This is a genomic window from Sulfitobacter sp. NFXS29 (genome assembly GCF_040148765.1).
Classification (GTDB): domain Bacteria; phylum Pseudomonadota; class Alphaproteobacteria; order Rhodobacterales; family Rhodobacteraceae; genus Sulfitobacter.
Genome location: NZ_JAGDED010000011.1, coordinates 57,672 through 113,819, shown reverse-complemented (window position 1 = coordinate 113,819; position 56,148 = coordinate 57,672). Strand labels below are relative to the sequence as shown.

The window sequence follows — 56,148 nt, the reverse complement described above, 5'->3', positions numbered from 1 at the left end:
CGTTGGGCATGCTACAATCTCGGTTTTGAGATCAAGATCGTTCGCTACCCGGCGTACTACCTGGAGCTGTTGATAGTCCTTATCCCCAAAGAAGGTATAATCCGCATCGGTTTGCAAAAGCAGTTTTGTTACCACGGTAGCCACGCCATCAAAATGTCCCGGCCGGTCGCCGCCGCATAGCCCATCGCTAACTCCAGACACCGAGACCGTGGTGGAGAACCCCGAAGGATAGATTTCCTCCGGAGCCGGCACGTAAAGCGTGTCAATTTTCAGCGGGGCCAAGGTGCGAGCATCGCTCTCTTCGGTTCTGGGATAATTTTCCAAATCTTCTGGATTGTTAAACTGACGCGGGTTCACAAAAACCGTCACGATCACCCGGTCGGCGCGGGCGAGGGCGGCTCTGACAAGGCTTAAATGGCCGTCATGTAGCGCACCCATCGTGAGCACAACGCCGATCGTCTCGCCGCTACGGCGCCAATCCCGGGTTTGGGCTTGCAACTTAGCCTTTTGACGAATGATCCTCATGGGGATGCTCTCTATTTTGTAAAAATGTGATCGGCGGAAGGAAAGGTGCGAGAGCGCACTTCAGAGGCGTAGGTCTCAATTGCCGCTGAGGCGTCGGCGGCGAGATGAGCGTAACGCTTTACGAACTTCGGCTTAAAGGCGTCAAATAAGCCAAGCATGTCATCTATTACGAGGATCTGGCCGTCACATCCTGCTGAAGCGCCAATACCGATTGTCGGAATTGGGACCTTGGCAGTGATGTCATCGGCTAGGCTGGCAGGCACTTTCTCTAGGACAACCGCAAATGCACCGGCGTCAGCAACTGACTTCGCGTCTTCCAGGACCCGAGTAGCGTCCGTGCCGCGGCCCTGCACCTTATACCCTCCAAAGGAGTTCACCGCCTGTGGCGTGAGTCCGATATGCGCCATTACGGGAATGCCGCGTTCGGCTAAAAACCGGATGGTTTCTGCCATGTGCTGCCCGCCTTCAAGCTTTACGGCGCTGGCGCCAGTATCTGCCATGAGTTGTGCCGCGTTGCGAAATGCTTGAGCCGGACCCTCTTCGTAACTGCCGAATGGCAAATCGATAACCATCATTGCTCGTTCGACCCCGCGAGCCACTGCTCGTCCGTGCAGGGTCATCATCTCCATTGTCACATTAAGAGTTGAGGAGAGGCCGTGCAGCACCATGCCTACACTGTCTCCAATGAGGATGAGGTCGCAATGACCATCAGCCATCTTTGCCACCGGGGTGGTATAAGCGGTTAGGCACACCAAAGGAGTTGTGCCTTTGCGCGCAAGAATGTCGGCGGCAGTTAAGGTCTTTGTGGGTGCAGAAAAGCTCATCTTAGGTACTCAAGTTTACGTTAGGTAAGGTTTCTAGCGAGCTGCATGTTGGCTTGCAAGCGCAGCGCAATTTTATTGCGCTAACAGTTCGAAATATTTTTGAATGTTGAAAGAAAAACGCTGTGCTTACGGCCCCCACGAGACGCCTTATAACCATTGGACGCGCTGGAGTGACAAAGGCATCTTCGCAAAGATCATGTTGGGACTGGCCGCCGGACACAGCGAAAAAATACCGTAATGATTGATGCTACCTACCTGAAGGCTCACCGTACAGCGTCCAGTTTAGGCGTCAAAAAGGGGGGCGCGAACGTCTGTTCGGACGGACCAAAGGCGGCATGAACACCAAACTGCATGCAATCTGCGATAGCCGGGGACACCCACTCAATGCGTTCGTAACGGCAGGAAAGGTGAGCGACTATATAGGTGCGCGGTGGTCATGTCCCAGGGAGAGGTGTAACTTCTGGTAGCGCCTTTGGTGGCGTCCGCGCCCTTCATGAGGCGCCGTAGGACGTCATCAAAGACGCGGTGGTCATCGGTGAATTTTCGGTGAGGTCGGGTTGCGAACATCAACCTGAACCGAAGGAAGACCCCGATGACCAAACCTATGATGGACCTGAAAGAGCTTGTCGATAAGAGCGCGGATGCCGATCTTCATCGAGATATGATCGGTTTTGCCGCCGAAAGGCTGATGGAATTGGAGGTTGGTGCGAAAACCTGTGCCGACTATCATCAGAAGACGCCGGAGCGGAAGGCGCAGAGAAACGGCTTCCGCGAACGCGATTGGCAGACGCGGGCCGGGAACGTGGAACTGCGGATCCCGTAGCTGCGCACCGGCAGCTATTTTCCTTCTTTCCTGGAGCCGCGGCGGGCGACAGAGAAGGCATTGAGCGCGGTTATTCAAGAAGCTTATGTCCATGGCGTCTCAATCCGTTCCATGGACGATCTCGTGCAGGCAATGGGCGGTACCGGCATCTCGAAGAGCCAGGTTAGCCGCCTGTGCGAAGAGATTGATGAGCGGGTTGATGCATTTTTCACCTGTCCGATTGATGGCGAATGGCCCTATCTGTGGATTGATGCGACTTATCTCAAGGTTCGTCAGGGCGGGCGTATCGTCTCCGTTGCCGTCACCATCGCCGTCGGCGTCAATACAGACGGCCGCAGAGAGGTGCTGGGCATGTCCATCGGCCCGTCCGAGGCCGAAACCTTCTGGACGGAATTCCTGCGCGATCTGGTGCGGCGCGGGCTATGTGGTGTGAAGCTGGTCATCAGCGATGCCCATGAGGACATCAAGGCCTCAGTGGCACGCGTGCTGAACACGAGCTGGCAGCGTTGTCGGGTGCATTTCCAGAGGAACGCTCTTGCGCATGCGGGCAAGAGCAACCGACGCGTCGTCTCCGCCTTTATCGCCACCGCCTTCGCACATCCGGACCATGCGGCGACGAAAGCCCAATGGCGCAACGTCGCAGACCAGATGCGGGGCAAGCTGCCCAGGCTCTCTGGGTTGATAGATGATGCCGAGGAGGACGTGCTCGCTTACATGACCTTTCCCTATCAGCATCGGACGAAGTTGCATTCGACGAATCCGATTGAACGTTTGAACGGCGAGATCAAGCGCAGGACAGACATCGTCGGGATCTTTCCAAATGAGGCTGCCATACGTCGGCTCGTCGGCGCCATCCTCATGGAGCAGACCGAGGAGTGGACTGTGCAGCGTGCGCGCTACATGACGCTTCCGTCATGGGGCTTTAGTGGTCAAGCCGGAATCGGCGCAAAAATTCCGCTGCGATCCACCAGTATGGCTGCAGCATATGAGACGCGGGGGCGCGGAGACCGTAAATCTCGGAGCGCAGCCCGCGTCGCACGCCCCGTAAGGTCGTCCATATTGCTCTATACTCCTTCGGCAGCAACGAAGCTTGCAATCTCAGCCCTCACGCCGGTGTCATGCTTCCGTCCGTGGTTGGCATGCAGGGCCACCTACATGATGTCGGTGAGATCGGTTCCTGGATGCCTATCTGGAAAACGCGCTCGAACGGATTGCTCGGCGGCGGCGTCATATCCGGCGTTGCCAGGAACCGCGTCCCGGTGGGGACCTCGTCTTGGCAGGCTGAATCCTGCCAGGAGCTGTTGTACCTCCTCTTTCCGATCGTGTCGCAAGGTCAGGCGGTAGCCGCTGTACCTGGGGCTTCGTTTTGAACACCGCTTCATGCAGAACTCCGTGCCATCCAGCCACATGCGGTGCAGCACAACTCCGATGCGTCCTGCGACCGCCACGGTGGCGCGTTTCTGCCCCCGGCGCTTGGCGACCTGTAATCCCCACGCCTTGAGCCAGCACGGTCTTGCTCGGTGCATCAGTACGGTTGCCGCGTTGAACCACGCAGTTCGCAATGATGCATCACCCGCTTTTGTGATCCGACCAGAAACGTCTCGTTCGCCAGACTGCTCTCTCCGCGGTGTCAGACCGGCCCATGGGCCGATATCGCGCGACGAGTGGAATCGCCTTGGATCATCAATCGCCGACCGAACCGTCAGCGCGACTACGGCGCCGACGCCAGGCATGGTCATCATTAGCCTACAGGCATCGTCATGACGTGCGAGTGCGAGGACCCGACGCTCGAAAGCAGAAAGTTCACTACGCAGTACTGCTCGGGCCCTCAAGATCGCTGCAGATGCAGCCTCCAAAGCAGAGTTTCCTGCTACCAGTTCTCGGATCCGCTCTTCGTAGCGGATTTTGCTGACAGGACCGAGCTTCAGCCCGAAGTTGCGCAACACTCCCCGGAGCGATTGCTCGATATCCAGCAACGCTTTCTGAACCGCCTTGCGAGCACTGAGAAGAGCGCGCATCTCTTGCGCCGAAACCGATTTGCAATGGACCGGCCTGAACCAGCCCATGCGCAGCAGCCGCGCGATACCCTCGGCATCGCGTCGGTCGGTCTTGACGGGCATCGCCTTTAAGACCGCCTTTACCTGGCGCGTTTCCATCAGAATGAGCTCGAAGCCTGCCTCTTGCAAGCCACGATGGAGCCATTGTGACAGTGGTCCGGGCTCGAGGCCGATCGCTTCTATGGGCCATGGCAGATCACTTAAGAACGAGATGTAAGCTTCAGGTTCGCTTACGATCTGCGCTTGCTTCAGGATCTGCCCACGTTCGTCGAGTACGCAGACTGCTGAACTCGCGAGCGAAACGTCGATACCAACGAAAATCTTGTCATCCTCCACTGAGATGTGAAAGCGCCAGAGTATCAGAACCTGGCCGCCCCATGACGACATCTGGAAACCTTGACACCGGTCTGCGATGATCCCATCATCAGCCTGTATGCAACTCAGACGGACTGATCAGCTCGGCCCGTCGAAAGCGCCCGGCTAGCCGCAAGGTACACCACGCTATGGGACATGATCTGCGCGGTAACCGCGTGATTGGACTTGCAGTTACCCATAAGTTTGGTGCGGCGAATTGATTCACCCATCAATCTTGCTCTTGCCCGCGCAGCCCCGATCATGATTCGTCATGTGGCACCGAATGAATGAAGTGCAGATATGGGACAGAATTGGGTGGGGACGGAAACTGCCAGATGTGATCTGGGAGATGTTCGACTGAACGGGCGGCTCGAAGCAATGCTCGCGGCCCTTGGAGATCGTCCGGGAAAATCGCTGGCCACGGCGTTCCGAGACTGGTCGAACACCAAGGCGGCATACCGTTTCTTTTCAAATGAGAATGTCAGCGAAGACAAGTTTCTTGAGGGTCATTTCGCCGCCACTGGCTTGCGCTTCGAGGCCACCAACGGTACCATTCTGATCTTACAGGACACCACGGAATTCACCTTCAAACGGTTCGCTCCGGAGAAGGTCGGGTTCAAGAAGATATCCACTGGACGCAAAATGAAAGAGGGCCGGGGACCGCCGCTCTTAAACGCAAGATCAACCCGACCCGTGTGCCTATTGAAGAGAAAGCATGCGTTGGCTCGACAATTTGCGCCTGTCCACCGAATTAACTGGGGCACCTGAGCGCTGTGTGCATATCGGTGATCGGGAAAGCGACATCTATGAACTCTACTGCCTGGCCGACGAGCTCGGGACGGGGTTCCTCGTGCGTAGCTGCGTCGAGCGTTTGGCGGAGGATGGCGGAACGACCATCGCCAAAGTGATGGCTGAAGTGCAATCCAGTGGCACGCATGAGGTCCGGTTCCGCGACGCGCAGGGCAAGGATCATTGCGCCGTGCTGTCTGTCAAACAAGCGACCATGACTGTTCGGCCCCCGATCGGGAAGCAGAAGAAATACCGGCATCAGAACCTCCAGATAATCCATGCCGAGGAACTCAATCCGCCAGAAGGCAGAGCGCCTGTCTTCTGGAAGCTGATCACGAACCTGCCGGTTACGACCCATGCCGACGCCGTCCACAAGCTCGATTGGTACGCGTTGCACTGGAAGATCGAGACCTTCTTTCGAACCCTGAAGACTGGGTGCCGGATCGAGGAACTTCTTAGCCACAGTTGATCGGCCATGCCTGTGTGGCGCTGACCCCCATTCATACGTTGATCGCGTGCCACGTGCTGAATGCTGGCCGTTTGCATGGTGACGGTACCACAGTGCCGCCACTGGCGCGTGGTGGCGCAAAGACGGCGCGACTGCCCGAGATGCCTGTGTCACGCTTGCCAGAGCTGTTACCCTGGAATTGGAAGGCCGCCATGGGATTGAAGAGGATTGCTGCATGACGCTGGTCGCGCGCATCAAGGTCACATTGTCCGATGTCGAGCCTCAGGTGCTTCGACGCTTTGATGTGCCCCTCAAGATCAAGCTGAACCGCCTGCATGATGTGATCCAGGCTGCCATGGGATGGACCGACAGTCACCTGTATGAGTTCAAGGCCGGCGGCAGCGGCTGGGGCGTACCAGACCCAGATGGTTTTTACGATGGCCCGATGCCCGCCAGCAAAACCAGCCTGCTTGACGTGACCGAAGATGTGGGAACCAAGACCATCCATTACACCTATGACTTTGGCGACAACTGGCACCACGTGATCAAGATCGAGAAAATCGATGGGTCTATGGCGGGTGTCGCAGATCCACGCCTGGTAAGGGCCATCGGAGCTTGCCCTCCGGAGGATGTGGGCGGCTTCTCCGGCTACGCTGACTTTCTTGAAGCCATGGCCGACCCCAAGCACGAAGAACACGATCAGATGCTGGTGTGGTATGGGGGGACAGTTCGACCCGGATGAGACAGAGATCGGTCGCATCCTCGATAACTTCGAGCGCTCGCCAAAAAATGGGCCCCGAAGCCGCGCAAACCAAAAGCCGCACCCAAACGCCTCTGATCAATACGGTGCGCCCACGGCCTTCGCCGAATGCTTACGTTCTGGGAACCCTTGACCATGACCATGTTCCTCGGGCTGGCGATCACGCTGGTCGGGGTGTGGTTTACCTCACGGGGATCGTTCCCAACCGAAGACGCTGCAACCAAGCTGATTTACTTGGCGATCCGAAACTTTGAGAGAGGCGGCCGGAACGTTCGAGAATGGTTTGCGGCTCGCATGCGAAATGCGCAGCTCGCAATCATTTCGCCATAATGTTCGAGGATCGCTTCAATGCGTGACTGTATTTAAAACCCGCATGGGCCAGACCAGATACACAAAGTTCATGACACTCCCGTGCCGATGCCGTCACTTTCTTTGGTGGATAAGCGGGAAACATTTACACAATTAATTACTCTTGTGAACTGAAAGCAGCGCTTCGTGGAACGCCGAGACGACACGTGTCATCTGGGGCGAGCGTCGCCTAGCGCAATAGTATTTCGCTTTATAATTGAACTTTTCTTTTGAAACTCCCTTAAGCTTTTCGGATTGAACTAGGTACGATATTAAGTGACTTGGAAGAAATCCAACGAAACGACCCGAGAGTATCATGACCAACACAGCTTCCTGATCTGACCCACTTGCGCTTCTTATCAGCCCATGGTCGTGCGCAAGCATCATGCTCGGCGAAAGGTAATCCAACGCGGCAAGTTTCTGGTGACGCAAATCATCCCAATCAAGATTGCTGTGGTCCGCTTCGAACCAGGGATGTCTGGTGCCCACACAAAGTATCATCTCTTCGTCAAACAATTCATCGTAAAAGATGCTATCGTGCTGACGATTAGTAGGTAGAACCGCTAGCTGAAATTGACCATTCAATACCCCTTGTTCGAGAGTTGTGATACCAGCTACGTGGAGCCTCAACTCTACATTCGGAGCAACCTCGTGAAACCGAGCCAGAGCCTCTGGTATGCGAGATTCCGGATTGGTAGAGGTGTTCTCGAAAATTCCGACATTCAGTTCTCCCTGCATACTCTGGTGCATGTCGTAGACAGTTCTCCGAAAAGACTCGGTTGCCGCCAACAACTCTATCGTTGCTTGGTATACCTTCGTTCCTTCTACAGTCAGCAGAAAACCGGAGCGACCGCGTCGGCAGAGCTCTAATCCTAATCTCTGCTCCAGGTCGGTCAGATGCCGACTTATCGTTGAAAGTGCCAGGTTGAGCTCTGACTCGGCTGCTGACAACCCTCCACAATCCGCTACTGCTTTGAAAATGTACAGTAACTTTAGATCAACTGAGGAGATCTGCCTAATGTGTGGCTTCGATTTTAGTTGCATGATCTTTAAAGTAACATTTGAAACTTTGTAATTCAACAAAGTAAATTCTTGCGGCAGGCTGCGGACCGACACCGAGCTCAAGTTGGGTCGCGCGGCGGGTCTTAGCGAGAAGCGGGCCAACCTTGCGCTTCGAGGTCTCAACAAACACGGGTAAATGCATCTTTCAGGTGCTTTGGAGGAGATACGATGACTTTAAAAACCACTACAAACACGAGCGCCCATGTTGGTATGTCGCTGTCCCATCGCCGTTATATCGATTTTGGAAAGGCCCATTATGATGGCAATCTGGTCGATGGCGGCTTCCTGCTCGGTCAATACAGCGATATTGCGACGGACTTGAGCATCCAGATGGACGGTCACGAAGGCCTCTTCGCCTCGTATAGCGAGGTGACGTTCCATGCACCGGTCCGCGGCGGCGACGTGCTTGAGGTGAAGGTAGATGTCGAGGCGATTGGCCGCCGCAGTCGATCGCTCTCTTTCAGTACTTGGGTCGTCTCCCGCGCGATCCCTGAAAGAGGAGCGGGCTGCGCCGAAGTGTTAACTGACCCGATCCTTGCCGTGGTGGCAAAAGGAACCGTCGTAGTTCCACTGACCTTTCAAATTAGCGAGTGACTGCCATGACCGGTCAGACCCATTACCCTACGCTTTGGAACCTTCTGGAAAGACAGGCGTCAGATACACCTCGGAAGGATTTTCTCAGGACGCCGGACTGCGCAATTGACTACGGCTCGGCAAGCGCTCTTGTGGATCGATTTGCGGCCGGTCTGCAGGAACGCGGCATTCGCCCTGGTGACCGTGTTGCCCTTGTCATGTCCAACAGTATCGAACAAGTCTTGGTTTGGTTGGCGACGATCCGGGTGGGTGGCATCCACGTTCCTCTGAATGCGGGACTGTCGATGGAGTTACTCGCTCGGTCTTTGCGACAGGTGAAACCGAAGTTTGTGATTACGGACGCGGAGTTTGTCGAACTCACGGAAAACGCGTTGCAGGAAGCAGGTAGTGACCCTATTTCGGTGTTTGTTTATAGCGACGGACCGTACAAGAAACGCAAATCGACACTCGATATTGAACCACTTTCGGCACTCGAAGGTTCCTACGCACCCACACAGTGCGTTGTCGATCAACTTGCAACGGCAACGCTCCTTTTCACGTCGGGCTCGACAGGCGTGCCCAAAGCCTGCGCTCTCTCTCACCGCTATCTTGTGCGAGCCGGGGAGATCCACTGTCGCTATTTGGATTTGGCCAGCACCGACGTCCTCTTCACCCCGTTTCCCCTATTTCACATCGATGCTGCAACGCTCACGGTCGGAGCCGCGCTGGCTATAGGCGGAACAGCGGCACTTAGCTCGCGGTTCTCAGCCTCACGCTTCTGGAGCGAAGTCCGCGCCTGCGAAGCTACGGTATTCAATTTTATGGGGGCAACAGCCAATATTTTATGGAAACAAGCGCCAACCAAAGATGACAAGAATCACAAGGTTCGTTTGGCTTGGGGGGTCCCGATGCCAACATGCGAACCGCGATGGCAAGCGCGTTTTGGATTTCCCCTAATTGAGGTCTACGGAATGACAGACGCCGGTTTACCCGCGTATCAGCCTCTTGACCTTCCGCGCCGTGCAGGTTCTTGCGGTCGTGTGATTCCCGAATATGAAATTTGTATTGCCGACAGCGAGGGACACTCTCTGCCAGCAGGACAAGCAGGGGAAATCCTAATCCGATCGCATGAAGAAGGGCTAATCATGAACGAATATTTCGAAATGCCTGAAGCCACACAGAAGGCTCTCCGGGGTGGCTGGTTCCATACCGGGGACATCGGGCAACTGGATTCCGAAGGTTACCTTTATTTTCATTCTCGCGGATCAGAGGTAATTCGGCGTCGGGGCGAAAACATTGCGGCAACTGACGTTGAAAATGCTCTCAACCAACATCCGCTTGTCCAAGAGACCGCTGCAGTCGGCGTACCAAGCGAACTCTCGGAAGACGACATCAAGGTCTTCATTGCGCTCCAAGAGGGGGCAATTGTCGATCCTGCCGCACTCGTCGAGTACTGTCGTGCGGAACTGCCAAAATACATGATCCCACGCTACGTCGAAATAACAAAAAACCTTCCGAAAACGGCTACGCAAAAAATTGATCGCCGTTCGCTATCTCTTCGGCCCATGACATCCAATACATGGGACGCAGAGATCGACAACTAGTTATGCAAGAGCGTTGTTGCAGAAGTCGACGTCAGGACGTGATCCCGCTTTCGGTAGCTAAGGTCAGGCCAAGCGTTGGATCTCAGCGGTCTGATGATCGGTATCCCTTGGCGCGATCCGGTCGTCGGAGGGCTTCAGGTTTGTCATCCGGGCTTCGATCCTGCTGCGACATGATAGCCGGACCACCGCATCCTGATCGTCCGTCCGAGGTACCGCGTGGCCGACAGGGTGTAGTTCCTGGCGAGCGAAGCCGGGTAGCCTTCCTTACAAAGGCGGCCGTTCTTGCGAATGGGAATGACTCCCGCACCGCCACGCGCCAAGATCGCCTGTTATGGTGACGATTTCCACTTCACTCGGAATCTAGTTCAGGAGTTCGGACAGCACAAGGCTTTAGCACTTTCGGCTAGAGGTGAACTCCACTGCCGGGATGTCTCCAGTTGCGGTATCCATGGCCAGATGGACCTTGCGGTATTGGCGGTGGTGGTGCGTTCCGTGCTTTTTGACCAGCCACTCGCCGTCGTCGAGAAACTTGATGCGGGAGCGGTCCAACAGGAGGTCCAGGGATGCCTGAGGCCGGCGGAACGAGAGACGGACGATGATCGTCTTCTGGCACCGGCTGAGCCTGTAAAAGTCGTGTGCCGGACAGTTCAGCCTTGCTATTTTGAGTATTCTCGAAACCATATCCGTCGTTTGCCGGCGGAACAGGCCGAAGAACACCTTCACCATCAGACAGAACAGGATGGCCGTGTCGGAGAACACTGGCGGTCGCCTCGGCTGGCCGCATTTCGGAGCCAGCCAAGACATGTGCCGGTCCAGCTAGATGAGGAACGCCCCGCGCCACTTCAGCCCGTCGCTATAGAATTTCCAGTTCCTCGTAGGGTAGCGGGCAGGTTCAGGCTACGTCATCGCAGGCTCTTAACACACCGGATTTACGCAGTGGATCCTCACAATCTGTTGATGCCTTCGCCGAACAGGTAAAGACGGCGACGGACGGACCTGGGTCCGGGGCGCAGCTTCAGTGAAAGCACGACCTTTACGCTTGGCGATCAGGGCATCCTAACCCGAACTCACGGCGTCAGTGCGGCCATGGCGGTCTGCTATGACCTGCGCTTCCCCGAGTTGTTCCGCGACTACGCCACGGCCGGGGCCGGGATCCTCTTTTTGCCGGCGGCATTCACCCGAACCACCGGCGATGCAAACTGGCATTGCCTGCTGCGCGCCCGCGCGATCGAGAACGGTGCCTATGTAATTGCGGCCGGCCAATGCGGTTCTGGCCCCAACGGCGCAATGTCCGGCCATTCCTTGATCATCGATCCTTGGGGCTGCGTGTTGGCTGATGCCGATGCCGACGAAGGCTTTTGGCTAGCCGCCGCCGCAGAAAACCCGCACTTCACGCGAGAACGGAACTGTGCCGCTGGCGAAGTGGCCGAGTTTGAGTACGGTTTCCCCATGCGCCTGAGCGGTCATGAGAGCGAGAAGTGCGGTCGCGCCAATCCAATTTTTCATCAGGGTCCCGTTTTTTGATACATGTTTCCAATTAAGAAACGTTGACACTGATTGCGCAGCCGAGGTAAATCACATAAAATTCTGGTTTAGCACAAAAAAACGTCATGAGGTTGGAGGGTCTGCCATAAATATCCGCTCCATCGAGAGCTTTGTGATAACCGCCAAAATGGGCAGTTTTAGAAAGGCAAGCAATATCCTCAACGTTTGTCAGGCCATCGTAGCTGCGCAGGTCGCGAAACTGGAAGCCGATCTTGGCCGTCAGCTGTTTGCCCGGGAGGGATCCCATCTGGTTCTGAACGACGACGGCCAAGCAAGCCAAGAGGCGGCGCGTACTGCGCTTCGTGCTGTAAAGGATTTTGTCGAAGCGACCGGGTCAGGCGTCATGTCCGAGGACAGCATCCGGATCGCTTGGACCGATTACGCGTCCTTCCTGTTCCAACCGCTACTGCTGAAGCATCTGGACAAGCGCTATTCGACGATCGAGTTCGTCACCGGCACAAGCCAGATTGTGCAACGTCACGTGGATGAGGCGACGGTGGATATCTCCATCTCGGTCGGCGAGATGGCGGGGGACCAGATCCAGACACGTCGACTATTCTGCCTGCCGCTGAAGTGGATTGGGGCACCCTCCCTTCTGGCAGGACATGTGAGCGGTCTGTCCGCGCTGAACGACCAGACAATCCTGCAATATCCCCATGCCACTATCCCTGAGAAAGAGGTTATGCAGCAACTAGAGGAGGGACTAATTCGACCGCGCCGGATTGTGCGCTTGGATTCAGCTCATTCCTTCCACCGCGCCGTGCCGGACGGCGAGGGCATCGCATTGCTGTGCCCAGCTGCTTTCCGCGAGGAGCTGTCGGATGGCCGGGTAGCAGTACTTCCAATTCACCCAGCCACCGAGGGGATCACCTTATTTGCTGCCTTTCGCAGCGACATTGGGCGCGCTATGAGCGACGAGGTTCTCCGCCGCATGCGTGGGTTCATCGAGGAAGCCGGACTGACCTGAATCCTGCCTCCGACGCCGACTCCGATCGCTTTAGATGGCCAGCGCGCCAGTTGCGGCAAAATCATCCAGCGCTGAGCCGAGAATTTTGAGCAGCGTTATGATTTCTTCTGCGGAAATGGTCAGGGGTGGCGACAGCAAAATCGCGTTGTTGAGTGGCGGCACGCCCGAGGGATAGATTATTAGCCCCTTGTCGAAGCAGATCTCTCCGAAACGGGCAGCCACGGCTTTTGCCGTTACTGGCGGCTCTCCGGTGTTGGGATCACTGACGAATTCAAATCCCCACAGCAGGCCGCGGCCACGTACATCAGCCATGAAGCTGTGTTTGCGGGCCAATGCCCGCAGGCCGTCCTCGAGTTCCTTGCCGCGGGCCTGAACGTTGTCGAAGACCTTGTTTTGTATCATGTAGTCTTGCACTGCGAGGCAGGCCGCCGCACTGAGTGGGTTGTTCGAGAATGTGTGACCAAAGGGGGCACTGCCGCTATTCTGGCGCATCGATTCAACCAATGGGGCGCGCAACAGCAGGCCCGCCATAGGCGAATAACCTGCGCTCAGTCCTTTCCCGAAGGTCAAGACATCTGGGACAACTTCGGCCCATTCCGCTGCGAACCAACTTCCTGTCCGTCCCATCCCCGTGATCACCTCGTCGAGGATCAACAGGACGTCATTCTCATCACAGATTTCCCTCAGCCTGCGCAAATAGTTCTTGGGTGGCATGATAACGCCCCCTGCCGCGCCCACGATAGGCTCGACGATGATCGCTGCGACATTTTCGGGCCCGGCAGACTGAATGGCTTCCTGCCACGCTTCGGCACAATCCATGCCGCAGCTTTCCGGACGCTTGCCCCATGGGCAACGGTAGCAATAGGACGGGGGGACCGCTGGGAAAGCGTGCAAAAGCGATCCGTAGTCCTTTCGCCGCAGGTCATGGCCAGACATGGAAAGTGCGCCCATCGTCATTCCATGATAACTACGTTCGCGGCCCAGGATCTTTTGCTTGCCCGGCTGGCCGCGTTCTCGCCAGACGTGCAGGACCACGCGGATTGCATGCTCTGATGCTTCCGAGCCGCTGTTGACGAAAAAGGCATAGTCCAGATCGCCGGGAGCTATGGCGGCAAGCCGATCTGCCAGTTCCTCGGCCGGCGCATTGGTAAACTGGGTGCGATAGCTGAACGAAATCTTTTCCATTTGCCGCGCCACGGCCTGTGCAATTTCGGGTACGCCATGGCCGATATTGGCGGTCATCGCCCCCGAGCTGCCGTCCAGATAAGCGCGCCCTTCGGTATCGTATAGCCAAACGCCCTTGGCGTATTCGACCATCGGGTATTTGGCGTTAATTATCTGCTTGAGCAATGCCTTGGACATCAGAAATCCTTGCGAATGAAAACCCGAGACGGGAGCCTCGGGCATATGATTGGGATAAAGGGAGACAGGTTGTATCAGAACCGATCTATTATGGCGGCGCCTACTTCTTGGAAGCTGTCCATTTTTGGCAGCGCTGCGCAGCCTTCCTCCAAAGAAATGCGTCGACCGATAAGCTGGTCGGGGTGCAGACGGCCAGCAGCGATCAGTGACAGCATGTCGGCGTATTTGAACGGTTGCAGACCGTAGCTGCCCAACAGCTGAAGCTCACGCAGCACGACGCGGCCCATCGGGATTCCGGGTAAGGCCTGATCGCCAGCCAGTAAACCGATCTGGACGTGTTTGCCGCGTTTTGCAAGGCATTCGATTGAATTGCGGCAGGTAATTACGCTACCGAGGGCATCCACAGATACATGCGCGCCGCCACCGGTCAGATCCGCAATTGCACCGGGGACATCCTGTACCGACCGGCCATTGATCACGGCCTCGGCCCCCAGTTTGCGGGCAAGCTCAAGAGTGGCGTCCGAGATATCAACGGCAATGACACGGCCGCCCATAGCTGTAGCAATCATAATCGCCGACAAGCCCACGCCGCCACAGCCATGCACAACAACCCATTGGCCGGGCTCGACTGCGGCCTGCACCGAAATCGCCCGGAAAGCGGTCGCAAAGCGGCACCCCAGACCGGCGGCCGTTGCGAAGTCAATGCTTTCTGGCAGCGCGACAAGATTAGCATCCGCGTCGTCGATCGCCAAATATTCCGCGAACGAACCCCAGTGCCGGAAGCCAGGCTGAAACTGGTCGTCACAAAGCTGCTGATTGCCCGAGGCACATTGCGGACAGGTGCCGCAGACACCCATGAAGGGCATGGTCACACGGTCGCCGACTTTCCAGTTCTTGACCGCGCTGCCAAGTGCTGCAACCACACCGGCAAACTCATGACCGGGGATATGGGGAAGATGAATGTCGTTGTCATGGCCATGCCAGCCATGCCAGTCACTGCGGCAAAGGCCGGTGGCCTCGACTTTGATGACAACGCCAAAGGGGGTCGGCGTTGGATCGGGAACAGTGGTGACTTTGATCTGGCCCTTAAAATTTTCGTAGACGGCAGCGCGCATGAAACCTCTCCTGTGTCCTGTCTTGGCAGGTTATGTTGATTGGCCGGCCGTTAGACCGGGCCTGCTCCGTAGTTGGTATAATCCGGGCTGGTCGGGGCTGCTGTAACTCGCGCCCCAATCTGAAGTTCGAGCCAGTTCGATAGCTCGCGGGTGCGTTGGCGGTCATCCAGGAGATCAGCATCCAACGCAAACCGCCAGGCGATGTCGCGCCGCGCTCGATCGTCCTGCAAGACCCTCAGGTCCCTTACATAGGTGTTCAGCTCGTCATGGTCGCTGAACAGTCGTTCAGCGTTGATGACCGTATCGGCGTAGCGCAGCATGACATCGGCAAGGTCGCCGATGGTGAATTCAGGGTGATACTGGACCCCCCAGAAAGTGCCGTTCCCATGGCGGATTTCAGCCCCCTGTACTTCGCTGACGGCATTGGTCGCGGTGACAATCATACCCTCGGCGGGCCGGGTGACGTGCACGCTATGCACGGCTGGTGCGTCGAAGGCGCCGCTTCGACCGCGGTGCATCGGGTGATCTTGCCCGGCCTCAGTCAAGGTGATGCGACGGGCAAAGCCGATCTCGCGACCCCGGTGGTTCAGGGCAGCCTCGCCGCCAGCCGCGACGGTGGCGACTTGCAAACCCCAGCAGGAGCCGAAGAAGGGCATCCCGGCGTCGAAGACATCCCGGGCGAAGACGATCTGACGATGTACCTCCGGCCGATCCTCGTAGATCTGCAGGGCCGAGCCGGTCAGGACCACGCCATCGAAGCCATCCAGAACATGACGGGGTAGGTGGCCCTGTTCTGGCAGGTTGTAGACGTCGACCGTGAGGGTGGGCGCAAGGTCGCGCAGCACCTGGGCGTACCGTTCACCTTGGGTGAACCCGCACAAGGCGCGCGAGCGTTCTCTCGCCTCGGTGATGTTTCCTTCGGCAATCAGGATCTTCTTCATGTGCGCCCCCAAAGCAGGTGGTTGGCCATCAGAGGCGCACCCACGTAGTCTTCAGTTCGCTGTACTCGTTCAAAGCATGCAGAGATTTGTCGCGACCATTGCCCGACTGCTTGTAGCCGCCAAAGGGCGTGGTCATATCGCAGGCGTCATAGCAATTCACATAAACGATCCCCGCGCGCAGTGACTTGGCCACCAGATGCGCCTCGGTCAGGTTGTCCGACCAGACAGAGGCCGCCAGTCCATAGGGGCTGTCATTGGCGACTGCGACGGCCTCTTCGGCATTGTCCACCGCGATCACCGAGAGGACCGGACCAAAGATTTCTTCGCGGGCGATGGTCATTTCGTTGGTGACATCCGCGAAAACGGTCGGTGCCACATAGGCCCCACCGGTTTCCTCGAGGGCACGTTGCCCACCGGTGACTAAGGTTGCCCCTTCGTCCGCGCCACGCTGGACATAGTCCATCACGCGATTGGCGTGCTTCATGTCGACCAAAGCCCCCATCCGGGTTTCCGGATCGAAGGGATCCGAGGGCTGCCAGTCGGCAGCACGGGCCGCAATGACCTCTTTCACTTGGTCCAGTACGGAGCGTTCGACGATCAGCCGCGAGGGCGCAATGCAGACCTCGCCCTGATTGGCAAACATGGTGTTCGCCGCCGTACTGGCCGCCGTCTCAATATCCGAATAGGAAGAAAGAATGATGTTTGGGCTCTTGCCGCCCAGTTCCAGCCCGACTTTCTTGAGGTTTGACTTTGCGGAATATTCCATCAACAAGCGGCCGGTGACGGTCGAGCCCGTGAAGAAGATGCCGTCCACGTCCATGTGACAGGCCAACGCTTTGCCGGCTGTGTGGCCATAGCCGGGAACGACATTTAATACCCCTTCGGGGACCCCGGCCTCAAGCGCCAGTTGGCCCAAGCGGATCGCAGAAAGCGGCGATTGCTCGGCTGGCTTCAGGACTACGGAATTGCCCATCGCCAAGGCCGGACCGCATTTCCAGGCTGCCGTCACGAGGGGGAAGTTCCAGGGGACCACGGCCGCCACCACGCCAAGCGGTTCTCGGGTGATCATGGCCAGGTCGCGCTCGCCGGTCGGGGCGATCTCGTCATAGATCTTGTCGATGGATTCCGCGTACCAACCGAAGCAGCGCGCGGTGCCGTTCACGTCGCCGGCGACCGACACGGAAATGGGCTTGCCCATTTCCAGCGTCACCAGCGTTGCCAGTTCGTCTGAGTGGGCGCGTAGCAGCTCTGCGAAACGCTGCAGGATGGCCTTTCGCTCTGCAGGCGGCTTGGATTTCCAGCGGCCGTCATCGAAGGCGCGTCTTGCGGCGGCAACAGCGGCATCGACATCCGCCTCGTCGCACGAGGCGACGCTTGCAATGAGCCGGCCGTCGACTGGAGAGATGGCGTCGAATTGCTTGCCCGACTTCGCCTCTACCAGCTTGCCGTCGATCAGGGCACGCCCCTCGATGGAAAGGGTCGATACAGTTTTATGCCAGAATGCGGCGGATTTCGGCTGCGATATGGAATCGGTCATTGGACTCTCGCTTGGCAGACAGGGCGACATAGGCCGGCCCTGCAGTTGGTTAGGTTAGGCGTGAGGAACGGCTCAGTATCAGTACTTGAGCATCAGGCCGCCATCGACGATCAGGTCGACACCGGTGACGTAGGCAGCCGCATCGGACAACAGGTAGAGTGCCGCATCGGCCAGATCTTCGGGCTTGCCGACCCTTTTCATCGGGACGTAATCGGCCATGGCCTTTTTGTCTTCGTCGCTCCAACGCTCTTGCATCGGGGTCAGAGTGACGCCGGGATGGATAACATTGGAGCGGATATTCTGATCGGCGAACTGCATGGCGATGGATTTCGACATCGCGATGACGGCCGATTTGCTGGCCACATAAGCATCCTGAGGCTTGGCGTCGCCGCGCAGGCACTGAATTGTGCCGAAATGCACCATTGCGCCTCCACCGGCCTGTTTCATATAGGGCACCGCTGCGCGCGTGGTGTGAACCATAGACTTGAGGTTAATGTCCATCACGCGATCCCAAACGTCCATATCGATGTCCATTAAGGTGACATCTTTTCCGAACATCAGAACGCCAGCAATGTTCGCTAGATAGTCGATCCGGCCAAACTTGACGTGAGCATCTGCAACGGCCTTGGCAACGAACGCCTCGTCGCACAAATCACCCTGCGCGTATGTCAGATTCGCGCCCTCTTCCAGCGAGGTCGGCTTGTCTTTCAGGTCGATGCCCAAAACGGAAGCGCCCGCGGCAAGCAGTTTCTCGGTAAGGGCCAGGCCCATCCCTCCACCAGCACCGGTAACAATGGCCACGCGGCCGAAGAAGTCATATTTGATCATGGTAGCTCCCTGAACACTCTTTTTCATTCGCTGGCGGACCAGCTTTCGCATCACGTGAGAGTGTGTTGCTTATCGACACGTGTTGCCTTATAGGAAACGAAACGACAAAACGCAACACAAATCAGTGGAGTATTCATGGCTAATATCGAAGTTGCATCCCCTATCGACGGCACGAAATTCATTGTGGGCACTACAGCTTCCCCCGAGGAAATTGAGTCGGCCCTGACGAAAGCTGAATCCGCGTATAAGACTTGGCGCCGGTCGTCCAATGAAGACCGCGCAAAGCTAGTTCTGGCGCTGGCCGACGAACTTATCAAACGCAAAGATGACCTGGCCAAAGCATTGACCCGCGGTATCGGGCGTCCCGCATCGCAGGCGGACGAGACCCCCCGTTTTCGTGCCGTCACCCAATCGCAGATCGAGGCACTAGAAGGCATCGGTGACGAGACCTATACCTCGGCGGGTGAAACACGCCGCTTTACTCGTCGTGGCGCGCAGGGCGTCCATCTGTCAATCGGCCCCTGGAACTATCCCGTGGGCATGTTGCCATGGCTGATTGTAACTCCAATTCTAGCCGGTAATACCGTGATCCTCAAACACGCTGCCCAGACCGCCGAAGTGGGCCGAATCGTCCGCGAGGCCTTTGAGGCCATTGAAGGACCGGAAGGTGTCCTTCAGGTTCTGGAGCTCAGCCACGACCAGGTTGACCAGATCATCAAGTCCGAGCGCCTGAAGGGCGTGAACTTCATCGGTTCGGTTTCCGGCGGCCTGGCAATTCACCGCTCAGCTGCCGGCACGCTGACGCATGTTCACCTGGAATTGGGCGGCAAAGACCCGGCCTATGTGCGCGCCGATGCTGATCTGGATACCGCCATTGCCGAAATCGCGGATGGCTGCTTCTCGAATGCCGGTCAATCGTGCTGCTCCGTCGAGCGGATCTATTTGCATGCCGATATCGCTCGCGATTTCATTACCCGCTTCAAGGACGAGATGAAGAAGTACCGGGTCGGAAATCCGAACGAAGAGGGCACGACCGTTGGTCCGGTTGTCAAACGTTCGGCTGCTGACTACATCCGCCTGCAAATTGAAGATGCCGTTGCCAAGGGTGCCAATGCCTATGCCCAGCCAGGGCTGGACCTGTCGTCTGTCAGAGACAAGAGCTGCTATGTCGAGCCGACCCTACTAACCGGTGTCGACAATTCGATGTTGGTCATGAAGGAAGAGACCTTCGGTCCACTGGCCTGTGTGCAGGTTGTGGCCAGCGACGCCGAAGCGATCGAGTTGATGAATGACAACCAGTATGGCCTGACCGCGGGTATCTGGACCCAAGATACCAATGCGGGCTTGGAACTGGTCGATCAGCTGGAAGCTGGCACGGTCTTTATCAACCGCTGCGACCACGCAGACCTCTACCTGCCTTGGGGCGGCCAGAAGATGTCTGGCCTTGGTCGCGGTAACGGCCGAGAAGGTCTGCTGGGCGTGATGGACGTCAAGTCATTCCACATCCGGACGATCGACTAATGGGTCGGATAGAAAACCTGCCCGCAGAAGACCTCGCGCGCTGTGCGCGCGAGGCTGTATCGGTACGGACAGGGCGACGCAATGATGGTATCGTCCTATTGTGCGAACATGGCGGTTTCCGGATTCCAGCGCCATGGGGCACCTTGGGCTTGCCCGAAAGCTTCACCGGGACCCACTATGGTTACGATCTGGGGTCCCGAAATCTGACATTGAAAATCGCGGAAATTCTGGATGCCACCGCGATCGTGTCGAACTATTCGCGGCTATTTCTGGATTATAACCGCAAGAGCCATGATCCAAGTTGCATCCGTCCTGATATGGGCGGGATCCCCGTACCTTATAACGAGCAGATCAGTGAATGCGAACGCGAACTTCGCGAGCGAATCGCGCGACACCCGGTTGAGACAGCCGTTGCAGACTGTCTTGGAGGGAAGGCCCCAGTAGGTAAGGGGATCATATCGATCCACTCCTTCTCGCATGTTTGGGAGACTATGTATCGGGATTGCGAAATCGGTGTGATGTGGAAACATGATACTCGGCTCAAGACACCTTTGATGGCGGCCTTGGCTCAGCAAGATAGCTTCGCTTCGGCAGAAAACGAGCCGTACAGCTTTGCAGAAAGTGATTGGTTTACGTTGGACCGGCATGGGCTGTCGGTAGGTGTCCCGAATGCCTATATCGAAATCCGCAACGACTTGCTGTCCAATGAACAGAGAATCGACAAGATGGCCGAGACTCTGGCGCCGGCGATAGAAGCGGCGTTTCGCGCCCTAGATTGACGGGTTGCGTGATCCGGCCGAGAAGGGCCGGGTCACGCAAACACGTTGATCATCATCAATTCAGCAGGACCGTCTACCGCAACGTAAGCATGGGGTTGTTCTGAATCGAACAGGATGCTGTCGCCTTTGTTGAGTTCGGCCGTTTCGTAAAGCTGAGACAAGAGCTTTAATTTCCCGGACAAAACGTAAAAGAACTCCTGCCCTGGATGCTGATGCCAGCCTCCATTCTCTGCGAAGTTGGTCGCAGTGATGGTAGTGATCCAGTAGAGTATTTCGTGGTCTTTTAGATCGGTACACAGCGGCCGAAATCGCATTCCCGGTGTGGTATGCATGTCCTCATGGGAAGCTCGGGTAATCGTACGTCGTCCGCCTGCCGATGGCGAGCCTTTCGACAGAAAGACCGATGCTGGCACTTCCAAAAGGCCTGCGATCTTTAGTGCAAGTTCAACTGAAAGTTTCGATTTTCCAGTTTCTATTTTAGACAGTTGGGACGCTGAAATACCCAGTTCTGTTGCCATCGAACGCAGACTTATGCCCTTTCGGGTGCGTTGGGTTCGTATTGCATTTTCAAAAGACATCTGTTGCTACGCCCCTTTTCAAGGTCTATTCTAACGGACCTTCGCCCTCTATCCTGCCATAAACAGCCCACTTGATCGTCTGCTCCGAACACTCGGGGTTCGGTTCAGCCAAAGAGACGTCTGTCTACTCAAAAAGGGGGCGCATAAGATTCACGAAGCTCTACTGTACATTTAGTTAAACCGCACATGTCGAAACCTGTTTCACGTACCGATACGTGTTTACACATATGGAAACTTTCCTTCAAGAGCGGAACTGCCTCGCTTTCTTCCCGCCGATAGAGCGGGGCAGATGAGCCGAGAAGTTACTCGAAAGCAGCCTCTGGATATGAAAAATCCGGGCCAGCTGTAGTTGGCAGGCCCGGTTTTCTATCTTGCTCCTAGAGGTAGTTTGGGCCCAACCGTCAGGTGCGGGCACGGTCCTCATATTCACCAACGTAGTCTGTGTCGACGAGGGCATCTTCAAGCTCGTCATCGTGCAACTTGCCGATCATCGCGTAACGCTCGGGGTGACTGCCACGCAGGTACAGAGCGTAGACAAAGCCTACTGCGGCGATGGCGATCACGTAGAAGGGGATCATCTTGACCACAAGCGTTTCGCTGTCCGCGAGAAAGGTGATGTTCTTGAGCAGCAGAAACACAACGACGGATTGAGCTGCGGCACCAAGGGCCGGGGCCAGGAGCGTCTTCCACCATGCCAGCGGCTCATCACGACCGATACGGTTGAAGTAGCCTATCACTGCCAGTGACACGATCAGTTGAACGCCGATCACTGCAAGCGTGCAGAAAATCGGCAGCCAAGTACCCAAGTGCAACAGAGGATCACCGCCACCAAAGGCAAACAGTGCAACAGTGAACAGCGCAATCACAGCCTGCACGCCAGCAGCGATGTGCGGTGCCTTGTGCTCGGCATGCGTACGACCCAGTGCTTTAGGCAGAATTCCATCACGTCCAAGCGAATAGAAGTAGCGGGTCGCATTGTTGTGGAAGGCGAACGAACAAGCAAAGAAGCTTGTTACCACCAGGAAGTCCATGATCACGCGGACGCCATGGAAGGTATAGATATCGGCCAGTTCAAAGAAATACTGGTCGACGAGGGTTTCCGCTTGAGTGGTCGAGTTGCTGCCAAAACCGACAAGACCGGCGTAGGCTGCGAAGGTGTAGAACAGACCTAGAGTAAAAACGGCGATATAGGTCGCGCGCGGCACGGCCTTCTTGGGGTCCATAGTTTCTTCGCCATAGATCGCAGTGGTTTCGAAACCGATCCAAGACCAGAAGGCCAGGAAAAAGCCAACACCGATAGCGGGGGCGGCGTTCCAGCCCGAGGGGTCAAAGACATGAGGCATCTGACCCTCTGCACCGCCGGCAACCGTAGTGGTCAGGCAGAGGGCGGCGATGATCAGAACTTCGACGATCAGCAGGACGCTGAGGATCTTCGCACCATAGGTGATCCGAAAGGTGGAGATGATCCACATCAACACAAGCGACGCGGCACTGCACCAATACCATGCGACTTTGATGCTGAGGTAAGTCTCGAGCAGAAGCGCAGTGTAGAAACCGAAGCCGCCCGCAATCGCTGGAGAAATCATGCTGTATGCAGACATCACGGTCAGCCCGACGGCCAGACCGGTGGGTTTGCCCAGACCCTGCGTTGTGAACGTATAAAATGCCCCGGCGGAGGTGATCCGCTTTGCCATCTGTGCGAAGCCTACGGTGAAGACGAGCAGGATAAGCGTGGTTGCAGCGTAGGTAAGTGCCGTGGACACACCCGCACCCCACGCGATGGAAATCGGGATATAGGCGGAAACGACAACAAGCGGTGCTGCCGCCGCGGTGACCATGAAAACGATATGAAAGAAGGTGATTGAACTCTTTAGTAGCTGTGTTGAAGTATCAGCTGTAGCTGTACTTGGGTTTGACATCTGTTCTCTCCCTGATTGGACGATGTTTCTAGTATTCGACGCCGGTCCGTTGACGTCTCCAAAGCTCCGTCACAGCATCTGCTCCTCCTGTGATCCGAAGAAGCATTCTTCTGACCTTTGCTGTGGGAAGTGATCTCTTACCGGTTGCTCGGCTGAGATTCTTTTTCGTTGGGCCGGAAGCACCATGAGGTCCAGCCAATTCATTAATTCGATGGGCCTGAAGTCAAAGCTCGACAGGTCGAGTGGCCCGAACAGGGCCATATCCGCCTCGGTCGGCGAGCTGTCCGGTGCGAAACGGTCCAGCGCTTCGGCAACGGCTTGAATTGCGTCGAGTGAGGTGTAAACTTCGCCGTCGACCAACTCCAGGATGCTGCCGCGCATGAAGCCTGCTGTATCAGGGCCATCTAGCTCGGGATGGTACTGGACGCCCCAGAAGACGGATTTCGCGCCGGTAATCTCCACGCCCTGAATGAAGTGCCGGTTGCGGGCGGTCACGCGGCTGCCGGGGGCAAGCCGAGTCACTTGGTCGGAATGGAAGCCAAAGGTGTCAAAGATCTCAGGCCGGCCCAAGTGCATTGGGTGCCCGCGCCCCTCTTCAGAAAGGCTTACGCCGAAGGAGAAAGGTGCCTCGCACTTGCAGTCCTCGGCCTGGCTGGGTCCGACCTCGCCGCCGGCGGCGACGGTGGCCAGCTGCAGACCCCAGCAGATCCCGAACATCGGGGTGCCGGACTTAAAGGCGGTACGGGCGAAATCGAGCTGCCGGTGGGTACCTTCTGTCATCTTGTGGATGTTGGAGTTCGAGCCGGTGAACAAAATGCCGTCGTAGTCCGTAAGCGGACGCTGGGGCGTTTGGTCGGCATCTGTGGTCAGGAGGATTTCGCTTTCGATATCCGGCCGCAAGCGGCGCAGCAGCTTCTCGAACATACCGCTAGGCGCGCAGCCGTTATAGGCGGTGAAAATTGCCCGGTCGGCCTGTTCATTGCCTTCCGAGATGAGGATGCGCATCTGTGTCATGGCAGGGGATTTCCTTCTTCCCAATGGTTGCAGCCGCGTTCCCGCCGTCTGTCCGTACACTACCGGCCCTGCCGACGGGTCTGGGCAGGGCGGACTTGATGCTGCAACCAGTTGACTAGCTCGACCGGTGCAAAATCGAATCTGTCGAGGGAGAGAGCGCCCAGTTGGTCGCGGTCTTCCGCATTCGGCTGGTAATCTGGACCGAGGCGGCGCAGAGCCTTGGCGGAGGCAGAAAGGGTATCGGCATCTGGGTAGTAGCCGGCCTCGACTAGTGCTGGAGCAAAGCCGCAGGTGAAGCTGGCAGCCTGGACACCATCGGCCTCAGGATGGTATTGCACGCCCCAAAAGACGGATTTCTGGCCCTGGAGTTCCAGCGCTTGGATACAACGGCCATTGCGGGCGGTTACAGTGGCACCGGGAGGCAGGTCGAAGATCACGTCCGAATGAAATGCGTAGCTGTCAAATACGGTAGGACGGTTCAGGTGCATCGGGTGATCGAGGCCGGCGGGGGTCAGCGCGATCCGGTGCGCGAACGGCCATTCGCCGCGGCCATCAGCGGCACCGCTGGGGCCGACCTGGCCGCCCGCGGCCACTGTAGCAAGCTGAAGCCCCCAGCAGATGCCGAACAGCGGCGTGCCCGAGGCTAAGGCTTCTTGCATGAAAGCCAGCTGTCGGAGGGTGCCGTCAGTCATATCCTGGATATTGGACATCGACCCAGTGAACAGAATGCCGTCGTAGTCCGTAAGCGGCTTTGTGGGCCTTTGCGCTTCGTCGGCCGCGAAGAAAATCTCTGTCTTTAGATCGGACCGGATGTCATGAAGCACCCGGTCGCAAAGCCCACTGGATGAATGGCCTGCACTGCGGATCAGGCGTGCCCGGTCGATGCATTCATTGCCTTCCGAAATGAGGATCCGCAGCGTACTCATCCGCGTTACTCGGAGATAATGATCGTGCGCTCGGGGCAGTTCGCCGCGGCTCTACGAACATTGTCCTGCTGGTCCGCGGGAACGTTTTCCATACCCTCACGCACGTTTGCATAGCCCTCGTCATCGATTTCAAAAACATCGGGGGCAAAGTACACGCAGCGGGCATGGCCCTGGCACAGGTTTTCGTCTATACAGACTTTCATGGTTTCTTCCTTCAATCAGAACTTGATGTTGAGTGGGCCAACGCCGTGCCATTTCTGGTCGGGATCAGCTGGCGTGAAGCGCGGTACGACATTGAGGAACTCCTCGATGCCAACCACCAGTTCGCGTCGCCCCAGGTTGGAACCCAGGCAGCGATGGATTCCACCGCCGAAGCCGAGGTGACGGTTTTCCTGGCGTAGGATGTCCACCTTGTCGGGGTTCGGGAAAATCTCTTCGTCGCGGTTGCCCGATCCGAAGGCTAAAACAACACGGTCCCCGGCCTTTATTTCCTGTCCGCGCACCACGGTGTCCTTGAGACAGGTGCGAGCCATCGCCTGAACCGGCGAAAGGCATCGCAGGAACTCCTCGCAGGCCATGGGGATGAGGGAAGGATCATCGCGCAATTTTTGCTGGTCTTCGGGGTTGTGCGCCAAGTGCCAGATCCCTGCGCGGATAGCCCAAGCCGTCGTGTCGAGACCGGCAAGGAACAGTAGGTAGCAGTAGCGCAGAAGTTCATCTCGAGTCAGCAGTTTGTCATGGATCTTAGCGCGGCAAAGGTAATCGATCAGCGTGGCGGACTCCGGATCGTCCTCCCAAATGTCGAGAAGGTTGTCAAAGTAGTCATAGACGGCTTTTTCAGCCGCTCGCATAACGTCCGGACGCTCAACACGCTCATAGATGATGTCATCAACCCACTGGTCGAACTTCGGCCAATCTTCCTCAGGAAAACCGGCAAGGTTGCTGAAAATGATAGTTGGAACCGGGCGTGCATAACCGTAGGACGCATCTGCACCCGAACCCTTTGAAAGGAATTCCACAGCCTGAGCGCGCGCTGTTTCTCGGATCGGCTCTTCAAGCTTCTTCAGTTCTTTCGGTGTGAATAACGGCAGAAGGATCCGCCGATAGTCCGTGTGCTCGGGCTGGTCGCTGTCGATCGGAGGCAGTTCGGCATCCGTCACCGGGGGGAACATCATGCTGGGACGCACGGACCAAGTTTCCGGGTCCTGCTCTGCAGCAAAGATGTCATCGCTTTTCGTGATGAACCAGAAGCCGCCGTATTTTTCGCTGCGGCCCACAGGGCATTCCGAGCGAAGCGTTGCATAGGTGTCAAAGATCGTGTCCAGCGCTTCTCCGTGGAAGTCGAAGTTCGCTGAAACGTCCTTGATGTCCTTTTCCTTGGCACTTGTCATTTTTTAGTCTCCTAAACATTTGCTCTTCAGCTGCCCTGATCGTGCCGCGGCCAGGGCCGATATGTGCTTGGCTGTGATGAAGGGATCAGATTACTTCCAGATAGCGATTGAGTTCCCAGTCAGTGACTTTCGAGTTCATACGCAGCAGCTCCCACCGCTTCATCCGCACGTAGTGGTCAACGAATTCCTCACCAAACAGCTCGCGCACCATCGGGCTATCGGCAAACAGATGCGCGGCTTCCTCAAGCGAGCTAGCAAGCGGCGTAGCTTGTTCCGGGGTCGCGCGATAGGCATTGCCCTTGAAGGGTTCGCCGGCGTCCATGCCGGTCTCGACGCCCTTCAGCCCGCACAGTAGGCTGGCGGCGATCACCAGATAGGGGTTGGTGTCGGCGCCAGGTATGCGGTTCTCGATCCGTGCGGCTGGACCCTTTGACGGAATGGCGCGGAAGGAAACGGTCCGGTTGTCGATGCCCCAGGACGAGTTCGCGGCCGCCCAAGCACCGACGTTCATCGTGCGTTTGTAGGAATTCACGTTCGGCTGGTAGATCGCCGACATAATACGGGAGTTTTCTTTCATACCCGCCAAGAACGACAGACCCAGATCCGACAGCATCAGCGGATCTTCCGCGTTGTTGAACAGCGGATTGCCGTCCATGTCCGATAGGCTCATATGCATATGGCCCGAAGAACCGGACCACGCCGCATTTGGTTTGGCCATGAAGCAAGCGGTCATACCGTTTTGGGTGGCCAGTTCCTTAACCGCATATTTGGCAAACAGCGCACCATCCGCCGCGGCAAGCGCATCGTCGTACTCAAGGTTGAACTCGAACTGGCCGGGCCCGTGTTCGCTAATCGTTGCCTCGATGGTGAGGCCGGCTTCTTGAATGTAGCGACGCAGCTGTCCGAAAAGATCGTCTGAGGTCGCATAATGCAACATGGAATAGGTATGGCCGGCGCGGCGAGCGGGGCGCAGGGTGCGGTAGTCGCCTTCAGCCATGTCGGCGATCGAGCCTTCGAAAAGATAAAATTCAAATTCATAGGCGGCCTTGGGCTGATAGCCCATAGCATTGGCCTTTTCGACGGCCTTGCGCAGGATGTTGCGCGGGGACAAAACGACGGGGGTCATATCCATTTCCACCATCTCGCAGATGACGGAAGCGACCCGCGGCTCCCAGGGGATCAGGCGAAGTGTGGTCAGGTCGGGAATTAGTTTGATGTCGGGATAGCCAGTTTCCCAGTTGGTATAGGCAAGGCCTTCCACGACCTCGTCTTCGACATCCCAGCCAAATAGCACATTTGCGATGTTGGTGCCGTTTTCTACGACGGAATTCAGGAAGTATTCCGCACCGAACTGTTTGCCCCGCCACAGACCATCCAAATCCACGGCACCAACCCGAATGGTGTCGATATTATGTTTTTCCAGAAACGCCTTTGCTTCTTCGATGGATGAAATGTTTGCGTTGGTCGGCATTGATGTCTCCTTGTTGAGGTGTTTTGTGGGGGGCGTTTTTTTCTTCAGTTATCCGCCATTTAGAAGTTTGAGCACCCTTGGATGATCACTGTCGATAATCCCGACCTTGCGCGCACCGCGCGGAGAGCCGATAGGAACATCGCGTCCTGGAAGCACCGTTTCGAAGAACTCGCGTGCTTCCTTCAAATCGTCGTCATTATCATCTGGTGCGGCATAGGAGATCGCCTCTACCGGGCATTCGAATTCGCAAGCACCGCAGTCGGTGCATTCGCCCGGCTGGATCCATACGCGGCCTTTAGCCTCGTAGATGCAGTCAACGGGGCATACGTCTACGCAGGCTTGGTCTTTGTTGCCGATGCAGCTGTCAGAAATCACGTAGGGCATGGTTCAGGCCTCATTTGTGCTGTGCCCCGGAAGGACAGACATTCCAGGATTGATTGCCGCGGCGGCGTGGTTCACGGCGATGGCGGCTTCTCCGAAGCCAACAGACATTAGACGTACCTTGCCGGGATACTCACTGACGTCACCGATCGCGAAGACGCGCGGTAGCTGGGTTTCCATGTCTGGTTTGACTGGGATGCGGAACCCGTCGATGCCCAGACCCCAAGTGCCCATCGCACCGAGGTCTGACACGAAGCCGAGGGCCATGATGAATTTGCCGAAAGGCAGATCGATATTGCCGATGGCGTCATCGCGCACGGTTAGGATCTCTGCATCACCTTCTTTACGATAACCCAGAACCTCGCCCGGGGCGATAATCTTGATCGAGCTGTTCTTCATTTCCTCGACGCTGCGCTCGTGAGCGCGGAAGCGGGGGCGTCGGTGGATGATGGTCACAGATTTGGCGCGCGTCTCGGCGGCCAGAGCCCAGTCGACCGCACTGTCACCACCACCGGCGATGACCACGTCATTATCATTCAACACCGAAAGATCCGGCACAAAATGCATGATGTTGGATGACGATACACCATTCAGTGCCGGCAAAGAGCGCGGCTCGCAACGGCCAAGACCGGCCGCAATCACGGCTGATTTTGCTTGGACTAACAGGCCGCTTTCAGTGGTCAGGCGGTAAGCGTCACCTTCTTTTACCATCTCGGAAACGGTCTCTTCCAGTTTCAGGTCATAGTTCTGGCGACGGGACTGCTTGAGGAGGCCGGCAACAAAGTCCGCACCTTTAACGGCCGCGAAACCTGCGACATCGTGGATCAACTTCTCGGGATACATCGTTGAGATTTGTCCACCCACTTGCGGCAGCCCATCCAGCAATACCGTGCGCAGTCCACGGAATCCGGCATAATAGGCGGCATACAATCCAGCGGGGCCGGCGCCGATGATGGCGATGTCATAAGAGGCTTCGGCGCTCATACCAACTTCATTCCCTTTGTCTTCTTGCTATTAAGTGTTTCCTAACAGGATACATGTTTCCAATCAAGCATCATTTTGTCTTTTGCATTCGCTGTAGCCGACAGCGGTAAGGATGGGAAAACGGGCGAATCTGATATCGCGGCGTTGTTGCGCACAATAAGAGAAGGAATAATTGGCAATGAAACCAGTCGGTTAGACTAATACCTCCGTAGCGCAGGCTCGATGAAGCATTGAAGTAGAATAGACTTTCTGTTAAGTGCACATGTTACAAAAATTGACACGCGCACCTTCTCCAGTGGCCAGTTTTGGCATAAAGAGTGCGCAAACTCTGCAGGGCCAATGGCTATCCGTGCGACGCGGGCACCGTCTGGAGGTCAGCAAGAGAATAGATTCGCCCGATACGGAGATCGCTCATGGGACAAACAGGCGAGACGAAAGGCCCCGGCATCGCGACCAACTCGGTAAAGCCCATGGTCGCTGTTCTGGTCTGCAATGGGTTTGCGCCGTTTCAGTTCTCGGTGCCGTGCGCGATCTTCGGGAACTTCCTGCCAGGGCTGGATCTATTCGATATGCGCATCTGTGCCGTGGAGCGACAGGCCCTGCACAATGAATTCGGTATGTCGATTGTCCCGACTGGTGGAGCAGAGACCATCTGCACGGCGGACGTGATCGTGATTCCCTTTTGGAACAGCCCGGACAAGCTCCCTTCGGAAGATCTTGTCAACGCTTTGCGGCGGGCCAACGACAATGGCGCAAAGATCGTCGGACTTTGCCTTGGCGGTTATGTCCTCGCCTATGCCGGGCTTCTTGATCACCGGAAGGCGTCGACCCATTGGGAAATGATCGAAGACTTCCGGGCTCGATTTCCCAAGGTGAAGCTGAACGATGCAGCGCTCTTCGTTGAAGACGGCAACCTTGTGACCTCTGCCGGCACCGGCGCGGGCATTGATTGCTGCCTCGAGATCGTTCGAAGCTATCACGGCAGCGATATTGCAAATCGCGTAGCACAACGATTGGTCATACCTTATTGCCGCGATGGCAGTCAGGCGCAATTCGTCCAGCCCCCTAGCGCGCGGAATTCCGACAGCTCCCGCTTGGAAAGGACGATCGCCTATTTGACTGAACACCTGTCCGAAGCACATAACGTCGATTCTCTGGCGGCCCTGTCTGGAATGAGCCGACGTAGTTTTACCCGAAATTTTCAAAAAATGACGGGTATGTCACTGGGCACGTGGCTGACAAGCCAGCGTCTGCAAAAAGCGCTTTTGCTGCTCGAAACCACAGATACACATGTCGAATCAATTTCAACAATAATCGGTTTCCGGTCCTCGGCGGCCTTTCGGCGTCATTTCCTGTCCCGTTACGGTTTGACACCCAGCGGCTGGCGAAAACAGCACGGTCAGTCTGTTAAGACCTTCGGTTAACCAATTCAAGGGCCTACTGAATTCTGTGACACGCTCCGATGAGGCACTGAACGTGCTGGATTTCACCGGCCACAGGCTCTTGGCCCAAATTGACCGTTTGTTGGCCTGACTCTGGCTGTCGTAGCTCATTTACGCATTCCAAACTCTCTGAAATCAACAACAACGACAGGGAGTAGACAATGAAAGTTCGGCAAATCCGCAACGCCACCATTCGCCTAAACTATGCCGGCACAAGGTTCCTTGTCGATCCGTGGCTTGCTCCGAAAGACACCTATGCCGGTTACGCAGGGACCGCGAATGACCACCTGCGTAACCCGACCGCTGCCTTGGTGGTACCGATGGAGGAGATTGTCAACGTCGATGCTGTCTTGATGACCCATGTCCACCCGGACCATTGGGATCGCACTGCCGCAGAGAATATCTCGGCCGAAACGCCTTTCTTCGTTCAGCACTTCGGCGACAAGGCTTTGGTCTCGAATGCTGCGGCGCTTGTCTTGGACGAGAATGGCGTACACGTTGACAAGGTAGAGGGCAAAACGTTCAGCGATGTCCGAGTTCTGACCGGCAACCCCGAATTCAACGGCGTGAAGCTAAAAAAGGTCCCGGGACAGCACGGCTCGGACGAAGCGCTCCAGGCCGCCTATGATCTGCTGCAAGAAGTCATCGGCATCGTCTTCTCGCATCCGGATGAAAAGACCATCTACCTCGCAGGCGATACGATCTGGAATGAATATGTCGAAGCGAACATCGCCGAATACAAACCAGACGTGATCATTGTAAACGCCGGCAACGCCCAAATCCCGGGCCTGGGGAGCATCATCATGAGCCCCGAAGATGTTGCCAGGGTCTGCGCCGCTGCACCAGACGCCGTCATCATCGCAAGCCATATGGAATCAGTGAACCACGCCATGACCACCCGCGCCGATCTCAAGGCATACCTGGCCGAACAAGGGCTTTCGGATCGAGTTCTGATTCCCGACGATGGCGAAACCCTGGACCTTTGAGAGTCAACAAAACAAGGAATAACTCCATGTCTATCCAAGAAAACAAAGAACTCTGCCAGAAATTCTATAACGCGATCAATCGCGAGGATTTCGCCGCGCTGGATGACCTGTGCCATGAGGATTTCGTCTTCTACAGTCAGGTGGACACGCCCAAGCCCGGTGTCAAAGGGTTCGTGAACTCCGAGAAATCGGCGTTTGACGCCTTCGAATCCTTCAAGTTCCCTGTCGAGCAGATGATCGCCGAAGGGGACAAGGTGGCCGTCTACCTGATTTTCCACGCCAAGGGTCAGAAAAAACCGACCATGGGCACCGAGCCGCATGGCAAGGATGTCCAGATCTCGGTTTTCTGCCTGCTGACCATCAAGGACGGGAAAATCTTCGAGAAGCGTGCGCATTTCGATGTCGCTGATATCCGTGCACAGTTGACGGTCTAAAACTTCTGTGTGTCCGCATTTGTGGGCACGTGGTCGCTGATTATTGGAGCAAAAAGATGAGCGAGATACTCGACCAGATCCTGAGTGCGAACTCAGACTATGCCGAAAGCTTCGACAACGGCGAGCTTGCGATGCCACCGGCGCGCAACTTCGCGATCCTGACCTGTATGGATGCACGGCTGGATCCGGCAAAATACGCGGGTCTTGCCGAAGGTGATGCCCACGTAATCCGCAACGCCGGGGGGCGTGCCAGCGACGATGCAATCCGATCTCTTGTGATCTCGTACAAGCTGCTAGGAACGCGCGAGTGGTTCGTCATTCACCACACTGACTGCGGAATGGAGACCTTCACCAACGAGGTGATGTGTGATCTTCTTGCGTCAAGCTTGGAGACGGCAGCCCTCAATGAGCATGGGTGGCATGACCATGGACCCGGAACTGGTTCAACCGAGGGCGCGTTCATCGATTGGCTGACAATATCTGACCGCATAAAGAGCGTCGTGATGGACGTGCAACGTATCCGCTCCCATCCGCTCGTCCCGGCGCGGATTCCAATTTACGGGTTTATCTACGACTGCCACACTGGCCGCCTGATCGAGGTACCCGAAGCAACCGAAATCGGCAAAGCCCGCTGAATGGCTGGCTGAGGAGGATTTCTGAATTTTGGGCGACGATGCTTGCGTGCAGGCCGCGACAGGCGCTTCCGTATCCGCTACATGGCGCCTGAGGCGAGATGTCCTTCAAGGATTGCGGTGGATGACTCCGGATTCCTTACGCGCGGCACTGATCAGATAATTCTTGCGAAAATCCCGGAGTACGGCCCGCAAGTGTCATCGTCGTGGGAGGCGGAATTGTCGGTTTCAACGCCGCACAGATGGCTGTTGGATTGGGCGCAGATGTAACCATTCTTGATCGCTTCGGGCCCAAATTTCTGAATCCAACGATAAACCGGCACTGTATCAACATAAATTCCACGTTCGGCCAGGAGATCGCGGACATCGCGGTACGATGCCCGCCAGCAAAACCAGCCTGTTTGACGTGATCGAAGACGTGGGAACCAAGACCATCCGTTACATCTATGACTCTGGCGACAACTGGCACCACGTGATCAGGATCGAGAAGATCGATAGTGCCATCGCCGGCGCCGCCTGTCCACGCCTTGTCAGGGCCATCGATGCTTGCCCTCCGGAAGACGTGGGTGGCTTTCCCGGCTACGCTGACTTAGCCATGGTCGACCCCAAGCACGAAGAACACGGCCAGATGCTGGAGTGGTATTGGGGACAGTTCGACCCGGATGGGGCAAAGATCGGCAGCATCCTCGATAACTTCGAGCGTGTCACCAAAAAACTGGGTCCCGAAGCTGCGTAAACCAAAAGCAGCACCCAAACGCCTCTGAGAGAAGAGATGGACCTGTCGCGGCAAAAGACGTGATACCATCGCTTAAAGGCGTGCCAACACATCAAAGCACATCCCTTTGGCTTGTGCGACCAGCACCGGTTTTCGGGTTCCAAGGTTTGCATCTTTCGTGTCAAACCGTGCCGATTTAAATGACACCTTCCTGGGGGGTAACGTGAGCAACGGTTGCGCCGAACCACAGGTCGCAGCTTTTGCGAGCGCAAAGGCGAAGTTGAGGCCTTCGTAGCATGATTGACCATAAGCATTTGGAATTGGAGCATATTCACCAAAAGTTGACCAATATCTTTCCATAAACCCACAGTTGGGGGTTGTGCGTGCCGAAGCGAAATAATTGGCACAAGCATAAAGCCCATCCGACTCGTTCTGTGACAATGCGCAAAGCACGGATTCATCTGTTGCTATGGCGCACCGCGGTATCATTTTCGACAGTCCGGCCCTTGCGAATGCGCGATAGAATGGAATGCTCTGGTCTCCCACGAGAAATACGATAACGACGTCAGGATTCGCCTGCTTGATCGTCTCTACAGCGTGGTCATCCCAGGTGTCTTCTGTGCCGATCGGCCGAGCCATCATGCCTACGACTTGGCCCGCCCTTGAGGTGATCATTTTTGCACACATCGGCATGGTTCTGCGCGGCCAGCGGTAATCGCTGCCAACGATGAAAAACCTTCGCGCGCCCAAGTTTTGTTCGATCCATTCCAAAAATGGTTCGATCAAGAGATCATCGGTAGAACCGGTTGCAATTGTCGGCTCGGGTGTGTCCATCTCAAAGTTGGGAGTGTAGATGAACGGCACTTTTCCGGCGAGGGCGAAAGATACACCGCGTCTGGAGTTCGAGGCCATCATACCCACGATTGCTGAGGCGCCATTGTCAACCATGTCCTGCGCGGCAGTCACGGCGCTTTCACTTGCCCAGCCAGCATCACGGATCAACAGTTCCACCTCGCTTCCGAAGATGCCTTCGGCTGCGTTTGCCTCTGCTGCCGCCAGCACCGCCGAATTGATCGAGGATGGTGCCCACAGACCTGTCGGCCCTGACTGTGAGATGAGCAACCCGAACTTGGCTTTGGACATTTACTCCTCTTTCCGCGCGTCAGTGATTTCTACCGAGAAGGCTATCACCATAAGGGGATGTCACAACATATTTTTTAGCGTACCAAACCGTGCGTCTCTGGCTTGGGTACGTGTCTTTGTGTTAGGCCGTGTGTTCAGTTTCTGGTCTTTCTGTGATCGAAGATACTAACACTGATGAGGTCACAAGGCATGTCTTTTGACATGTACACTGGCGGTGCCTTGCGGACAGGTGATGCCGGTCAGCCCCGCGATCCGGAAGAACCTGAGATTTGTGGCCGATCACCAAGTTGCTCAAGCACGGCAACGACCAGATCAGTCAGTGCGTCGTCACCCGATACCTCGGAGATAATCTGGCGCAGCTCGACTTCCTGTTTGTCGATCAGGGGGCGCAACTCGGAAAAAACGGCCGCGCCCCGCCCTGTAAGAAGAATACGTATCTTGCGGCGATCATTGGAATCTGCGGCCCGGTAAACCAGATTGTCCGAAACCATCCGATCAATGACCTTGGTAAAGGTCGACGCATCGACGACCGCGTATTGTGCCAGTTCAGACATCGTCATTCCTGTTTTATCCGCACTGCCCGTCAACGCATCCAGTACACGAACCTGTTCGATTGGCAGATTCATATGGCGCAGTTTTTCCTCGACTTCTTTTTCCAGTTGCCGGTTCAGGCTGGCCACGAGGAGGCTGATCTTGGTTTTGATTTTGTCACTCACAAATGCATCCTTGTCTCGTAGCACCAGCGATTCAGGGCGATAAATCCGAATCATGACCAAAGGCGAAAGCGTTCAAATCGTATCTAATGGAAATGTTCGGAATTCAAGTTTTTATTGCGCGTCATCCGCGTTAACCTAACTGTTCAGATCAAATTTGCAGTCCGTGAACGTTCCGCGACATGCGTCGGCGGCACCGATGCTTTTACTTGGAACGACCTGTTCAGATAGGCCCTATTGTCAATAGGAGATAACGATACGTTGGAACCCGAAAGCACGGGTTCTAGGCGTTGAATCATTACGAAATTGGAATGTTTTACTTGCATTAGTATCAAACGATAGTAAAAATGCGAGGGCGACTGGCTTCGAATCGATAGGCTCGATCTGCAGCAGGACAGGACCGCTGTTTCATCTCGGGACAGCAACCTTTCGCGACAAAAATTGCCTAAAGGCATGAAATCAAGGTAAAACCAACAGAGGAGAAACACATGCATATCGAACCTGGTATTGTTGACGGGGCTAAATCTCTGCTCGGCTACGCGACTGCGGTTGTAACTGCGGGATATGGCCTCAAGTATTCGGCGGAAGTGTTGCGCACGTCCGGGCCGGCGGCTACGGCGACACGAAGCGTGATTGCCACTGGTTTGGTTTTGGCTTTCTTCCAACTCCTCCCGCATCCTCCTGTGGGGGTTTCTGAAGTGCACCTTATTTTGGGGTCCACGCTGTTCCTGTTGTTTGGAGCCGTGCCGGCCGGGGTTGGTCTGGCCTCGGGCCTGTTGTTGCAGGGTGGGATTTTCGCGCCTTTTGATCTTCCTCAATACGGAATGAACCTGACAACGCTCCTGGTGCCGCTCTTTGCTATGGATGCCGTGGCGCGCCAGGTGGTCAAACCCGGCACGCGCTATGTCGATCTTGAATATCGCCAAGTTCTGACGCTGTCGGCGACCTTTCAGTCAGGCATTGTCGCATGGGTGATGTTCTGGTCCTTCTACGGTCATGGTTTCACGGTCGAAACTGTTCAATCCGTAGCGACCTTCAGCGCGGCATACCTGACGGTGATCTTTCTTGAACCCCTTGTTGATCTGGCTGTTTTGGCCGTTGCGAAAACCTTCAAGACTGAATGCCCGATTTTTCTGGAAAAACGTCTGCTGAGCGCCGCCTGAGACGAAAAGACCACGGCGAACCGGCGCTCTGACCTGCCGTCATCGCAGAAGTGATGCCCGCCTTTGCATCTGCGCAAACGGCCGACAAAATCGACAACCAACAAATAAACAACAGGAGAGACACAATGATTGGAGTCCATGATCTAGGTTTCATGGAAGGTATGGGGCCGGTTGGCCCGACTGCCTGGGAACCCAGTTATCACGCTGAATGGGAAAAACACGCCTGGGCCTTGTTCCCGTTTTCGGCACGCGGTGGGATGTTCGGACTCGATGAGTTCCGAAAGCACCTCGAAAAAATGCACCCGGTTCACTATTTTACTGCCCGGTACTACGAACACTGGGTCGAAGCGACCGAACAGATCGGGGAGAAAAAGGGTTACTGGACCCAGGCCGATCTCGACAAGCGAACGGCCTATTATCTTGAATACCCGGACGTGCCGCTTCCGCCAAATGATGACCCGGCGCTGGTCGACTTTGCCGTTTGGGCCGTAGAGAACGGTTTTTCATCGGCGCGGGAACTGGAGCAGCAACCGAAGTTCAAAGTTGGCGATATGGTCCGGGTGGACGATACCATGCCCAGCATTCACCACCGTCGTCCGCGCTATGCGATGGGCTGTGTGGGCGAGATTGTCCTACATCACGGACCGCATGTTTTCCCGGACACAACCGCCAACGGCGAGGCCGAGACGGCTGAGCATCTTTATACAATCCGCCTGGCACACGCCGATATCCTTGGGGAAGGCGTCGGCGATCCGGGCGTGTCCCAATATGTCGATATGTGGGAACCCTATATCACCCTTGCAGAAGGAGGCTCCAAATGACTCGGGTCAATCTGGTACACGAACCAAAGACAGATGATGAAATCGCAGCGCGCGTTAAGGCGATCGAGTCGATCCTTACGGAAAAGGGGCTTATGTCCGAAGCCGGCGTCGACAAGTTCGCAGAGCTATACGAGAACGAAGTCGGCCCGCAACTGGGCGCCAAGGTTGTGGCAAAGGCCTGGACCGACACAGATTTCAAGAAACGCCTGCTGAAAAATGCAACCTCGGCGTGCCGCGAGCTGGGTATTGGTGGCCTTCAGGGCGAGCATATGATCGCGCTGGAAAATACCGATGACGTTCACAACGTTGTCGTTTGCACCCTGTGCTCGTGCTACCCGTGGCCGGTTCTAGGCCTGCCGCCCAACTGGTTCAAGTCCATGCCATATCGGTCCCGTATCACGCGTGAACCCCGGCTTTGCCTGAAAGAGGATTTCGGGCTTGAGCTGGACAACGGCGTTGAAATCCGCGTGTGGGATTCCAATTCGGAAATCCGATACTGGATGGTGCCGAAACGACCCGAGGGAACGGAGAGGATGAGCGAGGACGAATTGGCCGCGCTGGTGACCCGCGATTCAATGATCGGAACCGGACTGGCCAGGAACCCGCAATGAATAGGGTCGAAGACATTCCGCTCGCGCAGGAAGGTGATCTCGCGCAGATCCTGAGCCAGCGCAAGGGGCAGGCCCCGTTCAACAAGCCTTGGGAACTGCGCGTTTTCGCGATTGCCGTGGCGGCCTGCGAGGCCGGGGAGTTCGGATGGTCGACCTTTCAAGAGGCCCTGACCGATGCCATCAAGACTTGGGAAGCTGCAAACCCTGGCTATACACCGGATGACTGGAGCTATTACGAACATTTCGTAACGGCTCTGGAAGTGGTTCTGGCCCAGTCGCAGATGCTGGATGCGGACGGTGTGGACGACCGCGCGAAAGAGATCCTCGCCCACCCGCCGCACAAGCATCATGTTGCCCGGTACGATCCGATCACCATTGATCGCGCTGTAAACTAAAAACACCTGTCACGGGCCCTTTGCGGGCGCGCGTGGCAGGACACTGCCCTCCCGGCTAAGCAACAACGACACGATTGCCGATATGTTCCGGCCCACCCGCCATTTGCGGCGGGGCGTGATCATGCTGTCTGAGACCCAATTCACTTTTGCGAAAGGAAAGACCATGCCCCTCACTCGACCCACATTTGAACAAATGCAAGATATCGTCACAGACCTTGGCATGACGATGGAACCCGAACGGATTAGGGACTTCATGAGTTCTATGGAAGGCAACTTTCAGGCCTATGATCTGATCGACATGCTGCCAGACGAGAAACCACAAGTCGCATTTCCACGTACGCCTGGTCACCGACCGTTGCCGGAAGAGAACCCCCATAACGCGTGGTACGTGAAATCCGAGATCAAGGGGGCGGACACCGGACCGCTCAAGGGGCATACTTTTGCAATCAAGGACAATATTTGCGTTGCGGGGGTTCCAATGATGAACGGGTCCGTCACGCTCGAGGGTTATTCGCCCGACGTGGACGCGACAGTGGTAACCCGCATTCTCGAAGCAGGCGGCACGATCCTGGGCAAGGCTCATTGCGAACAGTTCTGTCTTTCGGGCGGCAGCCACACCAACTCGACCGGCCCTGTCCACAACCCGCAAAAGATGGGATATTCGGCAGGCGGATCTTCGTCCGGCTGTGCCGTTGTCGTTGCGTTGGGCGAAGCCGATATGGCAATTGGCGGCGATCAGGGCGGTTCGGTTCGTCTGCCCGCGTCCTATTGTGGCATCTTCGGGATGAAACCGACGCATGGGCTGGTGCCCTATACCGGCGCGATGCCGATCGAGTCGACCATCGACCATCTGGGCCCGATGACCAGGACTGTTGCAGACAACGCCCTGTTGCTTGAAGTGATCGCCGGGGCCGACGGCCTTGATCCACGTCAGTATGCTCCAAAACCGGCCAAGTATACCGACGCGCTTGGCATGGGCGTGAAGGGGCTTAAAATCGGAGTGGTCAAGGAAGGTTTCGGCTTTGCGAACAGCGACGCCGATGTCGATGCCGCGGTGCGTGCGTTGGGGGACAAGCTCAAATCCCTGGGGGCCGAAGTTGAAGACATCTCGATCCCAATGCATCTTGTCGGACCCGCCATCTGGACACCCATCGCGCTTGAGGGTCTGCAATGGCAAATGATGCATGGCAACGGGATGGGTATGAACTGGGAGGGGCTTTATACCACCAGCCTTCTGGACGCACATGCCGCCTGGCGCGAAAAGGCGGACGAGCTTTCGGATTCGCTTAAGGTCTCGATGTTCGTGGGCGAATACTTCATCCGCCATCATCGCGGTCGTTACTATGCAAAGGCGCAGAACCTATCCCGGCGCCTGCGTGCGGCCTATGATGCGGCGCTCGCCCAATGCGATCTGCTCCTGATGCCCACGACACCGATGAAAGCGCCGAAACTGCCGGATGCCGATGCGCCACTTGACGAATATCTGGCGCGCGCGTTCGAAAATGTCGGGAACACCGCGCCCTTTGATGCGTCGGGTCACCCGGCTATGGCGCTCCCCTGCGGAATGTCTGACGGACTTCCAATTAGCGCAATGCTGATTGGCAGACATTTCGACGAACTCACCATTTACAGGGCCGCCGATGCTTATGGTGCCAAATGATCACACAAACGAAGACTGATGCGTCGGAGGGGTTGCCCGGTTAGAACAACGACGATCAAGACTGGTGTCGGTCGCTCTATCCGCGAGGTGCATGTCTTGGGCCGCGGGGAGTCGGCACAGGCCAGGTTCATCGGCTAGGAGTTGCGCAAGTTCGGCAGCCTGTCCGGGGTTAACACATTGGTTTGCCGCGGTGAGCTTGCCCTTGGCGCGACGTGTCTGGCTGAATTGGAAGGTCCATCTGCCATGGGGCTGCGGTCTGTCGTGTTGCGCGCACCGCCATGCGCGGCGCCCCCGGGGCGTAGACAGCTGTTGCCAGGGGACAGACCGAAACGCAGGATTGTGGGCTTGTCGTGGGCTGTATCGGGTACAAAAGTTGGCGGGACTGGGACCCGCTAGGGCAGACCACATTTGTCCCGAACGAAAACGGACGGGTCACGGCGCCCGCTGATGATTTGGCCGGGCTATACGTGACGGAGAGGGCCAATAGAGGCGCGTCTGGCATGATTGGCACCAATGGCGGTGACAGAGTTGACACGGTCAATACCATGTTGGCTGACCTGCCTTCGTTTTCCGCGTCAAGAACCGTGAAAAGTCCCCTAGCGGGCGCGGTGACCTTCGAAAACTGGAAGGTCCTTGACGATCTGGAACAAGAGGCTGGCCGCGCGCAGGATAGGCCCCGTCGCAAAGTTCCCAACATTTGACGACATGGTGGCGCGTATTTCCACGAAGCGCATGAAAAATGCACCGGGATGAACACGACAGCGGGACTGGTAGTTGACCACATCGCACAGGTCACTGGCCGCGGCGCATCTGCGCCGGCGTAGAAGAGTACCAGCGTCGAAAGGCCCGATGAAAGGCGCTGGTTTCTGCATACCCCACTGACCGGGCAATTTCGCTTATCGGGTGTTGGGTGTATTTGAGCAGGTAAGCGGCCTGTGAGCGCCTTTTCTCTTCTTTAATGGACCGGATGGACTGCCCCTCATCCGCTAGGCGCCGATGCAGTGTCGATTTCGATGTCCCGAGGCTTTCGGCAATCTGTTTCGTTGATGGCCATTCATCAAAGCTCACGTTCAGACAAAGATCCTGAATGCGGCGTTTTAGGCTGAGAACCGGGCGGTACCCGCGCAAGAGCGAACCGGGGGTCGTGCGCAGAAAGACCTTCAGTTCCTGTTCCGTGCGCCGGACGGGCCGTCGCAGATATTTGGCATCGAACGAAATCGCAGCATCCGGCGCGCCGAACCGAACCGGCAGACCGAAAAAATCGCCGTAATCATTCTTGGCCGATGGCTCCAGGCAAGGAAACCTAATCGATTGCAACGGAATACGTTCGCGCACCAGCCAGCAAGTCAACCCGTGTAAAATCAAGAAGTAGGTGCGATATGCAAAGGCCGATCTGGGGCCCTCGGTTTCCACCAGCCGCACAATGCAGTTCGTTCCATGCGTTTCAACGACGGCATTTGGCTCACCGATCACGACGTTGAGAAAGCGCAACGCGCGATGCAAGGCGACATCGAATTTTCCGGCATCGCGCACGGCGTGACCCATGAGGGTAAAGCTGCCTGGCGTCATGGGGCGCTGACCGAGGCGGAAAAACTCGTCACCTATCCGTAACGACATTTCCAGCCAAAGTGCGCCGAATGCCTCGACCGACAACGAGTCCAGGTCGTCATAACGAAGATTGAGATGGGCCAGCAGATCAGGAATATCGACCTCTGCCCGCAATCCACATTCAAGGATTTCATTGACAAAGGTTGGGGCGATGGGGGGAGAGGCATTTTGTGTCACCATGTTGACCAATACTGGCACTGTATGCCGTGCTTTTGAAGCTATGATGTGCGTGGAAGAGGAGAATATTTTGAAACAACATGCGATTCTCGTGTCAGGCGCGGCATCGGGCTTGGGACAGACGACGGCGCGAATGCTTGCCGACAACGGCTATTCGGTCGCTGCTCTTGACCGGGTGCAGATAAATGCCTCGTCACTTCCTGCAAACACGAAGGCATACAGTGTAGATGTCACCGACACGGATGCTGTGGACGCGGTCTGTGCGCAAGTCGCAGAGGACTTTGGCGGTATTTGGGGGCTGGTGAATTGTGCGGGCATCGTGAAGGGAGGCAAGCTGTTGTCGCACAAAGGTCCGCACAGTGCGGATGTGTTCAGACAGGTCATCGAAGTCAACGTGATCGGCACGTTCAATCTGATGCGTGCGGTCTCGGGGCATCTGGCCGGAAATGCGACCGACCCGCACGGCCAACGCGGGGTTATTGTGAACACGTCCTCCATCGCTGCATATGACGGCCAGATCGGTCAGATCGCTTACGCCGCATCGAAAGGGGCCATCGCTTCCATGACGCTTCCGGCGGCGCGCGACATGGCGAGTCTCGGCGTGCGGGTAGTCTCTGTTGCGCCGGGCATTTTCGACACCCCGATGATGTCCGGCGTGGCACCGGAGGTGCGGGTCGCTTTGGAAGCAACCGTACCTTTCCCTGCCAAACTTGCCGATCCGGCGGACTTTGGATCAATGGTTCGGCACATTTTCGAAAACAAGACCCTGAATGGTGAGGTCATTCGGTTGGATGGCGCACTGCGTATGGCACCTCAATAAGGATATTAAGATGTCAGCTGATCCAATTGTTATTGTGAGTGCCAAGCGAACACCCATCGGAAGTCTCGGGGGTGACGTGAGCGGGAAGACCGCAGCCCAGCTCGGCTCTATCGCGGCAGTGTCGGCGCTGCGTGCAGCCGGTATAAACCCTGAAGCAGTGGATGAAGTGATCTTCGGCAACGTGTTAAGTGCGGGACAAGGGCAAGCCCCGGCGCGCCAAGTGGCGTTGGGCGCGGGTCTGTCGGAAGCCGCGGTGGCCACGACCGTCAACAAGATGTGTGGGTCCGGCATGAAGGCGGCTATGCTGGCCCATGATGTTCTTCGATCGGGCAATATCGACGTGGCGCTTGTTGGCGGGACCGAAAGCATGTCGAATGCGCCATACCTCATGCCACGCGTGCGTCAAGGCCTGCGCATGGGCCATGCAGAGGTCAAGGACCACATGTTCCTCGACGGCCTGGAGGATGCCTATGAGACCGGCACGCTGATGGGCGTTTTCGCCGAACGTTGTGCGGTCGACTACGGTTTCACGCGCGAGACGCAGGACACCTATGCGATTGAGTCTTTGGACCGTGCCCTGGCGGCGCAGGTAAATGGGCATCTGAAAGACGAGATCGCGGTGGTGGATGTCCCTACCCGAAGCGGCACGAGCCGCATCGACAGTGACGAACAGCCCCGAATTGCCAGACGCAACCAAATCCCCACCTTGCGTCCTGCATTTGCCAGGGACGGTACCGTGACGGCGGCCAATGCCTCTTCGATTTCGGACGGCGCGGCAGCGTTGATCCTGACGCGGGCCAGTGTGGCCGAAGCGATGGGTCTAACCCCGATGGCGCGGATCACCGCTCACACAAGCCATGGCGAGACCCCTGACAAATTTCCCGTAGCCCCGATCGGAGCAGTGAAAAAGCTTTTGACAAGGACGGGCACCAAGCTGGGCGACTACGACTTGTTCGAAGTCAACGAGGCCTTTGCCGTTGTTGCAATGGCTGCGATCAAGACGCTGGGACTTCCGCATGACGCCACGAATATTCACGGCGGGGCCTGCGCCTTGGGCCATCCGATTGGCGCATCGGGTGCCCGCATCATGGTGACGCTGCTGAACGCGATGCGCACTCATGACGTTAAACGAGGCCTTGCCACAATTTGCATTGGCGGTGGCGAAGCCACGGCGGTTGCGTTGGAAATGATGGAGTAGATGAAGTGAGTCTGAACGAAGTTCAACAAGCCATTCAGGAAATGGCGCGCCAGTTTTCCCAAGAGAAACTTTGGCCTGGCGCTGAAGCGCGCGACCGCGATTCGCGCTTTCCCCGTACTGAGCTTGACGAGATGGGAGCCCTCGGTTTTCTTGGTATGCTGGTCCCGGAAGAATTCGGCGGAATGGACAGTGACATGGTCAGCTATGCCACTGTCGTCGAAGAAATTGCCGCAGGGGATGGTGCCTGTTCCACCATCCTTTCGGTGCATTCATCCGTCGGATGCGGGCCAATCGCGAAATATGGCACCGAAAGGCAAAAGCAGAAATATCTGCCCCGGATGGCCAGCGGAGAATGGATTGGCGGCTTTGCCCTGACCGAGCCGCAGGCCGGTTCAGACGCGTCCAACCTGCGCAGCTCGGCAGTGCGTGATGGCGATCATTACGTTCTGAACGGAGCCAAGCAGTTCATCACCTCGGGTAAGAATGGCGGGGTCATCATTGTCTTTGCAGTGACGGATAAATCCGCAGGCAAGACGGGCATCAGTGCCTTTATCGTCGAAACCGATACGCCGGGCTACGAGGTTGTGCGGGTTGAGGAAAAACTGGGGATTAATTCCTCGGACACCTGCCAGCTGAGCTTTACCGACATGCGCATTCCTGCCGAAAACCTCTTGGGCGAAGAGGGAGAAGGCTATAAAATTGCGCTGGCCAATCTTGAAGGCGGCCGCATCGGGATCGCGTCGCAAGCTGTCGGCATGGCCCGCAAGGCATTCGAATTGGCCCGCGATTATGCCGTCGAGCGCAAGGCGTTTGGCGCGGCGATTGCGGAAAAACAGGCAGTGTCATTCAAGCTTGCCGATATCGCCACCGACATCGAAGCGGCACGACAGCTCGTCCGGCTGGCCGCGTCGAAAAAGGACGAAGAAATCCCTTGCCTGCAAGAGGCGTCGATGGCCAAGCTCTTTGCATCGGAGATGGCCGAGCGGGTCTGTTCTGCGGCGATTCAGATCATGGGCGGCTATGGCTATCTGAAAGATTATCCGGTGGAACGGATCTACCGTGACGTGCGTGTGTGCCAGATTTACGAGGGTACAAGCGAAATTCAACGGCTGGTGATTGCGCGGAACATCCTGCGCGACGCGGCCTGAGGGAGGGAACCAAATGATCACTTTCGACCACATCGACCGCGATTACGAAAAGGCGCGGGCGACTTACAAGCCACAGATTCCAGAGCATTTCAATTTTGCCTTCGATGTTCTGGATGTCCGGGCGCGCGAGGCTGACAAGGATGCGCTTCTGGCGATTAACGTCGCGGATGAAACCAGCGTCGCAGTTACTTATTCCGAACTGAGTGAGGCCTCGGCAAAATTCGCGCAGGCGCTGATGGCTTTGGGGCTGGAGCGGGGCGACGCGGCCTGCGTTGTCATCGGACGCGAACCGTCGTGGCACAAGGTGCTGTTCGGCTGCATGAAGGCGGGCGTTATCTCGATGCCGGGAACTAACCTGCTGACCGGAAAAGACATCGCCTATCGCATCAATCAGGCCGGGGCCAAGGCAGTGATCGTCTCGGCCATGCATGTCGACAAGGTCGAGAGTATCCGTGCGGAATGTCCCACCCTGGAACTTCTTATCGTAATCGGGGACGCGCCTGACGGTTGGTTGTCCTTCGAGGCGCTGTGTGCCGCGCAGGACGGCGCGTTGAATGCAGAGGATGTCCCGCCCTTTGCCTCGACCGACACGATGATGATCTATTTTACTTCCGGCACCACGGCCCTGCCCAAGATGGTGCCGCGTGATTTCGGCTACGCTCTGGCTCATGCCGCGACCGCCTTGTTCTGGAAAGACCTGCGCGAAAGCGATATTCACTGGACGTTGACCGACACCGGTTGGGCTAAAGCGGCCTGGGGGCTGTTGTTCCCGCAGATGCTGATCGGATGTACGACCGTTCTTTACGATGCGCCCGGAATGGATGTCGACGCGCACCTCAAAGCGTTCGAAAAGATCGGCGTGACCACGTTCTGCGGACCGCCTACCGTCTACCGGCTTTTTGCGCAGCAGGATCTGACCAAATACAACCTGTCTTCGCTCCGTCGCTGTTTGGGCGCAGGAGAGCCGCTGAATCCCGAAGTGATCCGCTATTGGGAGAAACATACCGGCACCACGATCGCCGATGGCTATGGCCAGACCGAGACAATCAACATTGTAGGGAACTTTCCGGGAGTTGAGACCCGCAACGGCTCGATGGGCAAACCTGTGCCTGGTTTTGATGTCGACATCGTAGATGATGCAGGCCATGTGCTGCCAGACGACGAGGTCGGGCATATCGCTATTCGCACCTCGGGCGAGTGGCCTGCGGGACTGTTTCACGGATACCTGGCGGACGGCGCATTGATCACCGACTCATTCCGCAACGGCTGGTATTACACCGGGGATACAGCCTATCGCGATGCGGACGGCTATCTGTGGTTCGTCGGCCGGTCGGATGACCTGATTTCTTCGGCTGGCTACCGGATCAGCCCGTTCGAGGTGGAAAGCGCGTTGCTGGAGCACGACAAGATCATGGAAAGCGCCGTGGTCGGCGTGCCTGACGAAACGCGCGGGCAACTGGTCAAAGCCTATGTCATCCTTGCCAACGGTGTGGAAGGCTGTGATGAGCTGGCCAAGGAGATACAAAAATTTTGTAAGAACTTGACCGCGCCCTACAAATACCCAAGAGAGATCGAGTTCGTCTCAGAGCTGCCAAAGACGATCTCGGGAAAAATCAGGCGCGTGGAGCTGCGCGGGACCTGAGTTCACGCGGGAAAGCATTGTCAACTTGCTGCCGCACTTTTGCGCGACTAGCATCTTGTCATGATGGTTCAAGCTGAGATGCCGCGCCTGAAGGGCTACCGTTCCCTCCGTGAAGGGTTCTGTCGCAAAGATTTCGCCTGGCAGAAGAGGAGTCTTCCGTGGACACAATTATGCTGCGAGGGCCGCGAACTGCTTGAATGCCGTGATGCCTGTTTGCGCTATCTGGCCCTTACGGATCATATGCGCGGTTTCGATCCCAGCAAGCGTTGCTGCCGCAGAACGGAACGCTTTGAAGCCGAGCATCGACCGTGTGATCCGTTTGATGAAGCGATGATCCTGGCTGAGGCGGCACGGGGAAACTTCTAAGCCCTTCCCGCTGCAGGCAATGCATCGATCATGTGCGGCAAACCCTCAGCATATCTGAGCGCAGGGTCTGCCGCACATTGGGTCAGCATCGCTCAACGCAGCGCAAGGTGCCCTGCGGTCTGCCGGACGAAGCACGGCTGACCGAGGACATCATCGCACTGTCTGAAGAGTTCGGACGCTATGGATACCGCATGATCACCGGATTGCTGAACAACAGCGGCTGGCATGTAAATCACAAGCGCGTCGAACGAATTTGGCGGCGGGAGGGGCTGAAGGTCCCACAAAAGCAACCCAAGAAGAGCCGGCTCTGGCTGAACGACGGATCCTGCGTAAGGCTACGGCCAGAACGCCCGAGCCACGTCTGGTCCTATGACTTCGTCCAGGACCGGACCCAGGACGGTCGGATATTCCGCACACTCAACATCATAGACGAGTTCACGAAGGAGGCGCTGGTGATCCTGGTGAAACGCAGACTTAATTCAACGGACGTAGTCGATGCCTTGACTGATTTGTTCATTCTACGCGGCCCGCCCGCATTCATAAGGTCGGGAGCCAAAGCCCCTTCACAATGAATTTGGCATGTCGATTGTCCCAACGGGTGGAACAGAGACGATCGCCACATCGGACGTAATCGTGATTTCCTTTTGGAACGGCCCGGACAAGCTCCCTTCGGAAGATCTTGTCAACGCTTTGCGGCGAGCCAACGACAATGGCGCAAAGACCGTCGGACTTTGCCTTGGCGGCTATGTCCTTGCCTATGCCGGGCTTCTTGATCACCGAAAGGCGTCGATGTAGGTTTTTCGAAAGGCCTTCCTACTTTTGAGGCCGTTACATGTTAAAGCGTCGCCGGTATTCTCCCGGGGTCAGGCCCACGATCCGGTGGAAAATTTTGCGGAAGGCGCCGGCGTCGGAATAGCCGACCTCCCAGGCGATGTGCTCCACCGGCAAACGTCCGAATTGCAGCAGTTCTTGTGCCTTCGCAACACGAAGGCGCTGCGCGTATTGAGTTGTCGTAAGGCCGGTTGCCTTCTGGAAGCGGCGCAGTAACGTGCGCGATTCCAGTCCTGCTTCCTCTGCCAGCGCCACGAGCCGCGCATCCCGCCCCTCGTTGGCCTGTAGGAAATGCTGCACCTTGAGCACGGCAGCGTCGCCATGGGACAGGTGCGGCGCGAAGCCGCTGTAATAGCGCTGCTCTCGTCCTGGCGGGTCTACCAGCAGCATCCGCGCGGTTTGCGCCATCACAACGGGGCCAAGGAAGCGATCCACCAGCTTAAGACCCATGTCGGTCCAGGACATTAACCCGCCGGCTGAGATGATGTCTCCACCGTCAATTATCAGGCGATCCGTGTCCAGCACAACTTCAGGAAAGCGTTCACGGAAATCTCCGGCGTAGACCCAATGCGTTGTGGCGGCACGTCCACGCAATAATCCCGTCTCGGCCAAAAGAAACGCGCCGCCACAGATGGAGGCCAGCACCGTCCCCTCGCCATGACGCTCTCGCAACCAGCCCGCCAGTGGCGCTGCGACATCAGATTTGATGGGTGCCTCGAGTGATGGAGGCAGGATCAGGACGTGACAGTGAGCATTGTCAAGGCCTGACGCTTCGGGAGCGCCCTCAGGCGTCAGTATTGCCATCTCGCCGGTCTGAAGGATCTGAACCCGCAATCTCGGCGCTCCCTGATCCGAGCCCTCCGCGGTTCGCTCGGCGATCTGAAAAAGGTCCGCTAGCCCCATAGCCGCGGAAAGCTGCGCACCGAGGTAGAGAATAATACCAATCCTGATCTCGTCCATATGTCTATATTGCCCTTATTTATGTCGATTGCGCCAATGGCGAGAGTTGTGGCCTCAAGCCAAATTGAGATCAAGACATTCAAGACCCAGAAAGGTGAAAACTATGACTAACCGTGCAATCGTCGTTATCGACCTACAGAATGAATACTGGCCGACTGGCAACCTGCCTCTCGAGCACATCGAGGATGCCGCCGCCAATGCTGTGCGGGTCATTTCCCATGGTCGCGACGTCGGTGACCTAATCGTAAACGTGCGTCACGAGATGCCCGGCGCACCAGTCTTTGCCCCGGGATCGGAAGGGGCCGAGATTAACAGGGTCGTTGTGCCCGGCGAGGGTGAGCCGATCATCACCAAAAATTTCCCTAATTCCTTTCGGGAAACCGGTCTGAAGGACTTGCTGGACGACCAGAGTATCGAGGAAGTGATCGTGGTCGGAGCCATGACCCACATGTGCGTCGACGCGACCGTCCGGGCGGCCAATGACTTTGGCTACAAGACCGTGACCATCCACGACGCCTGCGCCACGCGCGATTTGGAGTTCAATGGCGCGACCGTTCCGGCGGCGCATGTCCATGCGGCACTGATGGCGGCATTCGCGTTCGCCTACGGCGAGGTTGTTGCCACCGACGACTTCATCAAGCGCTGAACCGGAAAGAGGAGAGAACTCATGACCACACGCCGACAATTGCTCGCCATGTCCGCCTCCGCCGTCGTCGGAAGCGCTGTCTCAGCATCAGCCCAGGGAAACGACGCCAGCTCCGAAAGCAGAAGCAAGATCACCCAGATCCGCAATGCCACCCTCCGGATCGACTACGCCGGCGTCCGCTTTCTCGTCGATCCGATGCTGGCGGAGCGTCACAGCTTCCCGGGGTTCCCGGGGACCGCGAACAACAAGCAGCACAATCCGATGGTGCATCTGCCACTGCCGATTGCCGACATCGTCGACGTCGATGCCGTGATTGTCACCCATCTGCACGAAGACCACTGGGACCAAGCGGCGCGAGACGCGCTGGAAAAAGATCTGCCAATCTTCGTTCAGAACGACGCCGATGCCGAAGTTGTCCGCGGTCAAAGCTTTACCGATGTCCGTGTGTTGTCCGAGAGCTCTGAGTTCGATGGTGTAGGTCTGATCAAGACGGCGGGTCGTCATGGAACGGAAGCGCATTTCGAGGTGATTGCAGAGATCCTAGGCGAAGTTTGCGGCGTGGTGTTCAGCCATCCCGACGAGAAGACCGTCTATCTCGCCGGGGACACGATCTGGAACGATGACGTCGCCGCCGTCCTGTCTGTGCACGCACCTGAAGTCGCGATCCTGAACGCGGGCTACGCGATGGTTCAGGGCGTTGACGGGAGCATCATCATGGGAGCCGAGGATGTCCTGCGCGTTTACGAGGCCGCGCCCGAGGCCCTTCTGATTGCCTCCCACATGGAAGCGATCAACCATTGCGTCCTGACGCGCGCAGAACTCCGGGCCTTCGCAGCCGAAGAAGGGTTCTTGGACAACCTGCTGACCCCCGGAGACGGCGAAACCAGCACGATCTGATAGCATAGAAGACCGGCGGCGGTGTGATGCGCGCCGCCGCCCTAATTTATCGCTAATATCATATTGGTGCCGAGACGAGCGTTCGGCTGCTTTGTCCCGCTCTGCCGACTTCAACTGTCCCCGTTTAACAGGAGGTTTTCTGCTGCCCTTTGGCTGTTCGGTCAGCGGTTTGCCCCATTTGCCTTTGCGGTGAATTTGTGAACTCACGGTGAAGTGCCAGTTCTGATATTCTGTTTTAATCCAATCGGTTCTGAATTTCTACCAGCATGCTTTCGAAGACCTCGGCCGGTGCCCGGTAGCCGAGACACTTCCGCGGCGTGGCATTGGACGACGTCGGTCGCTTCCGGCGCTTTGGGTTCCCCACATCTAATGACCGTGGTCATCCATAGCTATAAAATTGGAGTTCTGGTTACTCAAATAGTAGCAGCCCATAGTAGATATTTCATGTGCTTCTCGGGGGAAATGGTACACGGGCAGCCTAAGCTGCCCGCGCTAAAGCCGATTTTTTAGACCCTTAGAGGTCTGCCGTCTTTTTAATTGCCCGCCCGCCTTGCATGATCAGCGGCATGTGGGCACCTTGCTCGGTCAGCAAATCGAGGTTTTCAAGTGGATTACCTTCAACGGCGATGATGTCGGCATAAGCCCCGGGTGCGATGACGCCCACTTCGCCTTCCATCCGTAGAACCTTAGCGGCATCCACGGTGGCTGAGCGGATCACCGCGTCCGTAGGGATATAACGGCCACGTAACGGGAATTCTCCCGACTGTTCTGTTTGCATTCCGCCGAGGAGGTCCGAACCGTAACCCATAGTCACCCCAGCGTTGTGCAGCTTCACCAAACGTTCCAGACCCGCTTCACGGACGTCAGAAACCTTGGCGACCGATTCCGGCGGCAGGCCGAACTCTGCGCCTTTACGAGCCAGAAGATCATATGTGATGTTGGTCGGCACCACGATGGCCCCCTCACGCGCCACACGATCGATTGTCTCGTCACCGATCAGGTTGCCATGCTCGATGCATGTGATGCCGCAGTCGAGCGCACGCACGATGGCTTCATCGGCATAGAGGTGCGCGGAAACATAAGTGCCAAAGCCGTTTGCGACCTCGACCAGCGCCTTTAATTCGTCGACAGAATAGACTAGGTAGCCGACTGGATCCGATGGCGAAGATACGCCGCCATCCGCCATGACCTTCAAGAATTGAGCGCCGCCCTTCAACTCCTCCCTTGCAGCACGCAGTAGCTCGGGTTTGCCGTCGCAAAGCCGCCCCATCGTGCCGAGCACCTGAGCATACCAGCCCACATCACGGTTGTCGTAGGGTCCCCGGTAATCGGTGTGACCGCCGGTCTGCGACAAGGCCTTTCCACAGATCACAAGACGCGGCGCGGTAAAGTGGCCTTCTTCGACCGCCTGCTGCAAGCCGCGGTCGGCACCGCCGAGGTCCCGCACCGTGGTAAAGCCACGCATAATCATGTTCTTCATTAAGGTCCCCGCGCGCGCCGCCACCAGTGAAGATGGCAGTGAGGCATTCAGACCAAGGTTCGCGCTCGTGGCTATCGTATGGACGTGACAGTCGATCAAGCCGGGCATGACAGTCAGCCCGCTTAGGTCGAGGCATTCTGCCGCGTCAAAGGATACTTGCGCGCTCACTTCTCGGATGCGGCCATCTTCGATGGCGATCTGCATCGGATCGGTCGGTTGAAGAGCTGTGCCGTCAACTATACGGGCATTCTTGATAAGCAGAGTGGTCATTTACGTCATCCTTTTGGTGTCAGATCAGCGCGGGCGCGAGTGTCTGCGCGATTAAAGTAATTTCAGCCATGTCCTCGGGCGCATAGCTATCCTTAGCCGCATTCAACGAGAGCACTCCGAGGCAGCGTCCCCCCCAGAGCACGGGGGCGCACGCACAGGCTTCACAGTCTTTGGAGAGGATCAATTCGGCGTCGGGGAAAGCCCAGAACACGTCCTCCCGCGAGTTACCGAGCCAACTACGGCCGCTATCCAGTACCACCTTGCCCCATTCGGTCAGGCCCATAGGCTTAAGCGCTCCAACCGGGTAATCGGCCTCAGAGCTATGCATCCGCATGACGTTTCCGGTGCCAGGGAGGTTCTTTAGGATGGTTAAGAAACGGAAACCGAAACGAGCCTCGCAAGTGTCCTGTACTGCCCGAAACAGGGTGTGTGGTTGGTTCAGGTGGGTCTGCGCACGCAACAGCACAGCGAGATCGGTGTTCAATACAGTCATTATTTTATCCATATAGGAAGTTTGGGAGCCACAGGGCGATGCTCGGGAAGACAGCTAGCAACAACACCCCGAGCAGCATTAATGCAAAGAATGGTAGCGCTGCTCGGGCTACATAGCTGATCGAACGACCCGAGATGCCCTGAAGAACGAAGAGGTTAAAGCCCACGGGCGGGGTCACCTGCGCCATTTCAACCATCAACACGAGATAGACACCAAACCAGATCGGATCAAAACCCGCCTGCAGCGCCAACGGAAGCGAGATCGGCAAACTCATCACCACAATTGACGTACCGTCGAGGAAAAAACCGAGACCGAGGTAGAAAAGCGACAGCACCACCAAAAGCCCCCAAGGCGGTAGCTGCAGCGACGCAATACCTTTTGCCACATCCGCGGGGATGTGCAGGTATCCGATCGCGGTGGACATGAAGGCTGCAGCTATCAGTATCGAACAGACCATGGTTGAGGTCCGTAATGCGCCCAACAAAGTATCACGCAGCAAAACCAGTGAGAACTGACGTGTCAACAAGGCGATGGCAATGGCAGTAATGACGCCGACTGCTGCGGCCTCGGAGGGGGTGGCAATACCGGTATAGATCGACCCGAGAACGATAGTCATCAACACTACCAGCGGAACTAGATCCCAAATCGCGCGCAGGAAGTCTAGCGCATTGCGTGTCTCACGCTTTGCTGGAACCAATGAAGGGTTCAGCGTGGTGCGGAGCATGATATAGCCCGAATAAAGTGCGCTGATCATCAACCCTGGCAACACACCAGCGGCGAAGAGGCGCGAGATCGATTGCTCGGCAAGGATGCCGTAGACGATCATTACGATCGAGGGCGGGATCAGCAACCCTAGACTGCCAGCGCCAGCAAGTGAGCCCAGCGACAGCCGGTCGTCGTAACCACGCGCCCCTAGCTCACGGGTGGTGATACGGCCTACGGTGGCGGTTGTGGCAGGGGATGAGCCAGAGACGGCAGCGAAGAGGGTGCATCCCAATACGTTCGTGTGTAAAAGGCGACCGGGAATGTAATCGACGAACGGCGACAATCCACGGAACAGCCGAGATGAGATGTCAGTACGGAAGATGATCTCACCCATCCAGATAAACATTGGAATGGCTGAAAGCTCCCAGCTGGTTGAATAGCGGTATATGATACCCGCAGCGATGGAACCGATGCGCGATAGATCCATGCCGTGTAGGAAAAACAACGCAGCCGTTGCCACAAGAGCCAACGAGATGAAAACCCAAACGCCAAGTCCGAGAAACAGTAAAAGAAAGCCTAGCGTGGCAGCGGCGGTTAATAACGTGTCCATATGATATCTCCGAGGGGTCGGCTTATTCGACCGGCGTGGCCAGCGGCGCATGCGGGGCGGGTGACGGGTGTCCGGTGATGTGACGCAGACCGTGCGCAACTGCCGCCAGCGCAAACAAGGCCAGACCCACCATAATTGCACCTTCGGGAATCCAAGTTGGCACCGCGGCGACAGACGAAGACACCGTACCACGGGACCACGCCCGCGCGACGCGGATCCAGAACATCCAAGCCAGCCCTGCAGACATCGCACCGGCCATCAATGCTGATGCGGCAGTAAGCAGCTGTTGTGCCCGCTCAGGCAAGCGGTCGAGCACGAGGCCGACACGGATTAGATCCCCGTGTTCCAGAACGTATCCCAATGACCAAATGATGCAGATGCTAATCGCGTAGCCAACAAATTCATCGAGGACAAACGTTGAGGTGGCGAAGAAGCTGCGCAGAATGATCTCGTATATGATGTGGCCTACCATATAGAGCAGCGCACATGCGGCGATTACCGCAGCCAGTCGCGACAGGCCGAAAACGATTGAATAAAAGCGGGTCATGCGGACCTCCAAGAGAAAAATATGCGCGAGCAGCACTGACGGCTGCCCGCGCAAGTCGGGGAGGAATTAGCGGTCCCTGTAAGCAGTCATGATCGACTGGGCACGCTCGCCGGTCTCTTCAACCCACTTGTTGATGAAGGGTTGTGCGGCGGCGGTCAGGGCCTGTGAAAACTCTGCAGGAATTTCTTCGGTCACAGTCATGCCATTTTCACGCATAGTGGCAAAATCGCTGGCGGTCGCATCCTCTAGGAGCCCCCACCCATAGTCTTCCGCCTCGGTCGCAGCTTCTTTAACAGCGGCCTGTTCCTTTTCGCTCAGGTCGTCCCAGGCATCGCGGTTAAGGTGGATTGCCTGCAGCGAAGACGCATAGTTTACATTCGTGAAATCTGACTGCATTTCCCACAACTGCGCGCCGACGCCACCATTGGCGGAGGTAAGCACGGCATCGATCGCATTGGTTGAAAGCTGCGCCGGAACATCTGCCCAGGAAATCTGGATCGGAAAGCCCCCAGCATTCTTAATGGTCTCCGTGGAAGCGACATCATAGGTGCGGACCTTCACGTCTTCGAGGTCGGCGGTAGAGGTGAAGGGCTTTTTGCCCCAAAGACCCGAAGACGGCCACGGTGTTATCACCAGCAGCATCTGGTCGTTCTCTTCGAGAACCTTTTCATATTCTGGCTTCGCCAGCTCGTAGAGATCATGAACATCCTTAAACGACGACGCAAGGAAAGGGAGTGATGACAGTTGGAATATGGGATCGATACCGGTCCAGAACACGAAGGCCGAAGACGCGGCTTGCAAAGCGCCATCACCGACGGCGTCGAAATGGTCTACGCTCTTGTATCCGAGCGCTGCGCCGTGATGGACGGTGATTTCCACTTCACCATCGGTCTTTTCGGCCACAGCCTTAGCGAAGTAATCAGCTGTTTTCCCCTGGAGGGAACTGACTGGATATTCGCTAGACAGGTCCCAGGTAGCTGCAAAGACCGGCGTGGCGGTGGCAAGGCTGAGGCCTGCTAGGGCTCCAAATATGGTTTTATTGTTCATGTGATATTCCTTGTTGTGTCCGTGTGACGGAGTTGTCTCTTCACCTCGTTCACAATCCGACTGGACGCTTACGAGCAGTGCTGTTCGCAGCATGCAATCAGAACTGTTCGTAAATCAAGATGTGACACGCAAAAAACTGGGTCGGAGAGCAAAAAAGCTGCGACCCCCTCCAAATACCACCTAACTAACTGAAACTATGTTATATTGTTCGATAGAACTTTAGATTTATTTTGGACGAAAGCGAACAGAGCGGTCCAAATTACACCTTTCGGGCGGTTTTTTTCCACAACTCAATTAGTTTTTTTGCTGTCTCTGGGTCTGAATCGAAGCTTTGATGTATAGCGATCCCTCGGAGTACTGAGAGGTGCAGCTGCACCTTTAGGCCAGCTTCCGTATCGCCTGCATTTTCACCAATCAGGCGCACGGCGATCCGGTCCCGCTCTCGAATCCATTTCACGAGGATATCACGAAGCGCGTGGCCCAGTTCGTTGTTTTGGCGCGAGGCCAACATCAACTCCATCGCAGCTATGTAGTGGCTATTTGAAAAAATGGTGCTCCAAAG

Annotated in this window: 54 protein-coding genes and 9 pseudogenes (2 of these 63 running past the window's edge); 32 read left to right on the top strand and 31 right to left on the bottom strand. The window is 56.7% G+C overall.

Annotation, left to right across the window (positions count from 1 at the left end):
- Positions 1 to 531, bottom strand: partial view of a pantoate--beta-alanine ligase gene (panC, locus tag J3456_RS16400; protein WP_349581258.1) — the 5' portion only. 360 nt of this gene lie to the left of the window's left edge; only the first 531 of its 891 coding nucleotides appear in the window; the start codon lies at positions 529 to 531; its stop codon lies off the left edge, out of view.
- A 5-nt stretch (positions 532 to 536) separates the two neighbouring features.
- Positions 537 to 1,349: a 3-methyl-2-oxobutanoate hydroxymethyltransferase gene (panB, locus tag J3456_RS16395; RefSeq protein ID WP_349581212.1), complete on the bottom strand. Its 813-nt coding sequence runs from the start codon at positions 1,347 to 1,349 to the stop codon at positions 537 to 539.
- Between the two features lie 127 nt (positions 1,350 to 1,476).
- Here panB and J3456_RS16390 point away from each other — a divergent pair.
- A pseudogene (locus J3456_RS16390) lies at positions 1,477 to 1,777 on the top strand (transposase family protein); the annotation flags it as partial.
- 164 nt (positions 1,778 to 1,941) lie between these two features.
- A pseudogene (locus J3456_RS16385) lies at positions 1,942 to 3,081 on the top strand (IS256 family transposase); the annotation flags it as partial.
- A gap of 476 nt (positions 3,082 to 3,557) precedes the next feature.
- Here the strand turns inward: J3456_RS16385 and J3456_RS16380 are convergent.
- Positions 3,558 to 4,550, bottom strand: a pseudogene (locus J3456_RS16380) (IS110 family RNA-guided transposase); the annotation flags it as partial.
- A gap of 333 nt (positions 4,551 to 4,883) precedes the next feature.
- Between J3456_RS16380 and J3456_RS16375 the strand changes: the two are divergent.
- From J3456_RS16375 to J3456_RS16365, 4 genes and pseudogenes are all read left to right on the top strand, one after another.
- Positions 4,884 to 5,351, top strand: a complete 468-nt coding sequence (locus tag J3456_RS16375; protein ID WP_349581211.1) for an IS4/Tn5 family transposase DNA-binding protein — start codon at positions 4,884 to 4,886, stop codon at positions 5,349 to 5,351.
- Positions 5,299 to 5,841, top strand: coding sequence for a transposase (locus J3456_RS16370; RefSeq protein WP_349581210.1), 543 nt, complete (start codon positions 5,299 to 5,301; stop codon positions 5,839 to 5,841). The genes J3456_RS16375 and J3456_RS16370 overlap by 53 nt, the downstream gene beginning before the upstream one ends.
- Positions 5,838 to 6,059: pseudogene (locus J3456_RS19460) on the top strand (hypothetical protein); the annotation flags it as partial. The gene J3456_RS16370 and the pseudogene J3456_RS19460, both read left to right, overlap by 4 nt.
- Positions 6,056 to 6,562: a plasmid pRiA4b ORF-3 family protein gene (locus tag J3456_RS16365; protein WP_349581208.1), complete on the top strand. Its 507-nt coding sequence runs from the start codon at positions 6,056 to 6,058 to the stop codon at positions 6,560 to 6,562. The pseudogene J3456_RS19460 and the gene J3456_RS16365, both read left to right, overlap by 4 nt.
- 480 nt (positions 6,563 to 7,042) lie before the next feature.
- Here J3456_RS16365 and J3456_RS16360 read toward each other — a convergent pair whose 3' ends face one another.
- The gene (locus J3456_RS16360) at positions 7,043 to 8,008 is read right to left on the bottom strand and encodes a LysR family transcriptional regulator (RefSeq protein ID WP_349581207.1); all 966 of its coding nucleotides are present in this window, start codon (positions 8,006 to 8,008) and stop codon (positions 7,043 to 7,045) included.
- 150 nt (positions 8,009 to 8,158) lie between these two features.
- On the opposite strand from J3456_RS16360, the gene J3456_RS16355 reads away from it, so the two are divergent.
- Positions 8,159 to 8,584, top strand: a complete 426-nt coding sequence (locus J3456_RS16355; protein WP_349581206.1) for a hotdog fold domain-containing protein — start codon at positions 8,159 to 8,161, stop codon at positions 8,582 to 8,584.
- 5 nt (positions 8,585 to 8,589) lie between these two features.
- The gene (locus tag J3456_RS16350; RefSeq protein ID WP_349581205.1) at positions 8,590 to 10,167 is read left to right on the top strand and encodes an AMP-binding protein; all 1,578 of its coding nucleotides are present in this window, start codon (positions 8,590 to 8,592) and stop codon (positions 10,165 to 10,167) included.
- A gap of 78 nt (positions 10,168 to 10,245) precedes the next feature.
- Here the strand turns inward: J3456_RS16350 and J3456_RS16345 are convergent.
- A pseudogene (locus tag J3456_RS16345) lies at positions 10,246 to 11,013 on the bottom strand (IS5 family transposase); the annotation flags it as partial.
- Positions 11,014 to 11,163: 150 nt separating this feature from the next.
- On the opposite strand from J3456_RS16345, the gene J3456_RS16340 reads away from it, so the two are divergent.
- Positions 11,164 to 11,691 (top strand): nitrilase-related carbon-nitrogen hydrolase, encoded by a 528-nt coding sequence (locus J3456_RS16340; protein ID WP_349581257.1) that lies wholly within the window; start codon positions 11,164 to 11,166, stop codon positions 11,689 to 11,691.
- Positions 11,633 to 12,679 carry a LysR family transcriptional regulator gene (locus J3456_RS16335; protein ID WP_349581204.1) on the top strand — a complete coding sequence of 349 codons (1,047 nt, stop codon included), beginning with the start codon at positions 11,633 to 11,635 and terminating at the stop codon, positions 12,677 to 12,679. Before J3456_RS16340 ends, J3456_RS16335 begins: the two co-directional genes overlap by 59 nt.
- Positions 12,680 to 12,709: 30 nt before the next feature.
- On the opposite strand, the gene J3456_RS16330 is transcribed toward J3456_RS16335, so the two are convergent.
- The 5 genes from J3456_RS16330 to J3456_RS16310 form a co-directional block, all read right to left on the bottom strand.
- Positions 12,710 to 14,041, bottom strand: coding sequence for an aminotransferase family protein (locus J3456_RS16330; RefSeq protein ID WP_349581203.1), 1,332 nt, complete (start codon positions 14,039 to 14,041; stop codon positions 12,710 to 12,712).
- Positions 14,042 to 14,115: 74 nt separating this feature from the next.
- Complete coding sequence (locus J3456_RS16325; RefSeq protein WP_349581202.1) at positions 14,116 to 15,156, bottom strand: zinc-dependent alcohol dehydrogenase family protein; 1,041 nt, start codon at positions 15,154 to 15,156, stop codon at positions 14,116 to 14,118.
- A gap of 50 nt (positions 15,157 to 15,206) precedes the next feature.
- Complete coding sequence (locus J3456_RS16320) at positions 15,207 to 16,097, bottom strand: type 1 glutamine amidotransferase (protein WP_349581201.1); 891 nt, start codon at positions 16,095 to 16,097, stop codon at positions 15,207 to 15,209.
- A gap of 28 nt (positions 16,098 to 16,125) precedes the next feature.
- Entirely contained in the window at positions 16,126 to 17,634 is a 1,509-nt protein-coding gene (locus J3456_RS16315) for an aldehyde dehydrogenase (protein WP_349581200.1), read from the bottom strand.
- Between the two features lie 78 nt (positions 17,635 to 17,712).
- Positions 17,713 to 18,462 carry an SDR family NAD(P)-dependent oxidoreductase gene (locus J3456_RS16310; RefSeq protein WP_349581199.1) on the bottom strand — a complete coding sequence of 250 codons (750 nt, stop codon included), beginning with the start codon at positions 18,460 to 18,462 and terminating at the stop codon, positions 17,713 to 17,715.
- Positions 18,463 to 18,597: 135 nt separating this feature from the next.
- Between J3456_RS16310 and J3456_RS16305 the strand changes: the two genes are divergently transcribed.
- Positions 18,598 to 19,983 carry an aldehyde dehydrogenase family protein gene (locus tag J3456_RS16305; protein ID WP_349581196.1) on the top strand — a complete coding sequence of 462 codons (1,386 nt, stop codon included), beginning with the start codon at positions 18,598 to 18,600 and terminating at the stop codon, positions 19,981 to 19,983.
- Complete coding sequence (locus J3456_RS16300) at positions 19,983 to 20,762, top strand: N-formylglutamate amidohydrolase (RefSeq protein ID WP_349581195.1); 780 nt, start codon at positions 19,983 to 19,985, stop codon at positions 20,760 to 20,762. Before J3456_RS16305 ends, J3456_RS16300 begins: the two co-directional genes overlap by 1 nt.
- A 32-nt stretch (positions 20,763 to 20,794) precedes the next feature.
- Here J3456_RS16300 and J3456_RS16295 read toward each other — a convergent pair whose 3' ends face one another.
- The 9 genes from J3456_RS16295 to J3456_RS16255 form a co-directional block, all read right to left on the bottom strand.
- Positions 20,795 to 21,340 carry a helix-turn-helix domain-containing protein gene (locus J3456_RS16295; RefSeq protein WP_349581194.1) on the bottom strand — a complete coding sequence of 182 codons (546 nt, stop codon included), beginning with the start codon at positions 21,338 to 21,340 and terminating at the stop codon, positions 20,795 to 20,797.
- 401 nt (positions 21,341 to 21,741) lie between these two features.
- A complete protein-coding gene (locus J3456_RS16290; protein ID WP_349581193.1) occupies positions 21,742 to 23,259 on the bottom strand; it encodes an APC family permease in 1,518 nt (505 codons plus the stop codon).
- 69 nt (positions 23,260 to 23,328) lie between these two features.
- Positions 23,329 to 24,273, bottom strand: a complete 945-nt coding sequence (locus J3456_RS16285) for a type 1 glutamine amidotransferase (RefSeq protein WP_349581192.1) — start codon at positions 24,271 to 24,273, stop codon at positions 23,329 to 23,331.
- 59 nt (positions 24,274 to 24,332) lie between these two features.
- Positions 24,333 to 25,199 carry a type 1 glutamine amidotransferase gene (locus J3456_RS16280; protein ID WP_349581191.1) on the bottom strand — a complete coding sequence of 289 codons (867 nt, stop codon included), beginning with the start codon at positions 25,197 to 25,199 and terminating at the stop codon, positions 24,333 to 24,335.
- A gap of 5 nt (positions 25,200 to 25,204) precedes the next feature.
- Positions 25,205 to 25,402, bottom strand: a complete 198-nt coding sequence (locus J3456_RS16275; RefSeq protein WP_349581190.1) for a ferredoxin — start codon at positions 25,400 to 25,402, stop codon at positions 25,205 to 25,207.
- A gap of 15 nt (positions 25,403 to 25,417) precedes the next feature.
- Positions 25,418 to 26,590: a cytochrome P450 gene (locus J3456_RS16270; protein WP_349581188.1), complete on the bottom strand. Its 1,173-nt coding sequence runs from the start codon at positions 26,588 to 26,590 to the stop codon at positions 25,418 to 25,420.
- 85 nt (positions 26,591 to 26,675) lie between these two features.
- Positions 26,676 to 28,061, bottom strand: coding sequence for a glutamine synthetase family protein (locus J3456_RS16265; protein ID WP_349581187.1), 1,386 nt, complete (start codon positions 28,059 to 28,061; stop codon positions 26,676 to 26,678).
- A gap of 48 nt (positions 28,062 to 28,109) precedes the next feature.
- A complete protein-coding gene (locus J3456_RS16260) occupies positions 28,110 to 28,445 on the bottom strand; it encodes a 4Fe-4S dicluster domain-containing protein (RefSeq protein ID WP_349581186.1) in 336 nt (111 codons plus the stop codon).
- Positions 28,446 to 28,448: 3 nt separating this feature from the next.
- Positions 28,449 to 29,426: an NAD(P)/FAD-dependent oxidoreductase gene (locus tag J3456_RS16255; protein WP_349581185.1), complete on the bottom strand. Its 978-nt coding sequence runs from the start codon at positions 29,424 to 29,426 to the stop codon at positions 28,449 to 28,451.
- A gap of 413 nt (positions 29,427 to 29,839) precedes the next feature.
- On the opposite strand from J3456_RS16255, the gene J3456_RS16250 reads away from it, so the two are divergent.
- The 5 genes and pseudogenes from J3456_RS16250 to J3456_RS19455 all read left to right on the top strand — a co-directional run.
- Positions 29,840 to 30,850, top strand: a complete 1,011-nt coding sequence (locus J3456_RS16250; RefSeq protein ID WP_349581184.1) for a GlxA family transcriptional regulator — start codon at positions 29,840 to 29,842, stop codon at positions 30,848 to 30,850.
- 179 nt (positions 30,851 to 31,029) lie between these two features.
- Positions 31,030 to 31,854 (top strand): MBL fold metallo-hydrolase, encoded by an 825-nt coding sequence (locus J3456_RS16245; protein WP_349581182.1) that lies wholly within the window; start codon positions 31,030 to 31,032, stop codon positions 31,852 to 31,854.
- Between the two features lie 26 nt (positions 31,855 to 31,880).
- On the top strand, positions 31,881 to 32,288 hold the full coding sequence (locus tag J3456_RS16240; RefSeq protein ID WP_349581181.1) for an ester cyclase: 408 nt from the start codon (positions 31,881 to 31,883) through the stop codon (positions 32,286 to 32,288).
- A gap of 56 nt (positions 32,289 to 32,344) precedes the next feature.
- On the top strand, positions 32,345 to 32,923 hold the full coding sequence (locus J3456_RS16235) for a beta-class carbonic anhydrase (RefSeq protein WP_349581180.1): 579 nt from the start codon (positions 32,345 to 32,347) through the stop codon (positions 32,921 to 32,923).
- A 203-nt stretch (positions 32,924 to 33,126) separates the two neighbouring features.
- A pseudogene (locus J3456_RS19455) lies at positions 33,127 to 33,174 on the top strand (hypothetical protein); the annotation flags it as partial.
- Between the two features lie 33 nt (positions 33,175 to 33,207).
- Here J3456_RS19455 and J3456_RS16225 read toward each other — a convergent pair.
- Positions 33,208 to 33,297 (bottom strand): annotated as a pseudogene (locus tag J3456_RS16225) (IS6 family transposase); the annotation flags it as partial.
- Between J3456_RS16225 and J3456_RS16220 the strand changes: the two are divergent.
- Positions 33,297 to 33,656: a plasmid pRiA4b ORF-3 family protein gene (locus J3456_RS16220; protein ID WP_349581179.1), complete on the top strand. Its 360-nt coding sequence runs from the start codon at positions 33,297 to 33,299 to the stop codon at positions 33,654 to 33,656. The pseudogene J3456_RS16225 and the gene J3456_RS16220 overlap by 1 nt on opposite strands.
- A gap of 72 nt (positions 33,657 to 33,728) precedes the next feature.
- Here the strand turns inward: J3456_RS16220 and J3456_RS16215 are convergent, their stop codons facing one another.
- Positions 33,729 to 34,778: a substrate-binding domain-containing protein gene (locus tag J3456_RS16215; RefSeq protein ID WP_349581178.1), complete on the bottom strand. Its 1,050-nt coding sequence runs from the start codon at positions 34,776 to 34,778 to the stop codon at positions 33,729 to 33,731.
- Positions 34,779 to 35,017: 239 nt separating this feature from the next.
- Complete coding sequence (locus J3456_RS16210) at positions 35,018 to 35,494, bottom strand: MarR family winged helix-turn-helix transcriptional regulator (protein WP_349581176.1); 477 nt, start codon at positions 35,492 to 35,494, stop codon at positions 35,018 to 35,020.
- Positions 35,495 to 35,979: 485 nt separating this feature from the next.
- Here J3456_RS16210 and J3456_RS16205 point away from each other — a divergent pair, with 485 nt between their 5' ends.
- The 6 genes from J3456_RS16205 (at position 35,980) to J3456_RS16180 (ending at position 40,842) form a co-directional block, all read left to right on the top strand.
- Positions 35,980 to 36,654, top strand: a complete 675-nt coding sequence (locus J3456_RS16205) for an energy-coupling factor ABC transporter permease (RefSeq protein ID WP_349581175.1) — start codon at positions 35,980 to 35,982, stop codon at positions 36,652 to 36,654.
- Between the two features lie 125 nt (positions 36,655 to 36,779).
- Positions 36,780 to 37,475, top strand: a complete 696-nt coding sequence (gene nthB, locus J3456_RS16200; protein ID WP_349581174.1) for a nitrile hydratase subunit beta — start codon at positions 36,780 to 36,782, stop codon at positions 37,473 to 37,475.
- Positions 37,472 to 38,086 (top strand): nitrile hydratase subunit alpha, encoded by a 615-nt coding sequence (nthA, locus tag J3456_RS16195; RefSeq protein ID WP_349581173.1) that lies wholly within the window; start codon positions 37,472 to 37,474, stop codon positions 38,084 to 38,086. The genes nthB and nthA overlap by 4 nt, the downstream gene beginning before the upstream one ends.
- Positions 38,083 to 38,481, top strand: a complete 399-nt coding sequence (locus tag J3456_RS16190; protein ID WP_349581172.1) for a nitrile hydratase accessory protein — start codon at positions 38,083 to 38,085, stop codon at positions 38,479 to 38,481. Before nthA ends, J3456_RS16190 begins: the two co-directional genes overlap by 4 nt.
- A gap of 121 nt (positions 38,482 to 38,602) precedes the next feature.
- A complete protein-coding gene (locus tag J3456_RS16185) occupies positions 38,603 to 40,141 on the top strand; it encodes an amidase (protein WP_349581171.1) in 1,539 nt (512 codons plus the stop codon).
- A 500-nt stretch (positions 40,142 to 40,641) separates the two neighbouring features.
- On the top strand, positions 40,642 to 40,842 hold the full coding sequence (locus J3456_RS16180; protein WP_349581170.1) for a hypothetical protein: 201 nt from the start codon (positions 40,642 to 40,644) through the stop codon (positions 40,840 to 40,842).
- A gap of 91 nt (positions 40,843 to 40,933) precedes the next feature.
- Here the strand turns inward: J3456_RS16180 and J3456_RS16175 are convergent, their stop codons facing one another.
- Positions 40,934 to 41,929 carry an AraC family transcriptional regulator gene (locus J3456_RS16175; protein ID WP_349581169.1) on the bottom strand — a complete coding sequence of 332 codons (996 nt, stop codon included), beginning with the start codon at positions 41,927 to 41,929 and terminating at the stop codon, positions 40,934 to 40,936.
- Between J3456_RS16175 and J3456_RS16170 the strand changes: the two genes are divergently transcribed.
- Genes J3456_RS16170 through J3456_RS16155 form a run of 4 tightly spaced genes read left to right on the top strand, consistent with a single transcriptional unit; the run spans position 41,928 to position 46,734 of the window.
- Complete coding sequence (locus J3456_RS16170) at positions 41,928 to 42,746, top strand: SDR family NAD(P)-dependent oxidoreductase (protein ID WP_349581168.1); 819 nt, start codon at positions 41,928 to 41,930, stop codon at positions 42,744 to 42,746. The genes J3456_RS16175 and J3456_RS16170 overlap by 2 nt on opposite strands.
- Before the next feature lie 10 nt (positions 42,747 to 42,756).
- Positions 42,757 to 43,944: an acetyl-CoA C-acyltransferase gene (locus J3456_RS16165; protein ID WP_349581167.1), complete on the top strand. Its 1,188-nt coding sequence runs from the start codon at positions 42,757 to 42,759 to the stop codon at positions 43,942 to 43,944.
- 5 nt (positions 43,945 to 43,949) lie between these two features.
- Positions 43,950 to 45,092 carry an acyl-CoA dehydrogenase family protein gene (locus J3456_RS16160; RefSeq protein WP_349581166.1) on the top strand — a complete coding sequence of 381 codons (1,143 nt, stop codon included), beginning with the start codon at positions 43,950 to 43,952 and terminating at the stop codon, positions 45,090 to 45,092.
- Between the two features lie 13 nt (positions 45,093 to 45,105).
- Positions 45,106 to 46,734, top strand: coding sequence for an acetate--CoA ligase (locus tag J3456_RS16155; RefSeq protein ID WP_349581165.1), 1,629 nt, complete (start codon positions 45,106 to 45,108; stop codon positions 46,732 to 46,734).
- Positions 46,735 to 46,902: 168 nt separating this feature from the next.
- On the opposite strand, the pseudogene J3456_RS16150 reads toward J3456_RS16155, so the two are convergent.
- Positions 46,903 to 47,079 (bottom strand): annotated as a pseudogene (locus J3456_RS16150) (IS6 family transposase); the annotation flags it as partial.
- Between the two features lie 8 nt (positions 47,080 to 47,087).
- Between J3456_RS16150 and J3456_RS16145 the strand changes: the two are divergent.
- Together J3456_RS16145 and J3456_RS16140 are read left to right on the top strand one after the other, a co-directional pair.
- A pseudogene (locus J3456_RS16145) lies at positions 47,088 to 47,648 on the top strand (IS3 family transposase); the annotation flags it as partial.
- 31 nt (positions 47,649 to 47,679) lie between these two features.
- Positions 47,680 to 47,895: a type 1 glutamine amidotransferase family protein gene (locus J3456_RS16140; protein WP_349581164.1), complete on the top strand. Its 216-nt coding sequence runs from the start codon at positions 47,680 to 47,682 to the stop codon at positions 47,893 to 47,895.
- Between the two features lie 33 nt (positions 47,896 to 47,928).
- Here J3456_RS16140 and J3456_RS16135 read toward each other — a convergent pair whose 3' ends face one another.
- Positions 47,929 to 48,891, bottom strand: coding sequence for a GlxA family transcriptional regulator (locus J3456_RS16135; protein WP_349581163.1), 963 nt, complete (start codon positions 48,889 to 48,891; stop codon positions 47,929 to 47,931).
- A gap of 103 nt (positions 48,892 to 48,994) precedes the next feature.
- Here J3456_RS16135 and J3456_RS16130 point away from each other — a divergent pair, with 103 nt between their 5' ends.
- Entirely contained in the window at positions 48,995 to 49,537 is a 543-nt protein-coding gene (locus J3456_RS16130; RefSeq protein ID WP_349581162.1) for a cysteine hydrolase family protein, read from the top strand.
- A 21-nt stretch (positions 49,538 to 49,558) separates the two neighbouring features.
- The gene (locus tag J3456_RS16125; protein ID WP_349581161.1) at positions 49,559 to 50,434 is read left to right on the top strand and encodes an MBL fold metallo-hydrolase; all 876 of its coding nucleotides are present in this window, start codon (positions 49,559 to 49,561) and stop codon (positions 50,432 to 50,434) included.
- Positions 50,435 to 50,948: 514 nt separating this feature from the next.
- Here J3456_RS16125 and J3456_RS16120 read toward each other — a convergent pair.
- The 6 genes from J3456_RS16120 to J3456_RS16095 form a co-directional block, all read right to left on the bottom strand.
- The gene (locus J3456_RS16120; protein ID WP_349581160.1) at positions 50,949 to 52,184 is read right to left on the bottom strand and encodes a metal-dependent hydrolase family protein; all 1,236 of its coding nucleotides are present in this window, start codon (positions 52,182 to 52,184) and stop codon (positions 50,949 to 50,951) included.
- Between the two features lie 19 nt (positions 52,185 to 52,203).
- Positions 52,204 to 52,677 carry a GAF domain-containing protein gene (locus J3456_RS16115; protein ID WP_349581159.1) on the bottom strand — a complete coding sequence of 158 codons (474 nt, stop codon included), beginning with the start codon at positions 52,675 to 52,677 and terminating at the stop codon, positions 52,204 to 52,206.
- 4 nt (positions 52,678 to 52,681) lie between these two features.
- Positions 52,682 to 53,992 carry a TRAP transporter large permease gene (locus J3456_RS16110; RefSeq protein ID WP_349581157.1) on the bottom strand — a complete coding sequence of 437 codons (1,311 nt, stop codon included), beginning with the start codon at positions 53,990 to 53,992 and terminating at the stop codon, positions 52,682 to 52,684.
- A gap of 22 nt (positions 53,993 to 54,014) precedes the next feature.
- The gene (locus J3456_RS16105; RefSeq protein WP_349581156.1) at positions 54,015 to 54,539 is read right to left on the bottom strand and encodes a TRAP transporter small permease; all 525 of its coding nucleotides are present in this window, start codon (positions 54,537 to 54,539) and stop codon (positions 54,015 to 54,017) included.
- A gap of 66 nt (positions 54,540 to 54,605) precedes the next feature.
- Positions 54,606 to 55,586: a TRAP transporter substrate-binding protein gene (locus tag J3456_RS16100; protein WP_349581155.1), complete on the bottom strand. Its 981-nt coding sequence runs from the start codon at positions 55,584 to 55,586 to the stop codon at positions 54,606 to 54,608.
- A 259-nt stretch (positions 55,587 to 55,845) separates the two neighbouring features.
- Positions 55,846 to 56,148, bottom strand: partial view of a TetR/AcrR family transcriptional regulator gene (locus tag J3456_RS16095; RefSeq protein WP_349581154.1) — the end only. 315 nt of this gene lie beyond the right edge of the window; only the last 303 of its 618 coding nucleotides appear in the window; its start codon lies beyond the right edge, outside the window; it ends in the stop codon at positions 55,846 to 55,848.

Bases quoted from the DNA above. Each gene is read 5' to 3' on its own strand.
- panB (WP_349581212.1), bottom strand. From the start codon at position 1,349: ATGAGCTTTTCTGCACCCACAAAGACCTTAACTGCCGCCGACATTCTT.
- J3456_RS16375 (WP_349581211.1), top strand. From the start codon at position 4,884: ATGGGACAGAATTGGGTGGGGACGGAAACTGCCAGATGTGATCTGGGA.
- J3456_RS16370 (WP_349581210.1), top strand. From the start codon at position 5,299: ATGCGTTGGCTCGACAATTTGCGCCTGTCCACCGAATTAACTGGGGCA.
- J3456_RS16365 (WP_349581208.1), top strand. From the start codon at position 6,056: ATGACGCTGGTCGCGCGCATCAAGGTCACATTGTCCGATGTCGAGCCT.
- J3456_RS16355 (WP_349581206.1), top strand. From the start codon at position 8,159: ATGACTTTAAAAACCACTACAAACACGAGCGCCCATGTTGGTATGTCG.
- J3456_RS16350 (WP_349581205.1), top strand. From the start codon at position 8,590: ATGACCGGTCAGACCCATTACCCTACGCTTTGGAACCTTCTGGAAAGA.
- J3456_RS16335 (WP_349581204.1), top strand. From the start codon at position 11,633: ATGAGAGCGAGAAGTGCGGTCGCGCCAATCCAATTTTTCATCAGGGTC.
- J3456_RS16330 (WP_349581203.1), bottom strand. From the start codon at position 14,041: ATGTCCAAGGCATTGCTCAAGCAGATAATTAACGCCAAATACCCGATG.
- J3456_RS16325 (WP_349581202.1), bottom strand. From the start codon at position 15,156: ATGCGCGCTGCCGTCTACGAAAATTTTAAGGGCCAGATCAAAGTCACC.
- J3456_RS16320 (WP_349581201.1), bottom strand. From the start codon at position 16,097: ATGAAGAAGATCCTGATTGCCGAAGGAAACATCACCGAGGCGAGAGAA.
- J3456_RS16315 (WP_349581200.1), bottom strand. From the start codon at position 17,634: ATGACCGATTCCATATCGCAGCCGAAATCCGCCGCATTCTGGCATAAA.
- J3456_RS16310 (WP_349581199.1), bottom strand. From the start codon at position 18,462: ATGATCAAATATGACTTCTTCGGCCGCGTGGCCATTGTTACCGGTGCT.
- J3456_RS16305 (WP_349581196.1), top strand. From the start codon at position 18,598: ATGGCTAATATCGAAGTTGCATCCCCTATCGACGGCACGAAATTCATT.
- J3456_RS16300 (WP_349581195.1), top strand. From the start codon at position 19,983: ATGGGTCGGATAGAAAACCTGCCCGCAGAAGACCTCGCGCGCTGTGCG.
- J3456_RS16295 (WP_349581194.1), bottom strand. From the start codon at position 21,340: ATGTCTTTTGAAAATGCAATACGAACCCAACGCACCCGAAAGGGCATA.
- J3456_RS16290 (WP_349581193.1), bottom strand. From the start codon at position 23,259: ATGTCAAACCCAAGTACAGCTACAGCTGATACTTCAACACAGCTACTA.
- J3456_RS16285 (WP_349581192.1), bottom strand. From the start codon at position 24,273: ATGACACAGATGCGCATCCTCATCTCGGAAGGCAATGAACAGGCCGAC.
- J3456_RS16280 (WP_349581191.1), bottom strand. From the start codon at position 25,199: ATGAGTACGCTGCGGATCCTCATTTCGGAAGGCAATGAATGCATCGAC.
- J3456_RS16275 (WP_349581190.1), bottom strand. From the start codon at position 25,402: ATGAAAGTCTGTATAGACGAAAACCTGTGCCAGGGCCATGCCCGCTGC.
- J3456_RS16270 (WP_349581188.1), bottom strand. From the start codon at position 26,590: ATGACAAGTGCCAAGGAAAAGGACATCAAGGACGTTTCAGCGAACTTC.
- J3456_RS16265 (WP_349581187.1), bottom strand. From the start codon at position 28,061: ATGCCGACCAACGCAAACATTTCATCCATCGAAGAAGCAAAGGCGTTT.
- J3456_RS16260 (WP_349581186.1), bottom strand. From the start codon at position 28,445: ATGCCCTACGTGATTTCTGACAGCTGCATCGGCAACAAAGACCAAGCC.
- J3456_RS16255 (WP_349581185.1), bottom strand. From the start codon at position 29,426: ATGAGCGCCGAAGCCTCTTATGACATCGCCATCATCGGCGCCGGCCCC.
- J3456_RS16250 (WP_349581184.1), top strand. From the start codon at position 29,840: ATGGGACAAACAGGCGAGACGAAAGGCCCCGGCATCGCGACCAACTCG.
- J3456_RS16245 (WP_349581182.1), top strand. From the start codon at position 31,030: ATGAAAGTTCGGCAAATCCGCAACGCCACCATTCGCCTAAACTATGCC.
- J3456_RS16240 (WP_349581181.1), top strand. From the start codon at position 31,881: ATGTCTATCCAAGAAAACAAAGAACTCTGCCAGAAATTCTATAACGCG.
- J3456_RS16235 (WP_349581180.1), top strand. From the start codon at position 32,345: ATGAGCGAGATACTCGACCAGATCCTGAGTGCGAACTCAGACTATGCC.
- J3456_RS16220 (WP_349581179.1), top strand. From the start codon at position 33,297: ATGCCCGCCAGCAAAACCAGCCTGTTTGACGTGATCGAAGACGTGGGA.
- J3456_RS16215 (WP_349581178.1), bottom strand. From the start codon at position 34,778: ATGTCCAAAGCCAAGTTCGGGTTGCTCATCTCACAGTCAGGGCCGACA.
- J3456_RS16205 (WP_349581175.1), top strand. From the start codon at position 35,980: ATGCATATCGAACCTGGTATTGTTGACGGGGCTAAATCTCTGCTCGGC.
- nthB (WP_349581174.1), top strand. From the start codon at position 36,780: ATGATTGGAGTCCATGATCTAGGTTTCATGGAAGGTATGGGGCCGGTT.
- nthA (WP_349581173.1), top strand. From the start codon at position 37,472: ATGACTCGGGTCAATCTGGTACACGAACCAAAGACAGATGATGAAATC.
- J3456_RS16190 (WP_349581172.1), top strand. From the start codon at position 38,083: ATGAATAGGGTCGAAGACATTCCGCTCGCGCAGGAAGGTGATCTCGCG.
- J3456_RS16185 (WP_349581171.1), top strand. From the start codon at position 38,603: ATGCTGTCTGAGACCCAATTCACTTTTGCGAAAGGAAAGACCATGCCC.
- J3456_RS16180 (WP_349581170.1), top strand. From the start codon at position 40,642: ATGATTGGCACCAATGGCGGTGACAGAGTTGACACGGTCAATACCATG.
- J3456_RS16170 (WP_349581168.1), top strand. From the start codon at position 41,928: ATGTTGACCAATACTGGCACTGTATGCCGTGCTTTTGAAGCTATGATG.
- J3456_RS16175 (WP_349581169.1), bottom strand. From the start codon at position 41,929: ATGGTGACACAAAATGCCTCTCCCCCCATCGCCCCAACCTTTGTCAAT.
- J3456_RS16165 (WP_349581167.1), top strand. From the start codon at position 42,757: ATGTCAGCTGATCCAATTGTTATTGTGAGTGCCAAGCGAACACCCATC.
- J3456_RS16155 (WP_349581165.1), top strand. From the start codon at position 45,106: ATGATCACTTTCGACCACATCGACCGCGATTACGAAAAGGCGCGGGCG.
- J3456_RS16140 (WP_349581164.1), top strand. From the start codon at position 47,680: ATGTCGATTGTCCCAACGGGTGGAACAGAGACGATCGCCACATCGGAC.
- J3456_RS16135 (WP_349581163.1), bottom strand. From the start codon at position 48,891: ATGGACGAGATCAGGATTGGTATTATTCTCTACCTCGGTGCGCAGCTT.
- J3456_RS16130 (WP_349581162.1), top strand. From the start codon at position 48,995: ATGACTAACCGTGCAATCGTCGTTATCGACCTACAGAATGAATACTGG.
- J3456_RS16125 (WP_349581161.1), top strand. From the start codon at position 49,559: ATGACCACACGCCGACAATTGCTCGCCATGTCCGCCTCCGCCGTCGTC.
- J3456_RS16120 (WP_349581160.1), bottom strand. From the start codon at position 52,184: ATGACCACTCTGCTTATCAAGAATGCCCGTATAGTTGACGGCACAGCT.
- J3456_RS16115 (WP_349581159.1), bottom strand. From the start codon at position 52,677: ATGACTGTATTGAACACCGATCTCGCTGTGCTGTTGCGTGCGCAGACC.
- J3456_RS16110 (WP_349581157.1), bottom strand. From the start codon at position 53,992: ATGGACACGTTATTAACCGCCGCTGCCACGCTAGGCTTTCTTTTACTG.
- J3456_RS16105 (WP_349581156.1), bottom strand. From the start codon at position 54,539: ATGACCCGCTTTTATTCAATCGTTTTCGGCCTGTCGCGACTGGCTGCG.
- J3456_RS16100 (WP_349581155.1), bottom strand. From the start codon at position 55,586: ATGAACAATAAAACCATATTTGGAGCCCTAGCAGGCCTCAGCCTTGCC.